This window comes from Veillonella parvula (genome assembly GCF_024461875.1).
GTDB classification, from domain to species: domain Bacteria; phylum Bacillota; class Negativicutes; order Veillonellales; family Veillonellaceae; genus Veillonella; species Veillonella parvula_I.
In genome coordinates this window covers 1-57,671 of the sequence record NZ_JANGAL010000008.1, presented here as the reverse complement: position 1 = coordinate 57,671, position 57,671 = coordinate 1, and the positions used below count along the sequence as shown (strand labels likewise).

62 protein-coding genes and 5 tRNA genes are annotated in these 57,671 nt (G+C 40.7%); 3 read left to right on the top strand and 64 right to left on the bottom strand.

From position 1 onward, the window contains the following. Window positions 1-11: 11 nt before the first annotated feature. The 33 genes from rpsK to NE668_RS09320 all read right to left on the bottom strand — a co-directional run bounded on the left by rpsK (window position 12) and on the right by NE668_RS09320 (window position 17,710). Window positions 12-401 (bottom strand): 30S ribosomal protein S11, encoded by a 390-nt coding sequence (gene rpsK / locus NE668_RS09480; protein WP_004695151.1) that lies wholly within the window; start codon window positions 399-401, stop codon window positions 12-14. A gap of 19 nt (window positions 402-420) precedes the next feature. Continuing rightward, window positions 421-789: a 30S ribosomal protein S13 gene (rpsM, locus tag NE668_RS09475; RefSeq protein WP_004695149.1), complete on the bottom strand. Its 369-nt coding sequence runs from the start codon at window positions 787-789 to the stop codon at window positions 421-423. Between the two features lie 23 nt (window positions 790-812). Then, a complete protein-coding gene (rpmJ, locus tag NE668_RS09470; RefSeq protein ID WP_004695148.1) occupies window positions 813-926 on the bottom strand; it encodes a 50S ribosomal protein L36 in 114 nt (37 codons plus the stop codon). A 26-nt stretch (window positions 927-952) separates the two neighbouring features. Beyond that, a complete protein-coding gene (gene infA / locus NE668_RS09465) occupies window positions 953-1,171 on the bottom strand; it encodes a translation initiation factor IF-1 (RefSeq protein WP_004695147.1) in 219 nt (72 codons plus the stop codon). 22 nt (window positions 1,172-1,193) lie between these two features. Continuing rightward, window positions 1,194-1,964, bottom strand: coding sequence for a type I methionyl aminopeptidase (gene map, locus NE668_RS09460; RefSeq protein WP_195394870.1), 771 nt, complete (start codon window positions 1,962-1,964; stop codon window positions 1,194-1,196). 3 nt (window positions 1,965-1,967) lie between these two features. Beyond that, window positions 1,968-2,531: an adenylate kinase gene (locus NE668_RS09455; RefSeq protein WP_004695145.1), complete on the bottom strand. Its 564-nt coding sequence runs from the start codon at window positions 2,529-2,531 to the stop codon at window positions 1,968-1,970. Between the two features lie 12 nt (window positions 2,532-2,543). Continuing rightward, entirely contained in the window at window positions 2,544-3,806 is a 1,263-nt protein-coding gene (secY, locus tag NE668_RS09450; protein ID WP_004695143.1) for a preprotein translocase subunit SecY, read from the bottom strand. Window position 3,807: 1 nt separating this feature from the next. Beyond that, a complete protein-coding gene (gene rplO / locus NE668_RS09445) occupies window positions 3,808-4,254 on the bottom strand; it encodes a 50S ribosomal protein L15 (RefSeq protein WP_004695141.1) in 447 nt (148 codons plus the stop codon). 22 nt (window positions 4,255-4,276) lie between these two features. After that, window positions 4,277-4,456: a 50S ribosomal protein L30 gene (gene rpmD / locus NE668_RS09440; RefSeq protein ID WP_004695138.1), complete on the bottom strand. Its 180-nt coding sequence runs from the start codon at window positions 4,454-4,456 to the stop codon at window positions 4,277-4,279. A gap of 14 nt (window positions 4,457-4,470) precedes the next feature. Then, window positions 4,471-4,974 carry a 30S ribosomal protein S5 gene (gene rpsE / locus NE668_RS09435; protein ID WP_004695136.1) on the bottom strand — a complete coding sequence of 168 codons (504 nt, stop codon included), beginning with the start codon at window positions 4,972-4,974 and terminating at the stop codon, window positions 4,471-4,473. 18 nt (window positions 4,975-4,992) lie between these two features. Then, the gene (gene rplR / locus NE668_RS09430; RefSeq protein ID WP_005385510.1) at window positions 4,993-5,373 is read right to left on the bottom strand and encodes a 50S ribosomal protein L18; all 381 of its coding nucleotides are present in this window, start codon (window positions 5,371-5,373) and stop codon (window positions 4,993-4,995) included. Between the two features lie 17 nt (window positions 5,374-5,390). Then, window positions 5,391-5,936, bottom strand: coding sequence for a 50S ribosomal protein L6 (gene rplF / locus NE668_RS09425; RefSeq protein ID WP_004695131.1), 546 nt, complete (start codon window positions 5,934-5,936; stop codon window positions 5,391-5,393). Window positions 5,937-5,960: 24 nt separating this feature from the next. Beyond that, entirely contained in the window at window positions 5,961-6,347 is a 387-nt protein-coding gene (gene rpsH, locus NE668_RS09420) for a 30S ribosomal protein S8 (RefSeq protein WP_004695128.1), read from the bottom strand. Window positions 6,348-6,374: 27 nt separating this feature from the next. Further along, a complete protein-coding gene (gene rpsN, locus NE668_RS09415; protein WP_004695122.1) occupies window positions 6,375-6,644 on the bottom strand; it encodes a 30S ribosomal protein S14 in 270 nt (89 codons plus the stop codon). Between the two features lie 16 nt (window positions 6,645-6,660). Beyond that, complete coding sequence (rplE, locus tag NE668_RS09410; RefSeq protein WP_004695119.1) at window positions 6,661-7,200, bottom strand: 50S ribosomal protein L5; 540 nt, start codon at window positions 7,198-7,200, stop codon at window positions 6,661-6,663. A 23-nt stretch (window positions 7,201-7,223) separates the two neighbouring features. Next, complete coding sequence (rplX, locus tag NE668_RS09405; RefSeq protein ID WP_004695118.1) at window positions 7,224-7,544, bottom strand: 50S ribosomal protein L24; 321 nt, start codon at window positions 7,542-7,544, stop codon at window positions 7,224-7,226. A gap of 18 nt (window positions 7,545-7,562) precedes the next feature. After that, window positions 7,563-7,931, bottom strand: coding sequence for a 50S ribosomal protein L14 (gene rplN / locus NE668_RS09400; RefSeq protein ID WP_004695117.1), 369 nt, complete (start codon window positions 7,929-7,931; stop codon window positions 7,563-7,565). Between the two features lie 24 nt (window positions 7,932-7,955). Continuing rightward, window positions 7,956-8,216 (bottom strand): 30S ribosomal protein S17, encoded by a 261-nt coding sequence (gene rpsQ / locus NE668_RS09395; protein WP_004695116.1) that lies wholly within the window; start codon window positions 8,214-8,216, stop codon window positions 7,956-7,958. A gap of 39 nt (window positions 8,217-8,255) precedes the next feature. Further along, window positions 8,256-8,459, bottom strand: a complete 204-nt coding sequence (gene rpmC, locus NE668_RS09390; protein WP_004695115.1) for a 50S ribosomal protein L29 — start codon at window positions 8,457-8,459, stop codon at window positions 8,256-8,258. Continuing rightward, entirely contained in the window at window positions 8,449-8,886 is a 438-nt protein-coding gene (rplP, locus tag NE668_RS09385; RefSeq protein WP_004695114.1) for a 50S ribosomal protein L16, read from the bottom strand. The genes rpmC and rplP overlap by 11 nt, the downstream gene beginning before the upstream one ends. Beyond that, window positions 8,886-9,554 (bottom strand): 30S ribosomal protein S3, encoded by a 669-nt coding sequence (rpsC, locus tag NE668_RS09380; RefSeq protein ID WP_004695113.1) that lies wholly within the window; start codon window positions 9,552-9,554, stop codon window positions 8,886-8,888. Before rpsC ends, rplP begins: the two co-directional genes overlap by 1 nt. Before the next feature lie 16 nt (window positions 9,555-9,570). Then, window positions 9,571-9,906, bottom strand: a complete 336-nt coding sequence (gene rplV, locus NE668_RS09375; RefSeq protein ID WP_004695112.1) for a 50S ribosomal protein L22 — start codon at window positions 9,904-9,906, stop codon at window positions 9,571-9,573. Window positions 9,907-9,919: 13 nt separating this feature from the next. Continuing rightward, window positions 9,920-10,201 carry a 30S ribosomal protein S19 gene (rpsS, locus tag NE668_RS09370; RefSeq protein ID WP_004695110.1) on the bottom strand — a complete coding sequence of 94 codons (282 nt, stop codon included), beginning with the start codon at window positions 10,199-10,201 and terminating at the stop codon, window positions 9,920-9,922. A gap of 23 nt (window positions 10,202-10,224) precedes the next feature. Beyond that, entirely contained in the window at window positions 10,225-11,055 is an 831-nt protein-coding gene (gene rplB, locus NE668_RS09365; RefSeq protein WP_004695109.1) for a 50S ribosomal protein L2, read from the bottom strand. A 26-nt stretch (window positions 11,056-11,081) separates the two neighbouring features. Continuing rightward, entirely contained in the window at window positions 11,082-11,366 is a 285-nt protein-coding gene (rplW, locus tag NE668_RS09360) for a 50S ribosomal protein L23 (protein ID WP_004695108.1), read from the bottom strand. Continuing rightward, window positions 11,366-11,989, bottom strand: coding sequence for a 50S ribosomal protein L4 (gene rplD, locus NE668_RS09355; RefSeq protein WP_004695105.1), 624 nt, complete (start codon window positions 11,987-11,989; stop codon window positions 11,366-11,368). The genes rplW and rplD overlap by 1 nt, the downstream gene beginning before the upstream one ends. A gap of 26 nt (window positions 11,990-12,015) precedes the next feature. Then, window positions 12,016-12,657, bottom strand: a complete 642-nt coding sequence (gene rplC, locus NE668_RS09350) for a 50S ribosomal protein L3 (protein ID WP_004695102.1) — start codon at window positions 12,655-12,657, stop codon at window positions 12,016-12,018. 12 nt (window positions 12,658-12,669) lie between these two features. Then, a complete protein-coding gene (rpsJ, locus tag NE668_RS09345; RefSeq protein ID WP_004695100.1) occupies window positions 12,670-12,981 on the bottom strand; it encodes a 30S ribosomal protein S10 in 312 nt (103 codons plus the stop codon). 180 nt (window positions 12,982-13,161) lie between these two features. Then, entirely contained in the window at window positions 13,162-14,349 is a 1,188-nt protein-coding gene (gene tuf / locus NE668_RS09340; protein ID WP_012864763.1) for an elongation factor Tu, read from the bottom strand. A 50-nt stretch (window positions 14,350-14,399) separates the two neighbouring features. Continuing rightward, the gene (fusA, locus tag NE668_RS09335; RefSeq protein ID WP_227037358.1) at window positions 14,400-16,475 is read right to left on the bottom strand and encodes an elongation factor G; all 2,076 of its coding nucleotides are present in this window, start codon (window positions 16,473-16,475) and stop codon (window positions 14,400-14,402) included. Window positions 16,476-16,490: 15 nt separating this feature from the next. Beyond that, the gene (gene rpsG, locus NE668_RS09330; protein WP_004693556.1) at window positions 16,491-16,961 is read right to left on the bottom strand and encodes a 30S ribosomal protein S7; all 471 of its coding nucleotides are present in this window, start codon (window positions 16,959-16,961) and stop codon (window positions 16,491-16,493) included. A gap of 52 nt (window positions 16,962-17,013) precedes the next feature. After that, the gene (rpsL, locus tag NE668_RS09325) at window positions 17,014-17,388 is read right to left on the bottom strand and encodes a 30S ribosomal protein S12 (RefSeq protein ID WP_004693554.1); all 375 of its coding nucleotides are present in this window, start codon (window positions 17,386-17,388) and stop codon (window positions 17,014-17,016) included. A gap of 76 nt (window positions 17,389-17,464) precedes the next feature. Then, window positions 17,465-17,710 (bottom strand): L7Ae/L30e/S12e/Gadd45 family ribosomal protein, encoded by a 246-nt coding sequence (locus tag NE668_RS09320; RefSeq protein WP_004693552.1) that lies wholly within the window; start codon window positions 17,708-17,710, stop codon window positions 17,465-17,467. A 355-nt stretch (window positions 17,711-18,065) separates the two neighbouring features. On the opposite strand from NE668_RS09320, the gene NE668_RS09315 reads away from it, so the two are divergent. After that, entirely contained in the window at window positions 18,066-20,087 is a 2,022-nt protein-coding gene (locus NE668_RS09315; protein WP_227037356.1) for a BCCT family transporter, read from the top strand. 124 nt (window positions 20,088-20,211) lie between these two features. On the opposite strand, the gene rpoC is transcribed toward NE668_RS09315, so the two are convergent. From rpoC to NE668_RS09300, 3 genes are all read right to left on the bottom strand, one after another. Then, window positions 20,212-24,414, bottom strand: a complete 4,203-nt coding sequence (rpoC, locus tag NE668_RS09310) for a DNA-directed RNA polymerase subunit beta' (protein ID WP_004693548.1) — start codon at window positions 24,412-24,414, stop codon at window positions 20,212-20,214. Window positions 24,415-24,443: 29 nt separating this feature from the next. Continuing rightward, on the bottom strand, window positions 24,444-28,604 hold the full coding sequence (gene rpoB / locus NE668_RS09305; protein WP_060919552.1) for a DNA-directed RNA polymerase subunit beta: 4,161 nt from the start codon (window positions 28,602-28,604) through the stop codon (window positions 24,444-24,446). A gap of 330 nt (window positions 28,605-28,934) precedes the next feature. After that, window positions 28,935-30,350 (bottom strand): aspartate ammonia-lyase, encoded by a 1,416-nt coding sequence (locus NE668_RS09300; RefSeq protein WP_004693544.1) that lies wholly within the window; start codon window positions 30,348-30,350, stop codon window positions 28,935-28,937. Window positions 30,351-30,644: 294 nt separating this feature from the next. On the opposite strand from NE668_RS09300, the gene NE668_RS09295 reads away from it, so the two are divergent. Next, window positions 30,645-32,285 (top strand): ArnT family glycosyltransferase, encoded by a 1,641-nt coding sequence (locus tag NE668_RS09295; RefSeq protein WP_227037353.1) that lies wholly within the window; start codon window positions 30,645-30,647, stop codon window positions 32,283-32,285. Between the two features lie 42 nt (window positions 32,286-32,327). On the opposite strand, the gene rplL is transcribed toward NE668_RS09295, so the two are convergent. The 24 genes from rplL to hcp form a co-directional block, all read right to left on the bottom strand. Continuing rightward, complete coding sequence (gene rplL, locus NE668_RS09290; protein WP_004693540.1) at window positions 32,328-32,696, bottom strand: 50S ribosomal protein L7/L12; 369 nt, start codon at window positions 32,694-32,696, stop codon at window positions 32,328-32,330. A 70-nt stretch (window positions 32,697-32,766) separates the two neighbouring features. Further along, window positions 32,767-33,264, bottom strand: a complete 498-nt coding sequence (rplJ, locus tag NE668_RS09285; RefSeq protein ID WP_008602491.1) for a 50S ribosomal protein L10 — start codon at window positions 33,262-33,264, stop codon at window positions 32,767-32,769. 175 nt (window positions 33,265-33,439) lie between these two features. Beyond that, entirely contained in the window at window positions 33,440-34,150 is a 711-nt protein-coding gene (gene rplA, locus NE668_RS09280) for a 50S ribosomal protein L1 (protein WP_004693536.1), read from the bottom strand. 76 nt (window positions 34,151-34,226) lie between these two features. Further along, a complete protein-coding gene (rplK, locus tag NE668_RS09275) occupies window positions 34,227-34,652 on the bottom strand; it encodes a 50S ribosomal protein L11 (protein WP_004693535.1) in 426 nt (141 codons plus the stop codon). A gap of 101 nt (window positions 34,653-34,753) precedes the next feature. Continuing rightward, window positions 34,754-35,290: a transcription termination/antitermination protein NusG gene (gene nusG / locus NE668_RS09270; RefSeq protein ID WP_004696753.1), complete on the bottom strand. Its 537-nt coding sequence runs from the start codon at window positions 35,288-35,290 to the stop codon at window positions 34,754-34,756. A 12-nt stretch (window positions 35,291-35,302) separates the two neighbouring features. After that, on the bottom strand, window positions 35,303-35,524 hold the full coding sequence (secE, locus tag NE668_RS09265; protein ID WP_004693531.1) for a preprotein translocase subunit SecE: 222 nt from the start codon (window positions 35,522-35,524) through the stop codon (window positions 35,303-35,305). Between the two features lie 42 nt (window positions 35,525-35,566). Next, a complete protein-coding gene (gene rpmG / locus NE668_RS09260) occupies window positions 35,567-35,716 on the bottom strand; it encodes a 50S ribosomal protein L33 (protein WP_004693530.1) in 150 nt (49 codons plus the stop codon). Between the two features lie 277 nt (window positions 35,717-35,993). Continuing rightward, window positions 35,994-38,231, bottom strand: coding sequence for a nitric-oxide reductase large subunit (locus tag NE668_RS09255; protein ID WP_227037351.1), 2,238 nt, complete (start codon window positions 38,229-38,231; stop codon window positions 35,994-35,996). 335 nt (window positions 38,232-38,566) lie between these two features. Then, a complete protein-coding gene (gene tuf, locus NE668_RS09250; protein WP_012864763.1) occupies window positions 38,567-39,754 on the bottom strand; it encodes an elongation factor Tu in 1,188 nt (395 codons plus the stop codon). A gap of 180 nt (window positions 39,755-39,934) precedes the next feature. Then, window positions 39,935-40,011, bottom strand: a tRNA-Met gene (locus NE668_RS09245). Between the two features lie 5 nt (window positions 40,012-40,016). After that, window positions 40,017-40,092 (bottom strand) — tRNA-Thr (locus NE668_RS09240). 31 nt (window positions 40,093-40,123) lie between these two features. After that, window positions 40,124-40,199, bottom strand: a tRNA-Met gene (locus NE668_RS09235). Window positions 40,200-40,204: 5 nt separating this feature from the next. Further along, window positions 40,205-40,289: transfer RNA gene (locus NE668_RS09230), tRNA-Tyr, on the bottom strand. Window positions 40,290-40,299: 10 nt separating this feature from the next. Continuing rightward, a tRNA-Thr gene (locus NE668_RS09225) sits at window positions 40,300-40,375 on the bottom strand. 446 nt (window positions 40,376-40,821) lie between these two features. Next, a complete protein-coding gene (gene brxF / locus NE668_RS09220; protein ID WP_004695092.1) occupies window positions 40,822-41,286 on the bottom strand; it encodes a BREX-3 system P-loop-containing protein BrxF in 465 nt (154 codons plus the stop codon). 28 nt (window positions 41,287-41,314) lie between these two features. After that, a complete protein-coding gene (locus NE668_RS09215; RefSeq protein WP_004697547.1) occupies window positions 41,315-42,736 on the bottom strand; it encodes a hypothetical protein in 1,422 nt (473 codons plus the stop codon). Then, the gene (gene hypB, locus NE668_RS09210; protein ID WP_227037350.1) at window positions 42,733-43,386 is read right to left on the bottom strand and encodes a hydrogenase nickel incorporation protein HypB; all 654 of its coding nucleotides are present in this window, start codon (window positions 43,384-43,386) and stop codon (window positions 42,733-42,735) included. Before hypB ends, NE668_RS09215 begins: the two co-directional genes overlap by 4 nt. Before the next feature lie 15 nt (window positions 43,387-43,401). Further along, complete coding sequence (locus NE668_RS09205; protein ID WP_008602471.1) at window positions 43,402-43,743, bottom strand: hydrogenase maturation nickel metallochaperone HypA/HybF; 342 nt, start codon at window positions 43,741-43,743, stop codon at window positions 43,402-43,404. Then, on the bottom strand, window positions 43,736-44,563 hold the full coding sequence (locus NE668_RS09200; RefSeq protein ID WP_227037349.1) for a bifunctional 5,10-methylenetetrahydrofolate dehydrogenase/5,10-methenyltetrahydrofolate cyclohydrolase: 828 nt from the start codon (window positions 44,561-44,563) through the stop codon (window positions 43,736-43,738). Before NE668_RS09200 ends, NE668_RS09205 begins: the two co-directional genes overlap by 8 nt. 117 nt (window positions 44,564-44,680) lie before the next feature. After that, window positions 44,681-46,648, bottom strand: coding sequence for a penicillin-binding transpeptidase domain-containing protein (locus NE668_RS09195; protein ID WP_195186448.1), 1,968 nt, complete (start codon window positions 46,646-46,648; stop codon window positions 44,681-44,683). Continuing rightward, entirely contained in the window at window positions 46,648-48,066 is a 1,419-nt protein-coding gene (locus tag NE668_RS09190; RefSeq protein ID WP_227037347.1) for a CCA tRNA nucleotidyltransferase, read from the bottom strand. Before NE668_RS09190 ends, NE668_RS09195 begins: the two co-directional genes overlap by 1 nt. 69 nt (window positions 48,067-48,135) lie before the next feature. Next, the gene (sdaAA, locus tag NE668_RS09185; RefSeq protein WP_077707631.1) at window positions 48,136-49,008 is read right to left on the bottom strand and encodes an L-serine ammonia-lyase, iron-sulfur-dependent, subunit alpha; all 873 of its coding nucleotides are present in this window, start codon (window positions 49,006-49,008) and stop codon (window positions 48,136-48,138) included. An 11-nt stretch (window positions 49,009-49,019) separates the two neighbouring features. Next, window positions 49,020-49,682: an L-serine ammonia-lyase, iron-sulfur-dependent subunit beta gene (gene sdaAB / locus NE668_RS09180; protein WP_058948093.1), complete on the bottom strand. Its 663-nt coding sequence runs from the start codon at window positions 49,680-49,682 to the stop codon at window positions 49,020-49,022. A 549-nt stretch (window positions 49,683-50,231) separates the two neighbouring features. Further along, window positions 50,232-51,797 (bottom strand): hydroxylamine reductase, encoded by a 1,566-nt coding sequence (gene hcp / locus NE668_RS09175; RefSeq protein WP_012864778.1) that lies wholly within the window; start codon window positions 51,795-51,797, stop codon window positions 50,232-50,234. 272 nt (window positions 51,798-52,069) lie between these two features. On the opposite strand from hcp, the gene NE668_RS09170 reads away from it, so the two are divergent. Continuing rightward, entirely contained in the window at window positions 52,070-52,795 is a 726-nt protein-coding gene (locus NE668_RS09170; RefSeq protein ID WP_012864779.1) for a Crp/Fnr family transcriptional regulator, read from the top strand. Between the two features lie 165 nt (window positions 52,796-52,960). On the opposite strand, the gene NE668_RS09165 is transcribed toward NE668_RS09170, so the two are convergent. The 4 genes from NE668_RS09165 to NE668_RS09150 form a co-directional block, all read right to left on the bottom strand. Next, window positions 52,961-54,724 (bottom strand): LPO_1073/Vpar_1526 family protein, encoded by a 1,764-nt coding sequence (locus NE668_RS09165; RefSeq protein WP_227037346.1) that lies wholly within the window; start codon window positions 54,722-54,724, stop codon window positions 52,961-52,963. Window positions 54,725-54,733: 9 nt separating this feature from the next. Continuing rightward, window positions 54,734-55,285 (bottom strand): TIGR01440 family protein, encoded by a 552-nt coding sequence (locus NE668_RS09160; RefSeq protein WP_004695074.1) that lies wholly within the window; start codon window positions 55,283-55,285, stop codon window positions 54,734-54,736. A gap of 171 nt (window positions 55,286-55,456) precedes the next feature. Further along, entirely contained in the window at window positions 55,457-56,017 is a 561-nt protein-coding gene (locus NE668_RS09155) for a Fe-S-containing hydro-lyase (RefSeq protein WP_004695073.1), read from the bottom strand. Between the two features lie 19 nt (window positions 56,018-56,036). Next, on the bottom strand, window positions 56,037-56,879 hold the full coding sequence (locus NE668_RS09150; protein WP_004695072.1) for a fumarate hydratase: 843 nt from the start codon (window positions 56,877-56,879) through the stop codon (window positions 56,037-56,039). Window positions 56,880-57,671 lie beyond the last annotated feature (792 nt).

Genomic DNA, 57,671 nt, shown 5'->3' with positions numbered 1-57,671 from the left:
GTCGCTATAAATTATACACGACGGCGTTTTGGAGGGCGACAACCATTGTGAGGAATTGGAGTTACGTCTTTAATGGAAGTAACTTCAAGACCTGCAGCTTGTAAAGCACGGATTGCAGCTTCACGGCCGGATCCAGGACCTTTTACGAATACTTCAACAGTGCGAAGACCATGTTCCATTGCAGCTTTAGCAGCTTGTTCAGCAGCCATTTGAGCAGCAAATGGAGTGGATTTACGAGAACCACGGAAGCCCAAGCCACCAGCGGAAGCCCAAGACAACGCATTACCGTTTGTATCTGTCAAAGTTACGATAGTGTTATTGAATGTAGAACGAATATGAGCCGCACCGGATTCAATATGTTTCTTTTCTTTTCTTTTAGTTCTAACAACTTTTTTAGCCACGCTTTATCCCTCCTTTATCTTATTTCTTTTTACCAGCAATTGCTTTTCTAGGACCTTTGCGAGTACGTGCATTCGTTTTAGTACGTTGACCACGAAGTGGTAAACCCATACGATGACGTTTGCCTCGATAGGAGTTGATTTCAATTAAGCGTTTAATGTTAAGAGCTTCTTCACGACGAAGGTCACCTTCTACTTTGTAATCAGCATCTAACAATTCACGAATTTTCGCTACTTCATCTTCAGAAAGATCGCGAACGCGTGTGTCAGGATTGATGCCAGTTTTAGCAATAATTTCAGATGCTAAAGTCGGACCAATACCATAAATATAAGTTAAACCAATTTCCACTCGTTTATCACGAGGTAAATCTACACCGGCGATACGTGCCATCTAATCATCCACCTCCTATCAGATTATCCTTGTTTTTGTTTATGTTTTGGATTTTCGCAAATAACCATTACACGGCCTTTGCGTTTAATGATTTTACATTTTTCGCATATCTTTTTAACTGATGGTTGAACCTTCATTAGTACCTCCTTTGTGGACCCTATGCTTATTTAAAGCGATAGGTGATGCGACCACGATTTAAGTCATACGGTGTCAGTTCCATAGTAACTTTATCACCAGGAAGAATACGGATAAAATTCATACGCATTTTGCCTGACACATGAGCCAATACGATATGACCATTTTCCAATTCAACTTGGAACATGGCATTCGGTAATGCCTCAACGACCGTACCTTCCACCTCAATAACGTCTTCTTTTGACATATCTTTTCCTCCGGTTACCTGTTTATTTAATTAACCGCGGTTCTTCCCGCATAGTTAATATTTCAGGGCCGTTTTCTGTAACAACCACTGTATGTTCGAAATGAGCAGCAGGTTTACCATCTACTGTAACTGCTGTCCAGTCATCCCCTAATACACGAACACGATGTGTCCCTAGAGTTATCATCGGTTCAATACACAATACCATACCTGGTTTCATAAGAGGTCCTTGTTCAGGACTACCATAGTTTGGTATTTGCGGATCTTCATGCATTTCGCGGCCTAAACCATGGCCTACGAAGTCGCGTACGACACCGTAACCATGTTTCTCACAATACGTTTGAACAGCGTGACCGATAGCACCAATACGGTTACCGACTTTCACTTGTTCAATTCCCTTGAACAGACTTTCCTCTGTAACTTTTAACAATTTCATCACATCGGGTTTGACGTGACCAATAGGAATCGTCACAGCCGAATCGCCATGATATCCATCAATAGATGATACTAGATCAATACTGAGGACATCGCCGTTTTTAAGCTTACGCTTAGCGCTCGGAATACCATGAACGACTTCTTCGTTAATAGAAGCACAGATTGTAGCGGGGAATCCATAGTACCCTTTACAACTTGGTATACCACCGTGGCTGCGAATATATTCTTCGGCAATTGTATCTAACTCAAGCGTCGTGATGCCAGGTTTAGCCTTTTTTACTAACAAGGACAACGTGTCTGCTGTAAGCTTACTTGCCTTGCGGATACATTCAATCTCATGGGGCGATTTTAAAATAATCATAGATTATTTCTCCAACGCCTTAATGATGTCAGCAAATACTGCGTCTACATCTTGTAAACCATTAATTTCTTGATATAATCCGCTATTGCGATAGTAATCAATTAACGGTTTAGTAGATTCTTCGTACACAGCTAGACGTTTCTGTACTGTTTCAGGGTTATCATCAGCACGATTTTCTAGAACAGCTCGTTCGCTAATACGTTTAACCAATTCCTCGGAAGGAACGTTTAAGTTAAGTACAGCGTCCAAAGAAATTCCTAATTCTTTAAGGATTGCATCCAAGGATACAGCTTGCGCTGTAGTTCTTGGAAATCCATCAAGAATAAATCCAGATTTGCAGTCATCTTTCACCAAGCGATCACGTACGATACCAACAGTTACACTGTCTGGTACCAATTGACCAGCATCGATGTATTTCTTAGCCTCAACTCCAAGAGGTGTTTCGTTCTTAATCGCAGCGCGGAACATATCACCTGTTGAAATTTGGGGAATACCGTATTTTTCAATAAGTCGAGCTGCCTGAGTGCCTTTACCTGCACCAGGAGGTCCCATTAATAAAATATACATATCGTTTCCCTCCTATTTCACAAAGCCTTTATAGTGGCGTGTTACCATGAGCGACTCAATTTGTTGCATTGTATCAAGTGCTACACCTACAACAATAAGAAGAGCCGTACCACCAAAGTATACGCCTTGGACGCCGGTTATACTACCGAGGAAATTCGGTATAATAGCAACGACAGCTAAGAATACAGCGCCAGCCAAAGTGATCTTGGTCATCACGTTATCCACATAATCAGCAGTTGGTTTACCCGCACGAATACCTGGGATAAAACCACCGTATTTTTTCATATTATCTGCCATATCTGTAATGTTGATAGAGATTGCAGTATAGAAATACGTAAAGATAAAGATCAATATCGCATACAATGCCGTTTGTAACGGCGTCCCCCATGTAAATAAATCAGCAGCTTTATGAACAAATTCATTGTCAATAAATTGTGCAATTGTTACAGGGAACATCAACACAGATGACGCAAAGATAATTGGGATTACACCTGCCTGATTGACTTTCAACGGCAAGAATGTAGAGTGACCACCGTACATTTTACGCCCTACTACGCGTTTTGCGTATTGGATAGGAATGCGACGTTGGCCTTGTGTAACTGCCACTACGACAGCGATCATCGCAAGTGCAATTACAGCAAATAAGAATGCTTGGAACATGTTAATGGTTCCGTTTTGGATATATTGATAAATAGTTTCGAGACCATCTGGCAATCGAGCTACGATACCAGCAAAGATGATCAAGGAAATACCATTACCTATACCATATGCTGTGATTTGCTCCCCAATCCACATCAACAAACATGTGCCTGCTGTGAGGATGATGGCCACAACGAATACGCTAAGGAAATCATTATTTACCAAAGCGTTGTTTGCTCTAAGAGCAAATGCCATACCAGCGGCTTGTACAAAGCCAAGGACTACGGTGCCATAACGAGTTACCTTCGCTATTTTCTTACGCCCGTCTTCACCATCTTTACTCCATGCTTCAAACTGAGGAACTACAGACTGAAGCAGTTGCATGATGATGGAAGCATTAATGTAAGGGGTAATACTCATCGCAAAGATAGAGAACTTACTTAGCGCACCACCAGCAAACAAGTCTAATAGACCAAATAGGTTACCGGATGTAAACAAGGATTCGATAACAGATGCATCTACACCTGGTACTGGGATGTGAATGCCGGCTCTAAACACAGCAAACATCATCAATGTGTACAAAATCTTGTTACGTAACTCAGTAATCTTAAAGATGTTCGAGAGGCTATCTAGCACCCTAGATCACCTCAACTTTTCCGCCTGCTGCTGTGATTTTTTCTTCAGCAGCTTTAGTGAAGCCATTAGCGATAACAGTCAAGTTTTTAGTTTCCAATGTGCCGTTACCTAAAATACGAATACCATCGCGTACATTTTTCAAAATGCCAGCTTCAATAAGAGCTACTGGATCAACTGTTGCACCATCTTCAAAGCGATTTAATTGTGCTACGTTAACTTCAGCATATTGTTTAGCAAAAACGCTGTTGTTGAAACCGCGTTTTGGTAAACGACGATAAAGAGGCATTTGGCCGCCTTCAAAACCGGAGCGAACGCCACCGCCAGAACGGGAGTTTTGACCTTTTTGACCACGACCAGATGTTTTACCCAAGCCAGAACCTAAACCACGGCCTACACGAGTACGAGTTTTTTTAGAACCAGCTGCTGGTTGTAATTCATGAAGTTTCATTCAGTGCACCTCCTTATCAGTATTAAACTTCTTCAACTTTTACTAAATGTCTAACTTTATGAAGCATACCTTCGATTTGAGGTGTTACTTCTTTTACGACTTGAGAATTAGTTTTTTTCAAGCCCAAAGCTTTAACTGTCGCGCGTTGATCTTCAGGACGACCGATTAAGCTTCTTGTTAATGTTACTTTAACTTGTGCCATTTCTTGTCTCCTTATTACGCGTTATAGATTTCTTCAACGGTTTTACCACGAAGCTCAGCAACTTCGCTAGCGCGTTTCAAATCTTTCAAACCTTCGATTGTAGCGCGAACCATATTGTTAGGGTTAGAAGAACCCAAAGATTTAGTCAAGATGTTACGAACACCTACTAATTCCAATACGGCACGAACAGGGCCACCAGCGATAACGCCAGTACCTTCAGCAGCTGGTTTCAAGAATACGCGGCCTGCACCGAATACGCCTGTTACGCTGTGAGGGATTGTACCATTTTTAATAGCTACGTTTACAATATTTTTCTTAGCATCATCGATACCTTTGCGAATTGCTTCTGGTACTTCCGCTGCTTTACCTAAGCCAACGCCTACATAACCGTTGCCATCACCAACAACTACAAGAGCGCTGAAGGAAAAACGACGACCGCCTTTAACTACTTTGGCTACGCGGTTGATGAATACTACTCTTTCTTTAAGATCAAGACTGGTGTAGTCAATTCTCGCCATGTCTATAGTTCCTCCTTCTTAGAATTTTAAGCCTGCTTCACGAGCACCTTCTGCAAGGGCTGCTACGCGGCCGTGGTAAATGTAACCACCACGGTCAAACACTACAGTGTCAATGCCTTTAGCGATAGCTTTTTTAGCAACTGCTTCACCAACAGCTTTAGCAGCAGCTACGTTACCACCATAGGATAAGTTCAAATCTTTATCTAAAGAGCTAGCAGCAACCAAAGTTGTACCTGCTACGTCATCGATTACTTGTGCGTAAATGTTGCTCAAAGAACGGTAAACGTTCAAACGTGGGCAAGTTGCCGTACCAGAGATGTGACGGCGAATACGAAGATGACGTTTTGCTCGAGCGATATTTCTACTAGATTTACGAGGCAAGATATTCACTCCTTTCATTCATATAGATGATATTACTATTTACCTTTTGCACCAGCTTTACCAGCTTTGCGACGAACAACTTCGCCTTCATAGCGGATACCTTTACCTTTGTAAGGTTCAGGTTTTCTCCATTTACGGATATCAGCTGCTACTGCACCTACAACTTCTTTGTCTGCACCAGACACAACGATTTTGTTAGGAGCTGGAACGTCGATTGTAATACCAGCTGGAGCTTCCATTTCTACTGGATGAGAGAAGCCAAGTGTAAGAGCTAATTTATTGCCTTGTTTAGCCGCTCTGTAACCAACACCGTTGATTTCAAGAGTTTTTGTAAATCCTTCAGATACGCCTGTTACCATATTAGCAACAAGAGCGCGAGTCAAACCGTGAAGGGAACGATGATTTTTATCGTCGGAAGGACGAGTTACTGTGATTGTGTTACCTTCTACAGTGATATTCATATCTGGATGCAAATCGCGAGATAATTCACCTTTAGGGCCTTTTACGTTCATATGATGGTTATCATATGTAACAGTAACGCCTGCAGGGATCTCGATAGGCATTCTACCGATACGTGACATTATTTCTACCTCCTATTGCTACTATTACCAAACGTATGCGATTACTTCGCCACCAAGACCTTCTTTACGAGCTTGTTTGTCGCTCATAACGCCTTTGGACGTAGAAATAACTGCGATACCCAAACCACCAAGTACACGAGGAAGTTCTTCCTTTTTCGCGTAAACACGTAAACCTGGTTTGGAAATACGTTTAATTCCTGTAATAACTTTCTCGTTATTGGAACCATATTTCAAAGTTACTTTTAAAGTGTTTTCTTCTTTTTCAACGTTCTTTACAAAGCCTTCTTGTAAAAGGATGTCAAGAACGGCTGCTTTCATTCTAGATGCAGGAATGTTTACCGTTTCATGAAGTGCAGCGTTTGCATTACGGATGCGCGTAAGCATATCCGCGATAGGATCGGTCATTACCATAATCTAAAAACCTCCTCTCGTCTAATATTACCAGCTGGCTTTTTTAACACCAGGAATTTGTCCTTTGTACGCCAATTCACGGAACGCAATACGGCTGATACCGAATTTACGCATATAGCCGTGAGGACGACCAGTTAAGTTGCAACGGTTGTGCAAGCGTGTTGGGGATGCATTTGCTGGTAATTTGGATAAGCCTTCATAATCACCTGCTGCTTTTAACGCTTCACGTTTAGCTGCATATTTTTCAACGATTTTAGCGCGTTTCTTTTCGCGTTCAATCATAGATTTTTTAGCCATCTATATGTTCCTCCTATTATTTTTCAAAAGGCATACCGAATTGAGTCAACAATTCACGAGCTTCTTCATCTGTCTTAGCACTTGTTACGATAATGATATCCATACCAGTAACACGTTCTACCTGATCATATTCGATTTCAGGGAAGATGAGCTGTTCTTTAAGACCCAAAGCGTAGTTACCACGGCCATCGAATGCAGTAGCGCTGATACCGCGGAAGTCACGTACACGAGGTAATGCCGCATTGATCAATCTATCAAGGAATTCATACATGCGTTCGCCACGAAGAGTAACTTTTGTACCCAACGCCATGCCTTCACGAACTTTGAAGTTCGCAATGGATTTTTTAGCTTTTGTGATAACAGGTTTTTGACCAGCAATAATAGTCAAGTCATTAACTGCTGCTTCCAATGCTTTTGCATTGCCTACTGCATCACCTACGCCGATGTTGATAACGATTTTTTCCAATTTAGGAATTTCCATTACATTGCCGTATTGGAATTTTTCTTGCATACTCTTTTTGATTTCAGAGTTGTATTGTTCAAACAAACGAGACATTTATGTAGCTCCTCCTTTCCTGATTATTTAAGTACTGTACCGGATTTAACAGTAGCGCGAACGAATTTACCGTCCTTGCCTTCTACCTTTTTGATACGAGTAGCTGTTTTAGTTTCTGGGTCGACAACCATTACGTTAGAAACATGAATGCCAGCTTCTTTAGTAACGATGCCGCCTTGTGGGTTAGCTTGGGAAGGTTTTGTGTGACGTTTTACAGTGTTAACGCCTTCAACAAATACGCGTTCTTTTTTAGGTTCAGTTGCGATAACTGTACCTTGCTTACCTTTATCTTTACCGGAGATAACAACAACTGTATCGCCTTTTTTGATTTGTAGCTTAGCCATATGCTGCGTTCCTCCTTCTTATAATACTTCTGGAGCCAAAGAAACGATTTTCATGAAGTCTTTTTCACGAAGTTCTCTAGCTACAGGTCCAAAGATACGAGTACCACGAGGGGTCTTGTCATCTTTAATAACTACTGCTGCGTTTTCATCGAAACGAATATAGGAACCGTCTTGACGGCGGATACCTTTTTTAGAACGAACAATAACAGCTTTAACTACGTCGCCTTTCTTGACAACGCCACCGGGTGATGCATCTTTTACAGAAGCAACGATTACGTCACCGATATTGCCGAATTTGCGATAAGAACCGCCCATGACTTGGATGCACATAATACGTTTAGCACCAGTGTTGTCGGCAACATTCAAAATTGTTTGTTGCTGGATCATCGTCTATTCCTCCTTACATCACTCTTATTTTTGTCTTTCAAGAATTTCAACAACTCTCCAACATTTATCTTTAGAAAGTGGACGAGTTTCTACAATTTTAACTGTATCGCCAATTTGACACTCATTATTTTCATCATGAGCTTTGAAGCGTTTTGTGCTAACCATTGGCTTGTTATATAATGCGTGAGGTACTTTACGTTCAACAGCAACAACAACAGTTTTGTCCATTTTGTCGCTAACAACTTTACCTACGCGGACTTTACGTACGTTTCTTTCTTCTGCCACGATTTTAAGCCTCCTTTTCAAACTTTAACAAATCTGTTATTATGCGTTTTCAGATTTAAGTTCAACTTCACGTTGTACAGTTTTAATACGAGCGATTGTCTTCTTAACTTCACGAATGCGCATAGGATTTTCTAATTGACCTGTTGCAAGCTGAAAACGGAGGTTAAATAACTCTTCCTTAAGACCGGAAACTTTTTGTTCCATTTCGGCAGCGCTCATATTGCGAATGTCATTAACCTTCATTTACGTCACCACCCAATTCTTTACCCTTAACAACAAATTTGCATTTGATTGGAAGTTTATGGCTTGCAAGACGCATAGCTTCACGAGCTGTAGCTTCTGGCACACCGTCCATTTCAAACATTACACGACCTGGTTTAACCACTGCTACCCAGTATTCAGGAGAACCTTTACCGGAACCCATACGAGTACCAGCTGGTTTAGCTGTGATTGGTTTGTCAGGGAAAATTTTAATCCATACTTTACCACCACGTTTGATATAACGAGTCATAGCAATACGGGCAGCTTCGATTTGACGGTTAGTGATCCAAGATGGTTCGCATGCTACCAAGCCGAACTCACCATGAGACACTGTATTACCGCGCATAGCACGACCTTTCATACGGCCGCGGAATTGCTTACGATGTTTTACGCGCTTTGGAATAAGCATTACTTGCCACCTTCTTCCTTCTTAGCAGGTGCTTGTTTTGCTTCTGGCAAAACTTCACCTTTGTAAATCCATACTTTAATGCCGATACAACCATATGTTGTATGAGCTTCAGCAGTACCGTAGTCGATGTCTGCACGAAGTGTATGCAAAGGAATAGAACCTTCACGATAGGATTCGCTACGAGCGATTTCAGCACCGCCAAGACGACCGCTTACCATGATTTTAATACCTTTTGCACCTAAGCGCATTGTACGACCTACAGCTTGTTTCATTGCACGACGGAAGCCGATACGACGTTCCAATTGGCCCGCAATGTTTTCAGCAACTAATGTTGCATCCATGTCTGCTTGTTTAATTTCTGCAATGTTAACGTCCACTTGTTTATCAGTGAAACGAGTCATTGCTTTTTTGATATCTTCGATACCAGCACCACCACGACCGATAACCATACCTGGTTTCGCAGTGTGGATAGTCAATTTAATACGTTTATTTGTACGCTCGATTTCAATGCGGGAAATACCAGCAATGAAAAGGGTTTCTTTCAAGAAGTTACGAATTTTTACGTCTTCATGAAGATTAGCAGCGAAATCTTTATCTGCATACCATTTTGCGTCCCAATCTTTTACGATACCGACACGCAAACCGTGTGGATTAACTTTTTGACCCACTCTGTTTCCCTCCTTCTTAAGCTCTTTCTTTAACTACTACTGTTACGTGGCTAGTACGTTTCAAAATTTTGAAAGCTTGACCACGGGAACGAGGATGAATGCGTTTTAATGTAGGGCCTTGATCAACGAAGATCTCGGATACGTAAAGATTGTCAACATTCATATCGAAATTATGTTCAGCGTTTGCGATTGCAGAACGCATAACTTTTTCTACTACATCAGCGCCAACTTTCGGAGTGAACTTCAAGATGGCAAATGCTTCGCCGATGTTTTTACCGCGCACTAAATCTGCAACGATACGGATTTTACGAGGCGCGATTCGGATATGTCTAGCGATTGCTTTTGCTTCCATGTATTATTTCCTCCTATTTTTTGCCTGTAGATTTTTCGTCCTTACCATGACCTCTATAAGTACGTGTAGGAGCGAACTCACCTAATTTATGACCTACCATATCTTCTGTAATGAATACAGGTACATGTTTGCGACCATCATGCACAGCAATTGTGTGGCCTACAAAACTTGGGATAATAGTAGAGGCACGGGACCAGGTTTTTACAACTTTCTTTTCGTTAGTTTCGTTTAAAGCTTCAACTTTCTTAAGCAAATGATCTGCTACGAAAGGGCCTTTTTTAATAGATCTGGACACTATTTTATCTCCTTTCCTTTATCCTATTTTGTACGACGTTTAATAATTAAGCTGTTAGAAGCTTTTTTCTTGTCGCGAGTTTTAACACCATGTGCTGGTTTGCCCCAAGGTGTAACAGGATGTTTACGACCAACAGGAGATTTACCTTCACCACCACCATGTGGATGGTCACAAGGGTTCATTACAACACCACGGTTGCCAGGGCGAACACCCATCCAACGATGACGACCAGCTTTACCAATTACAAGGTTGCTGTGGTCAGCGTTACCAACAACACCAATTGTTGCACGGCACTCTTGACGAACACGACGCATTTCACCAGATGGTAAACGAAGAATAGCGTAGCCATTATCTTTACCCATCAATTGAGCAGATGTACCAGCGGAACGAACGATTTGACCACCTTTACCGATTTTCAATTCGATATTGTGGATTTGTGTACCGTCTGGAATATTAGCCAATGGTAAGCAGTTACCAGGTTTAATATCAGACTCAGGACCGGAGAATACAACGTCACCAACTTTTAGACCGTTAGGAGCTAAAATGTAGCGTTTTTCACCATCAGCGTAGTTAAGCAAAGCGATACGAGAAGAACGGTTAGGATCATACTCAATTGTTGCTACTTTAGCTGGAATATTATCTTTAGTACGTTTGAAGTCAATAATACGGTATTGACGTTTGTGACCGCCACCTTGGTGACGAACTGTCATTTTACCAGTATTGTTACGACCACCTTTTTGAGAAATCTTAGCGAGCAAGGATTTTTCTGGTTTGCTTGCTGTGATTTCGTCGAAGGCGGATACTGTCATAAACCGGCGACCAGCGGAGTACGGTTTAAATGATTTAATTGCCATTAGTGGGCCTCCTTACAACTAGACTCTTAGACACCTTCAAAGAATTCAATGGATTCGCCAGCTTTTAAGGTTACGATAGCTTTTTTATAATCGCTACGTTTACCTTGTGTACGACCCATGCGTTTAGTCTTACCTAAAACACGAATAGTAGCTACTTTTTCTACTTTTACATTGAAGATTTTTTCAACTGCTTGACGGATTTGCACTTTATTTGCAGTCAAAGGCACACGGAAAGTGTATTTGCCTTCTTCCATAAGCATAGTGGATTTTTCGGTAATAACCGGGCGGATTAGTACATCATGTAATTGCATTATCCGAGCACCTCCTCGATTTTTGCGACAGCGCCTTTAGTAATGAAGAGCTTATCGTAATGAAGAAGATCGAAAATGTTCATACCTTCGCAAGCCAAAGCTTTAACACCTTGGATATTACGAGCGGAACGTTCAACATTTACATCACCTTCAGTGATGAACAATACTTTTGCATCACCAACGTTGAAGCTGTTAATAATGTTCAACACTTCTTTTGTTTTAGGAGCTGCTAATGTGATTTCTTCCAAAACGTATAATTCGCTATTATTCACTTTATCGCTAAGAGCAGATTTAACTGCTAAACGTCTAGCCTTACGAGGCATAGCTTTGTAATAGCTGCGAGGTTGTGGACCAAATGTAGTACCACCACCGATCCAGATTGGGGAACGGCTGGAGCCTGCACGAGCACGGCCAGTACCTTTTTGTTTCCAAGGTTTGCGGCCACCGCCACGAACCATACCTCTAGTTTTTGTTGCATGTGTGCCGAGACGTTCGTTAGACAATTGACGAACTACGGCTTGATGCATTACGGCTTCGTTAACTTCAACGCCGAATACTGCATCGTTTAACTGTATTTCACCGACTTTAACGCCGGATTGATTATATGTTGCTACTGTAGGCATTACATAATCCTCCTTTCGACAAATGATTATTTAACAGGTTTAACCGTGTTGCGAACCATAACCAAGCTACCTTTAGCGCCTGGGATACCACCTTTAACCAATAAAAGGTTACGTTCAGCATCAACTTTCACAACGGATAAGCGTTGTACGGTAACTCTGTAACCACCCATTTGTCCAGGGAGTTTTTTACCTTTGTATACCTTACCGCCGCCACCGGAGATCATAGGACCGATGGAACCAGGTTCACGGTGAGATTTAGAACCATGAGTTTCAGGACCACGGGAGAAGTTATGGCGTTTAATTGTGCCAGCAAAACCCTTACCTTTACCTGTACCCACTACGTCCACCAATTCACCTTCTGCGAAGATATCAGCTGCCAGAGTTTGGCCTACTGTGTAGTCAGCTGCATTAGCTACGCGAACTTCGCGAAGATATTTCACTGGAGCTACGCCAGCTTTGTCGAACTGACCTTTTACAGGTTTTGTTAAATGTTTTTCTTTAATGGAACCGTAACCAATTTGTACTGCTTCGTAGCCGTCTGTTTCTACAGTCTTTACGCGCACTACAACGCTTGGGGTAGTTTCCACTACTGTTACAGGAACTAATTGGCCTTCAGCTGTGAAGACTTGTGTCATTCCTAATTTTTTACCCAAAATAGCTTTAGACATTATCGCACCTCCTTATAGTTTTATTTCAATAGATACACCAGCTGGTAAATCTAAACGAGTGATAGCATCTACTGTTTTCGAATTTGGTTCAAGAATATCGATTAAGCGTTTATGTGTACGCATTTCGAATTGTTCACGAGAATCTTTGTTTACGTGTACAGAACGAAGAATTGTGAAGATATTCTTTTCTGTTGGCAATGGAATCGGACCAGATACCATAGCGCCATTTCTTTTTGCAGTGTCTACGATCTTAGCAGCGCTTTGATCGAGAGCTTTGTGGTCGTATGCCTTAAGGCGAATACGGATTTTTTGCTGTTTAGCCATTATTAATAATTCCTCCTGTCGTCCATTTCGTGAATGGGCTGCTCCATAGAAATTCTCCTCCGCAGAGGCAACCTTCTACTTCATAGTTTAAAAACACAACACGAGAGCGGCATTATCTGCCGCTCTGAGTGCTGCATGTATTGTGCTCAACGCATTCTACGATGAGCATAAAAGGTTAAATTAACCTTCGATTTCTGTTACTACGCCAGCGCCTACTGTATGGCCACCTTCGCGGATCGCAAAGCGAAGACCTTCTTCGATAGCGATTGGAGTAATCAATTCGATTTCCATTGTTACGTTATCGCCAGGCATACACATTTCTACACCTTCAGGAAGGTTTACAACACCTGTTACGTCTGTTGTACGGAAGTAGAATTGTGGACGGTAGTTGGAGAAGAATGGAGTATGACGGCCACCTTCTTCTTTAGTCAATACGTATACTTCTGCTTTGAATTTTGTGTGTGGGTTGATGGAGCCTGGTTTAGCCAATACTTGACCACGTTCGATGTCTTTACGATCAACACCACGAAGCAATGCACCTACGTTGTCACCTGCTACTGCAGAATCCAACACTTTACGGAACATTTCAAGACCTGTTACTACATATTGTTCAGCTTTTTCTTTCAAGCCTACTACTTCAACAGTATCACCAACGTTTACTTGACCACGTTCAACACGGCCAGTTGCTACTGTACCACGACCAGTGATTGTGAAAACGTCTTCCACAGGCATCAAGAATGGTTTATCAGTATCACGAACTGGTGTTGGGATGTAGGAGTCTACAGCGTCCATCAATTCGTCAATTTTAGCTACATATTGAGCGTCGCCTTCCAAAGCTTTCAACGCGGAACCTACAACGATAGGTACTTCGTCGCCAGGGAATTCGTAGGAAGAAAGAAGTTCACGAACTTCCATTTCTACCAATTCGATCAATTCTTCATCGTCAACCATGTCAGCTTTGTTCAAGAATACTACGATTGCAGGAACACCAACTTGGCGAGCCAACAAGATGTGTTCGCGAGTTTGAGGCATAGGGCCGTCAGCTGCGGATACAACCAAGATAGCGCCGTCCATTTGAGCCGCACCAGTAATCATGTTTTTAACATAGTCAGCATGGCCTGGGCAGTCAACGTGTGCATAGTGACGGTTAGCAGTTTCATACTCAACGTGTGCAGTGTTGATTGTGATACCGCGTTCGCGTTCTTCTGGAGCTTTATCGATCATGCTGTAATCTTGGAAGTCAGCTTGACCTTTTTCAGCCAATACTTTAGTGATTGCAGCAGTCAAAGTAGTTTTACCATGGTCAACGTGACCGATTGTACCGATGTTAACATGCGGTTTCGTACGTTCAAATTTTTCTTTTGCCATTTTAAATTATCCTCCGAGGAAAATAGTAATTCTATTAATCTAATATGAGATTAACCGTTTTTCTTTGCTTGAATTTCTTCAGCAATTTTCTTAGGAACTTCTTCGTAATGATCGAATGTCATGGAGTAGTTACCACGGCCTTGCGTTTTGGAACGAAGGTCAGTTGCGTAACCGAACATTTCGCTCAATGGAACATATGCTTTGATATGTTGGGAACCATTACGAGCTTCCATGCCGTCCATGCGACCACGACGAGAGTTCAAGTCACCGATAACGTCGCCCATATATTCTTCAGGAACGTCTACTTCTACAGCCATGTATGGTTCAAGCAATGCAGGATCTGCTTTGCGAGCACCTTCTTTGAAGCCCATAGAACCAGCAATTTTGAAGGCCATTTCGTTGGAGTCAACGTCATGGTAGGAACCATCAAATACGATAACTTTAACATCAACCATAGGGTACCCAGCGATAACACCGGATTCCATAGCTTCTTTAACACCGCTTTCAACAGGTCCGATGTATTCACGAGGAATCGCACCACCTACAACCTTGTTTTCAAACTCGAAGCCAGCACCTGGTTCTTGAGGAATCAATTCCAACCAGCAGTGACCATATTGACCACGACCACCAGATTGACGTACGAATTTACCTTCAGCCTTAACAGCTTTACGGATAGTTTCGCGGTATGCTACTTGAGGTTTACCTACGTTACAATCTACTTTGAATTCACGGTTCATACGGTCAACGATGATATCCAAGTGAAGTTCGCCCATACCGGAGATAATAGTTTGACCTGTTTCTTCATCAGTACGAACTTTGAAAGTAGGATCTTCTTCTGCCAAACGAGCAAGAGCTGTACCCATTTTTTCTTGGTCAGCTTTTGTTTTAGGTTCAACAGCAACGGAGATAACTGGTTCAGGGAATTCCATGGACTCAAGAATTACAGGAAATTTTTCATCACACAATGTGTCGCCTGTAGTAGTATCCTTTAAGCCAACCGCCGCAGCGATGTCACCAGAATATACGCGTTCGATTTCTTTACGGGAGTTAGCGTGCATTTGAAGAATACGACCGATACGTTCTTTTTTACCTTTAGTGGAGTTGAAAACGTAGGAGCCAGATTCCAATGTACCGGAGTACACACGGAAGAACGCTAATTTACCAACATAAGGGTCAGCCATGATTTTGAATGCCAGCGCAGAGAATGGTTCTTCATCGGAAGAAGGACGAGTTGTTTCTTCTTCAGTACCAGGAACAACACCCTTAATAGGTGGGATATCGATTGGAGCTGGCATGTAATCGATAACAGCATCCAATAACATTTGAACACCTTTATTTTTATAGGAAGAACCGCAAAGAACTGGGAATAATTGGTTAGCAATAACAGCTTTACGCAATGCCGCTTTCAATTCTTCCACAGAAATTTCTTCGCCTTCCAAATATTTCATCATGATATCATCATCTGTTTCAGCGATAGCATCGATCATCATTTCGCGACGAGCTTCTGCTACTTCTTGATATTCAGCAGGGATATCAGTGATTTCATATTCTTTACCGTCATCGGATTTATAAATTTCCGCTTTCATAGTCATCAAGTCAATGATGCCTTCAAAAGTATCTTCAGCACCGATTGGTACTTGAATAGCTACGGAATTTGCACCCAAACGAGCTTTCATCATGTCAACTACGTTGAAGAAGTCAGCACCTACAGTATCCATCTTATTTACATAAGCGATACGAGGTACGCCGTAGTTAGAAGCCTGACGCCATACTGTTTCGGATTGAGGTTCAACGCCACCTTTAGCACTGAACACCGCAACAGAACCGTCAAGTACACGTAGAGAACGTTCTACTTCTACAGTAAAGTCAACGTGACCAGGAGTATCGATGATATTGATACGATGTTCTTTCCATTGACAAGTTGTTGCAGCAGAAGTGATTGTGATACCACGTTCTTGCTCTTGCTCCATCCAGTCCATCGTAGCAGCGCCTTCATGTACTTCGCCGATCTTGTGAACGATACCTGTATAGTAGAGGATACGTTCTGTAGTTGTTGTTTTACCAGCATCGATGTGAGCCATGATACCGATATTACGAGTTTTTGCTAAGGAAAACTCTCTTGCCACAGTTGTCACCTCTTATTACCAACGATAATGAGCAAATGCTTTATTAGCTTCTGCCATTTTATGAGTATCTTCTTTTTTCTTGATTGCAGCGCCTGCATTGTTGAAAGCGTCCATCAATTCGCCTGCCAAACGTTCTTTCATAGTGCGTTCACCACGAAGACGAGCATAATTTACAACCCAACGAATACCGAGGGTTTGACGGCGATCAGCACGAACTTCAACTGGCACTTGATAGTTCGCACCACCGATACGGCGAGCACGCACTTCAAGTACAGGCATAACATTTTTCAATGCTTGATCAAAAACTTCCATTGGGTCTTGACCCATTTTGGAACGAATAATTTCGAATGCATCATATACGATAGTTTCAGCAATGCCTTTTTTACCATCGTACATAACTTTGTTAATGAAACGTGTTACTAATTTGCTGTTGTACACCGGATCTGGAAGTACATCACGTTTCGGAACAGGGCCTTTTCTTGGCATGTTCAATTCCTCCTTTATAATGATGTGTGTTAATTTCGTTTAATGGCTAAAATTATTTTTTAGCTTTTTTCGCGCCGTATTTGGAACGACTTTGCATACGATTTTGTACGCCAGCTGTATCCAATGCACCACGAACGATGTGATAACGCACACCTGGAAGGTCTTTTACACGACCGCCTCTGATAAGTACAACACTGTGTTCTTGTAAATTGTGACCAATGCCTGGGATGTAAGCAGTTACTTCAATAGCGTTTGTCAAACGTACACGGGCAACTTTACGAAGCGCGGAGTTTGGTTTCTTTGGAGTAGCTGTGTACACACGAGTACATACACCACGTTTTTGTGGAGATTCTTGAAGGGCAGGAGCTGTAGATTTTTTAGTCAAGCTCATGCGGCCTTTGCGTACTAGCTGATTAATTGTTGGCATTTGGGCACCTCCTTTCCAAATTTGAGATTTATAATTGATCCGTCATAACAAAGTGTTACATCGGATATTACCAAGATTAACGTAGGACGCCTACAGCTGTGGCCCGCACCTTAATGCGACACGCACGACCGAGATCATCCATGGTGTGTTTGTCATTCACAGGTATTCCCTGTTCTTCACAAGCAATCCGTAAAGGCTGTACCACACGTTCATCACTATCACAACCCAGGAACACGTACTTCACAGCACCTTTAGCAATTTGTTTCAACGTTTGCTTGGCACCGATTGTTTTGTTCACCGACTTCAGATGGGCAATGTCCATTGTACTAATTCTCCTTACGAAATTATGCCCATTAGGCATACCTCGCCTAAAGCACTATGTAAGTATATCAATTACAGCAGTCCATGTCAAACAATTTCCAATGTCACACACCGCTCTACAGCTGCATTTTATGTGTACACTCATCCGTGTGTTTCATTCAATCTTAAATTATAAATGAAGAGTGATTTTTTATTCATATATCATTATTTTCATGTATAAATAATCATTCTATGCATTTGCTATTATTTTTTCTTTTACCAATTATGCAAAATTAATATAAACACCATTTTATTATGATATAAATTAATACAGAACAAATATTTGTATTTATAAGTTACTAAAGAAAGGAGATTATATGATTAAACTCATTAAACGTTATTCAAACTTTAATCCCCCTGTAATTATAGGTAGCTTGTCTATCGTCTTAGGGCTGAGCTTATGTGCCCTTCTGATTCCGCAAATTTCTCAAACGATCCTCCAAGGGGTTCGTGATATTATATTTGAAGATTTCAGCTGGTTTTATGTTTTATCCATAAGTCTCTTCTTTATCTTCAATATCTTTCTTGCACTTAGTTCGCTAGGTGACATCAAACTTGGTAGCGACGATGAAGAAGCGGAATTCTCTTATACAGCTTGGCTCGCCATGTTATTTGCGGCAGGTACTGGTGTAGGTCTCATGTTCTTCGGTACTGCTGAACCGCTCTCACATTATCACTCCGCTGTAGGCTTAGTCGATGGTGCTCCTAGCGCCAAGGAAGCGTTATTCCGCTCCATCTTCCACTGGGGCATCAATGCATGGACGGTATACGGAATTATGGCTTTAGCATTAGCGTATTTTGGTTTTCGCTATAAATTGCCATTATCACTACGTTCATGTTTCTATCCGCTGTGGAAGGATAAGATCAATGGCCCACGAGGGCACATTATCGATATCATCGCACTTTGTGTAACTTTATTAGGTATCGTAACCACCTTAGGATTTGGTGCCGCCCAACTAGGTGCAGGGTTCCTATATATTGATATCATCTCCACTAATGACTTTTCCGCACAAACGGTCATCATTATCATCATTATGTCCATTGCCGTTTTATCTGCTGTTACAGGTATTGATAAAGGCGTTAAGCTACTCAGCGAAATCAATATATCTGTTGCATTAGTCTTAATGCTTTTTGTACTATGTGCAGGTCCTACATTACTCCTATTAAATACAATGGTAGAAAACTTTGGATACTATCTATCACATATTTTAGGGCAAAGCTTCTATACATCTATCTATACACCAGAAACCCGTCCATGGTTCTTCAGCTGGACCATACTATTCTGGGCTTGGTGGTTATCTTGGGCACCATTTGTGGGCATGTTCATTGCGCGCATTTCAAAAGGTAGGACTATTCGAGAGTTCATCTTTGGGGTACTCATTATTCCAACTGTATTTACTATCGTTTGGTTTACTATCTTTGGTAATACTGCAATTTATATCGATGAAACAGTAGCAAACGGTGCACTCGGTGCATTAACCGATAAACCAGAACAACTACTCTTTGCATTCCTTGAATATTTACCTTTATCCGGTTTAACTAGTCTTCTATCGATTATCGTATTAGCATTATTTTTTATTACATCTGCCGATTCAGGTATTTATGTGTTAAATAATATTGCGGCCTATGATAAATCCACTTCATCTCCAAAGTGGCAATGCTTGATGTGGGGCTCTGTAATGTCCTTTCTTGCCATCAGTTTGCTCAGCATCGGTGGACTTAATGTACTACAATCGGTAACGCTCATTCTCGCCTTACCATTTGCAGCCTTGATGGTTATCATGTGCTACAGCTTATGGCAAGGATTATTGACAGATACGCAATACTTTAACACAAAACTTTCAACCACATCCATCTACTGGGACAGCAAGAACTGGAAACAAGGTCTTGCCAAGATACTCAACCAAACGCAGTCGGAAGATGTTATTTCCTTTATGAAAACAACAGCATTGCCTGCTATGTATCAGCTCAACAAAGAATTAACAGAAAAGTACGGATTAACTACGAGAATTGACAAACATTTCAATGGTAACGACGCCTCTGTAGAGTTAACCATCGAAAAAGAATCAATGCGCAACTTTACCTACGGCATCAAACTCGTTACGCAAGAGGTATCGGATCATCTCATCGAAGATCCTAACATTCCTCACATTACTGAAAGCACCAACGCAATTCCTATGACATATTTCAGTGACGGGCGCGCCGGATACGATGCGCAGTATATGACACGGGAGGATATCATTACCGATATCATTCGACAGTACGAACGATATCTTACTTTATCGGATGACGTCGGTTATGACATCATGTCTCATGACGCGAAAGAAACAGCTGAATAGAAACCAATAATACCTATAACAAAAGGGTGCACCTCGCAGGTGCACCCTTTTTATTATGTCGCACAATATCAACTATGCAACAAGTCTATACAATTAATATAGCTTAACGGCTGGTCCAAAGTAATTAATCTTCAGACATAACCTCTTCCGTAATATCAATGATTTCAGGTGTATTTTTTACAACTTCAATCTTACGGTAACGACTCATGCCTGTACCCGCAGGAATCAACTTACCGATAATTACGTTTTCTTTCAAGCCCAATAATGGATCGATTTTACCCTTGATAGCAGCGTCGGTAAGAACACGTGTTGTTTCTTGGAAGGACGCAGCGGACAAGAAGGAGTCCGTTGCCAAAGCGGCTTTCGTAATACCCAATAGTGTGCGTTTGCCTGTAGCATTTTCACGACCATTGAGAGTAAGACGACGGTTTTCTTCGTCAAAGGTATTAACGTCCACCATATCCCCTGGAAGCATATCCGCATCGCCAGCTGTTTCAATTTTAACTTTATGAAGCATTTGACGAACGATAACTTCGATATGTTTATCGTTAATTTCTACACCTTGGGATTTGTATACTTTTTGTACTTCGTATACGAGATAACGTTGAGTTGCTTCAGTACCCATGACGCGCATGATGTCATGAGGATTGATAGAACCTTCTGTCAAACGAGCGCCCAAGGATACCACGTCACCGTCTTTAACGATAATGCGCGAACCGTAAGGAATGAGGTAATCAAGTTCAATACCATCTTCACCAGTGATAAAGATAGTGTTCGTACCTTTCTTACCTTCATTAGGTACAACGCGAACTGTACCTTCATTTTCAGCGATGATAGCATTACGTTTTGGTTTACGAGCTTCGAACAATTCTTCGACACGTGGCAAACCTTGTGTAATATCGTCACCTGCGACACCCCCAGTATGGAATGTACGCATTGTCAACTGAGTACCCGGTTCACCGATGGATTGTGCTGCAATGATACCTACCGCTTCACCAACTTGAACTTGGTTGCCAGTTCCTAGATCACGACCATAACACTTGCGACATACGCCATATGGGCTACGGCAAGTCAATACAGAACGGATTTTTACTGTTTCATAATGTTTTACAACTTCATCAGCTAACGCCTCTGTGATTTCACCATTAAGAGGAACGATGACTTCGCCAGTTTCTTTGTTAACTAATTCTTCAGCTGCAATACGACCTACGATACGGTCTTTTAATGGCTCGATAACACCAGTGCCTTCAACGATAGCTTCCACTTCAATACCATGGATTTCATTGTTCCGCACTTGTACTTCTTTTACATCGGAGTTAAGGATAGCTTCGATGCCTTCTTCAGTAAGACGTGTATCAGCTGGGAAGATTTCTACCCCTTCGCTGTCAACGATTGCTTGTACAGTATCCTTGTTCAACATATTTTGAACCATAGTTTCTTTCAATGTTGCACGGATGCTATCGTCGCTTTCACCAAGAATAATTTTTTGAACCAAGTTAGTATGGTTAATATCGCTATCAGAGCCCAAATGTGCACCGCGCAATGCGATAGATGTAACACCGGCTTCAGCAATATCTGCCAAGCATTGTTCATCCAAGATAGTTTCAGCTGGTACAACAAGTTCCCCTGTTTCAGCATTCACAACATCTTTATCTAAAACGCGACCAATAAGTTTATCTTTAAGCAATTCTAATGCTTGACGTGGGGATGTAGCCAAGCGAGCACGTTCACGAACGAGATCGATACCTACAACGTCACAATCGTCCTCACGAACGATTACGTCTTGAGATACGTCAACGAGACGACGTGTCAAGTAACCAGAGTCAGCTGTACGAAGCGCTGTATCGGCCAAACCTTTACGAGCACCATGAGAGGATGTAAAGTAATCCAATACAGTCAAGCCTTCTTTAAAGTTTGCTTTAATTGGCAAGTCAATGATTCGACCAGATGGATCGGCCATCAAACCACGCATACCAGCAAGCTGACGAATTTGTTGTTTATTACCGCGGGCACCAGAGATAGCCATCATGTAAACAGGGTTAAAGCCGTCTTTATCGCACGCCATATTATCCATCATCGCATCGGTAACATCTTCTGTTGCCTTTGTCCATAATTGGATAGTTTTACGATAACGTTCTTCTTCTGTAATAAGACCACGGCGGTACATACGAGATACTTTTTCTACCTCTTGTTCCGCTGTATCTAACAAGCTAGTTTTAACTTCTGGTACTTTAATATCAGCAATAGCTACAGTCATACCTGCGCGACGAGCGAAGGAGTAACCCAAGGACTTGATGCGGTCCAATAATTCTGCTGTTTTTTCATTACCAAACAATTGGAAACATTGATCAACCAATTTACCAACTGTTTTCTTATCCATAACCTTACCTAAAGAGTAAGTGCCATCTTCACGTTTCTCGTACTGCCACAATTCTGGGAATAAAGCATTGTTGAAGATCAAGCGACCTGCTGTTGTTTCTACACGGCCATGATCAGGTAAACGGATATAAAGAATATCTTGCAAACCAATGATATGAGACTCATAGGCAAGCATAACTTCATCATAGGTAGCAAATGTTTTTGCTTTATCACGAGTATCTTCGCGTACAACTGTTAGGTAGTATGTACCTAAGATCATATCTTGAGAAGGTACTGCTACTGGCTTGCCGTCCTTAGTAGACAAAATATTATGGCTAGAAAGCATCAATGTACGAGCTTCCGCTTGTGCTTCTACGGACAATGGTAAGTGACACGCCATTTGGTCACCGTCAAAGTCGGCATTGAAGGCTGTACATACTAATGGATGCAATTTGATAGCACGACCTTCCCAAAGGATTGGTTCGAAGGCTTGGATACCAAGTCTATGCAATGTAGGGGCACGGTTCAAGAGAACTGGATGTTCTTTAATTACCTCTTCCAAGGATTCCCACACGCCAGGGCCAATTCTTTCAACTTGGCGTTTAGCAGCCTTGATGTTGGATGCTTGACCGCGTTCTACCAAACGTTTCATAACGAATGGTTTGAACAATTCTAATGCCATTTCTTTTGGCAAACCACATTGGTGCATTTTAAGTTCAGGACCTACTACGATTACGGAACGACCGGAGTAGTCAACACGTTTACCGAGCAAGTTTTGACGGAAACGACCTTGTTTACCTTTAAGCATGTCGGACAAGGATTTCAATGGGCGGTTACCAGGACCTGTAACAGGACGACCGCGACGGCCATTATCAATCAATGCATCAACCGCTTCTTGAAGCATGCGTTTTTCGTTGCGCACGATGATATCAGGAGCACCCAAGTCGAGTAAACGTTTCAAACGGTTGTTACGATTGATAACACGACGGTATAAATCGTTGAGGTCAGATGTAGCAAAACGGCCACCATCTAATTGAACCATAGGACGCAATTCAGGTGGGATTACAGGAACGATGTCCATAATCATCCATTCTGGACGGTTCCCAGATTGACGGAATGCTTCTACTACTTCCAAACGACGAACTGCACGGATTTTACGTTGACCACTAGCAGTGTTCAACTCTTCGCGCAATTCGGCATTCAATGCTTCAAGATCAAGTTCTGATAAGAGAGCTTTTACCGCTTCAGCACCCATGTCGATACATGCGAAGAGAACCTCTTCAGCAGCGCCTAACTCATAGCGTTCTTCGCGAGTTAATTCTTCGTATTCCTTATCAGCTTCTGGTATTGTTGCATCATCACGAAGAGCCGCATTATAGCGCTCTTTGCGTTGTGCTTCACGAACAATAGCTAAACGTTCATTACGTTGAGCCACTGTTTCGATTACGACGGATTTACCACCGATAGTATAACCGTCTTCATTAAATTGAGCTTCGTATTCGCGGTATTCTTGCTCGGACAACAATTGACGTTTTGTCAATGGTGTACCAGCTGGATCTACTACGATGTAGGAAGCAAAGTATAATACGCGTTCCAAAGAACGTGGTGATATGTCAAGGATAAGACCCATACGGGATGGGATTCCTTTGAAGTACCAAATGTGAGATACAGGAGTAGCCAATTGAATATGGCCCATACGTTCACGACGTACTTTCGCACGAGTAACCTCTACACCACATTTGTCGCAGACTACGCCTTTATGGCGGATGCGTTTATATTTGCCGCAGTGACATTCCCAGTCCTTTGTTGGTCCAAAAATGCGTTCACAGAATAGACCATCACGTTCTGGCTTCAACGTACGGTAGTTAATTGTTTCAGGTTTCTTAACTTCCCCATGAGACCAGGATAAAATCTGCTCTGGAGAGGCTAAACCGATTCGCATGGAATCGAATTCATTTACGTCTAGCACTACTATCGCTCCCTTCCTTATAGATAGTTTTAGTCTTCATCGTTAGAGGAGTCGCCCATTGGGTACGCCAATTGGCTAAGGATATCATCTTCACCGCCATTATCAGCTGGTAAGTCTTCCTCTTCCTCTACTTCTGGTTCTACTACAGTTACTTCATCAGTTTCTACAGCACTGCCTTCCATAACTTCTTCAATACCAGTTTCTACCACCTCATCTTCGTCCTCAAGTTCTTTCATAACAACTTCTTCTTGATCTTCGTTCAAGATTTTTACATCGAGACCGATACTTTGAAGTTCTTTAAGCAATACCTTGAAGGACTCAGGTACACCTGGTTCAGGGATGTTTTCGCCTTTAACGATTTTTTCGTATGCTTTCACACGACCAACAACGTCGTCAGACTTAACAGTTAATAGCTCTTGAAGGGTATAGGCTGCGCCATATGCTTCTAGAGCCCAAACTTCCATTTCCCCGAAACGTTGGCCACCGAACTGAGCTTTACCGCCCAAAGGTTGTTGTGTAACAAGGGAGTACGGACCTGTAGAACGAGCATGGATTTTGTCATCAACCAAATGATGGAGTTTAAGCATGTAAACGTAACCAACAGTGACGCGGTTATCCATCGGTTCACCAGTACGACCATCATATAGAACAGTTTTACCATCATCAGGACGACCTGCAATCGCCAATGTTTCGAATACGTCCTTTTCGTGAGCACCATCAAATACAGGTGTAGCAATATGAATACCTGCTACATCTGGTTTTGGCATGCCATATTTGTCAAAATCATAGCCAAGGCTTTCCAACTCTTTGCGAATTTCAACGCGTTTTTCTTCAGCAGAGTGAATGTTGTTAAGAGTATTCTTGACTTTGCTAATTGCCTCTAATTCTTCTACAAGCGCAGGATCCATTTCAGGAGCCTCTTCTTCAGAATCAAAGAATTCTACATGAAGTGCATTGTATTTAGCTTCAATAGCTTTAAGCTCTTGGTAACGAGCTTCGCCACCCATAGCATCCAATTTCTTTTGCGCTGCTGCTTCTACATGTTTTAAAATTTTAGTTTTCAAAGCAATGATTTGCTCATTTTCTTCGAAATGATTTACCGTAACATCTTCCGCAACTTTCGCTTCCAATACCTCAATTTGAGCATAAAGGTCGCGGATTGCATCGATTTGTTCCCAGTAAGATGCATCAGTACGGGCTTCTTTCAACACGTTTTGAATGTGAAGATCTGTAGCTTTGATTTTCATACCTAAGCCTTGAACAGCCCACCCCAAGTGAGTTTCAAGAACCTGACCGATGTTCATACGAGAAGGTACGCCCAATGGGTTCAATACGATTTGTACTGGAGTACCATCTGGAAGGAATGGCATATCTTCTTTTCTCATAACGCGAGAAACGACACCTTTGTTACCATGACGGCCCGCCATTTTATCGCCTTCATGAATCTTACGTTTTTGAGCGATATATACGCGAACAAGTTTATTTACGCCTGGTTGTAATTCGTCGCCATTTTCACGGGTAAAGACTTTTACATCTACGACTTTACCAGATTCACCATGAGGCACGCGCAAGGAAGTGTCGCGAACTTCACGTTCTTTGTCACCAAAAATAGCACGCAACAAACGTTCTTCTGGAGTAAGCTCAGTTTCACCTTTTGGTGTAGCTTTACCTACAAGGATATCGCCAGGATGTACTTCTGCACCAATACAGATAATACCATCTTCGTCTAAGTTTTTAAGTGTGTCGTCACCTGTATTAGGCAACTCACGAGTAATTTCTTCAGCGCCTAATTTGGTATCACGAGCATCACATTCGTATTCTTCAATATGAATGGATGTATAGATATCTTCTTTGCAGAGTTCTTCACTAAGCAAGATAGCATCTTCATAGTTATAACCTTCCCAAGGCATGAACGCTACAAGAACGTTATAACCTAATGCCAATTCGCCGCCATCTGTAGCAGGACCATCAGCCAATACTTGGCCTTTTACAACATGGTCCCCACGATTGACGATTGGTTTTTGGTTAAAGCATGTGGATTGGTTAGAACGAAGGAATTTATTCAAATGGTATGTATCAACACGACCATCGCTATCGCGAAGAACGTGGATTTCATTACCCCAACAACGTACAACTTTACCCGCTTCACGCGCCAATACGCAAACACCAGAGTCAGTAGCTGCTGTATATTCCATACCTGTACCAACAAGTGGTGCTTGAGCACGCAAAAGTGGTACCGCTTGACGTTGCATGTTCGCGCCCATCAAGGCACGGTTAGCATCATCATTTTCAAGGAATGGAATCATAGCTGTACCAATAGATACAACTTCTTTTGGACTAACGTCCATATAGTCAACCTTATCTGGTGTAACTTCCAATACATCATGACCACGACGACAAGCAACATGTTCAGTTGTGAAGTACCCCTCTGCATCAAGCGGAGAGTTTGCTTGGGCAATTGTCATGCCTTCTTCTTCATCAGCGGTCATGTATACTACGCTATCAGATACGCGCACTTTAACAACTTTATCAGCATCCTTGCCTTTACCATACACTTTTTCTACTTTACGGTATGGTGCTTCGATGAAGCCAAATTCGTTTACCTTTGCATAGTTGGACAAGGAGTTAATCAAGCCAATGTTTGGACCTTCTGGAGTTTCAATAGGACACATACGACCATAGTGAGAATGATGCACGTCACGAACTTCGAAACCTGCACGCTCACGAGACAAGCCGCCAGGGCCAAGGGCAGAAAGACGACGTTTGTGAGTCAATTCCGCCAATGGGTTTGTTTGGTCCATGAACTGAGACAATTGAGAAGAACCAAAGAATTCTTTGATAGCTGCCACTACAGGGCGAATATTGATCAACGCTTGAGGCGTAATGGATTCAGTTTCTTGAATTGTCATGCGCTCACGAACAACACGTTCCATACGAGTTAAACCGATACGGAATTGGTTTTGCAACAATTCGCCTACGCAACGAAGGCGACGGTTACCCAAGTGGTCAATATCATCTGTATGACCTGCACCATCCATAAGGTTGAGCAAGTAAGAAATGTTAGCGATCATGTCTTCACGTGTTACTGTACGGTGATCATATGGTAAGTTGCAGTTATTACAGATAACTTTAGACTCTACACCATCATTATTTACGATATAGAATTCAGCAAAACCTTCACCATCGAAAACATGGCTATTAGCAACGATATCAAGTTGTTCTTCCCCAACTTGTACGCCTGCATCAAGGATAATTTCGCCAGTTTCTGGATCTACAATTGGTTGAGCCAATGTTTGACCCAACATACGTTGGCGCCAGCCAAGTTTTTTGTTCAATTTATAACGACCAACGCGCGCTAAGTCATAACGGCGTGCATCGAAGAACAAGTTATCGAACAAGTTACGAGCAGACTCTACAGTAGGAGGCTCACCTGGACGTAATTTTTTATAGATTTCAACTAATGCTTCGTCAGCAGATTGAGTTGTATCTTTTTCTAATGTGCGAACGATGCGTTCATCATATACTGGTAAACCATCCTCATCAGTTTTACCATTCCAGAAGAGGTCGAGGATACTTTCATTCGTATCCCAACCTAATGCACGTACCAATACAGTAGCTGGTAATTTACGGTTACGGTCAATACGAACAGCTACCACTTCACTAGCATCTGTTTCAAGTTCAATCCATGCACCACGGTTAGGAATAACTGTGGAATCATACAAACGGTTACCCATTGTATCGATTTCTTTATTGTAGTAAACGCCTGGAGAACGTACTAATTGGGATACGATAACACGTTCTGCACCATTGATGATGAAAGTACCTGTATCTGTCATCAATGGGAAATCGCCCATGAATACTTCTTGTTCTTTAATATCCATATTTTCTGGATCATTATTTACCAAGCGAATATTTACACGAAGTGGTGCTGCGTAAGTAGCATCACGGTTTTTACATTCATTAATATCATACTTAGGTTCACCTAAGCTGAAACCTTCAAAAGAAAGTACTAGATTACCTGAATTGTCTTTAATCGGAGAAATATCGTTGAAAATATTTTGTAAACCACTCTCCAAGAACCACTCATACGATTTACGTTGAATGTCCAATAAATGCGGCATCTTGATAACTTCGTTAATTTTAGCGTACGTATAACGAGTTCGTTTGCCTACCTGCTCAGGTTTGAACATATTTGCTTTCACCCCTATCAAAACACACTGGTCTACCATTTTCTATAACGGCATGAAAAAGACATCTTACAGGTCTCAGTTTTCCTGCTCGGGCAACGTCAAATAAAGCAAGGTCCATTTCATTTTTAAAATAACCTTGCTTCCCATTAACCAAGCACAACCTTGGAAGAAAACCTCATCACTATTTGTGTTATAGTTTTTACATCCAAAAGCAGAAAACGCTACTTTTGCAATATATAATTTTATCAGTATTAAAAAAGACTGTCAACCAAAAGGGTTGACAGTCTTTCATTTTCATGCTTTATTCATGTATCAAAAGAGAACCATAAATTAGTTGCCTTTTTGTTTTAAAAGATTCGCACCAGCGATACCAGGGCGAGTCATTTCTTTAGGAGAAAGAATATGATTAATTTCATCCTCAGTCAATAAACCTTGATCCAAGATGATATCACGAATAGCTCGACCTGTTTCATACGCTTCTTTCGCCAATGCAGAAGCTGTTTCATAGCCAAGATGTGGCAACAATGCTGTTACGATACCAACGGAACGATTCAACCAGTACTCGCATTGTTCACGGTCTACTTCAAGATCAACAAGCAATTTATCAACGAATGTATTTACACCGTTTTTGAGGTAGCAAAGGTTATTGAACAAGTTGTATGCCAATACAGGTTCCATAACATTTAACTCGAATTGACCATTTTCTACAGCTAATGTAATAGTAAGGTCATTACCGATAACTTGGTAACACACTTGATTCAATACTTCAGCGATAACAGGATTTACTTTTCCTGGCATGATAGAGGATCCTGGTTGACGGGCAGGCAATTTTAATTCACCAATGCCACAGCGAGGGCCAGATGCCATTAAGCGGAAATCATTTGCCATCTTAATCAACACAAGTGCAGTTACCTTCAAACCGCTAGAGATATCAGCAAATACATCTGTATTGTTTGTGGCATCGATTAAGTTCTCCGCAGTGTAGAACGGTTCGCCTACTACTTCGCTTAATTCGTACGCTACATCATGAATATAATTAGGTTCAGCATTAAGGCCTGTACCAACTGCAGTGGCCCCCATGTTAATTACATGTGCACCTTCAACGGCAGATTTAATACGTTTAATACCACGACGAATACCAGATGCGTAAGCACCCATCTCTTGTCCCAATGTAATAGGCACCGCATCTTGTAAATGAGTACGCCCCATTTTTAAAATTTCACTATATTCTTCAGCTTTTTTCTCAAGCTCATCAACAAGACGTTGCAAAGCTTCAAGTAAAGGTTTAGTTTTTAAAATTGCACAAACCTTGATTGCTGTTGGGAACGCATCATTCGTAGATTGTGCCATGTTACAGTGATTGTTAGGGCTTACAATATCATAGCTACCTTTTGGATGACCTAAAATTTCACAAGCACGATTTGCCAACACTTCGTTCATATTCATATTCACAGAAGTGCCAGCACCACCTTGAATTGGATCAACTGGAAATTGGTCAGCAAATTCACCTGCAATAACTTCATCAGCTGCTTGAACAATCGCTTTACCGATAGATACATTGAGACGACCTGTTTTCATATTAGCTAAAGCAGATGCTTTTTTTACCATTGCTAGTGCTTTAATAAAATCTTGGTCTAAATGTTTCCCCGTAATATGGAAGTTTTCTAAGGCACGAATCGTTTGTACACCATAATATAACTCATCCGCTACTTCTAATTCACCTAGGAAATCATGTTCTTTTCTCATAATAGATCCTCTTTCCACTATTTCATATATTAGATGATAGTTTAATGAAACGGTTTTATCTTATGCGCTCATTATAGCATGTATTTTGTATACATAAAAGTTATTTCATGTATTCCGAATAAACAATATTCTATACAATATATCATTTCATAAATAATTATTTTTTTGTAACTATCTCTATATTATCTCCATATTATCTCCATATTTATAAGTGCTCTATTTTTATCTTTGATTGGTTTAAATATTACACGCCCTATAGTACAATAATATAAACTATGTAAGTAAGGAGTAACTATGATTAACAATCACATGCTGCGCATAGGTGCGCTCTTTTTATTAACCGTTTTGAGCTACGGCTTTTATAATGCCTATTTGCCAATCACTGATCCGGTGGAGTCCAACTATGTTCTCTCCGCCATCACCATGCTAAAACATAACTCATGGATATCCCCCATGATATACGATCACGTATGGTATGATAAACCACCGCTCACCTATTGGGCACTTATGATTACGTACAAACTATTTGGTATATCTGACTTTACATCGCGTATACCGAATACACTTGTTGCGGGAGCTAGTGTAGCCCTAATGTATCATATAACTTACCGCATGTCTAAAAGCACCTTTGCCGGTGTACTTTGTGCGATTTTATTAATGAGTACACTACAGTTTTGGTACATATCTCATGCAGTTATAACCGATGGCTTTTTATTTTTCTTCACCTTAGCTATATTTGGATATAGTTATTTAGCATTTACCAATAATGACAAGTCAGCTATGGTGAAAGCTTACATTGCTGCAGCCTTAGCTGTAATTACCAAAGGACCTATAGGCATCATCTTACCTGGTCTAATATTACTTATTTATGTATGTGCTCGCTATATAGTCCATAGAAAGGATAAAATCTATCAACTTTCAAAGGATATAAAATTACTATTTAATCCCTTCGGACTATTAGTCTTTATAGCGATAGCTAGCCCTTGGTATATTGCTATGTATTCCATACACGGTGAGCAGTTTATTTCCGGATTCTTGGGTCTACACAATGTAGATCGAGCCCTTGTATCTGAGCATCCTAAATTTGATGTATGGTATTACTATCTATTAATTGTGCCCCTTTCACTATTACCATGGACACCTGTAATAGTCTATCATTTAAAAAATATTAACTGGAAAGATGATTTTGATCTATTAGGTATTATATGGTTTATAGTTATAGTACTCTTCTACTCTCTAGTAGCTACCAAGTATCTAACCTACACATTACCTGCCATTATCCCTTGTATAATATGGGCAGCCGTAAAAATTTGTGAATTAGTTACTGACAAAGAAACTGGTGAATTTACTCAATCATTCAAAAAGTTTAATTATTTAATTACCCTACCACTAGGTATTTACTACATGATTTTTACATTTGCTACAGCTTTTGATCAAAGTCTTGATAGTAAACCATTAATCGTAGGTTCCTTTATTATAGTATGTATAATTTTAATCAGTCGATACTACATAACATCATTTTTCAAACTAGCAATATATGCTTTAGTTCCACTAATTACGTTGTACTCGGTTATTACGATTACAGTACCACCAATATTGTTTAATCAGTCTGGTTTACAGTTCAAAGCATTCATCGAAGATACATCAAAACCAATATATGTATATGGCAGTTACTATACTTCCATTGTATATTACATGGACACTACACCTACCCAAGTTTTCGTAGATACAACTGATGATTCTATATGGACCGAAGGCAAAACATTAATGCCTACCATAACTAAAGAAACATTTTTAAGTAATACATCAAATAATCGCGGTGCCTATGTAATCGTTCCTAAAAAATATGATAAGGATTTCTCTAATACATTACCGTATCCAAAAGCCAAATTAGTCAACAAAACAAAACTCGCATCAATTTATAAACTCCAATAGAAAAAGGCGTACCCATAAGGTACGCCTTTAATATAGCTAGAATTATTTCAATTCTACGGATGCGCCAGCTTCTTCTAATTGAGCTTTCAAAGCTTCAGCAGCTTCAGCAGCTACGCCTTCTTTAACAGGTGCAGGAGCGCCATCAACGATAGCTTTAGCTTCTTTCAAGCCAAGACCAGTTGCTTCACGAACAACTTTGATTACGTTGATTTTAGATGCGCCAGCATCTTTCAAGATTACGTCGAAGGAATCTTTAGCAGCGCCGCCTTCAGCACCACCAGCAGCTGCTACAGCTACAGGAGCTGCTGCAGTTACGCCAAATTCTTCTTCGATTGCTTTTACAAGATCATTAAGTTCAAGGATTGTTGCTTCTTTCAATTCAGCAACGATGTTTTCAATGTTCAATGCCATTTTAGATTTCCTCCATAAATTAGTTTATAGTGCCAGCCTCAAGTGGCCAACGAATACTTTGCAAAAAATATTATTCTGCAGGTTTTGCTTCTGCAACAGCTTTGACAGCGTATGCAACATTGCGAACAGGAGCTTGCAATACGGAAAGCAACATAGAAAGCATACCTTCGCGGTTTGGAAGAGATGCAATTGCTTTAACGCCTGCAGCGTCCATAACTTCGCCTTCAACGATACCAGCTTTAACTGTTACAACTTCTTTTTCAGTTGCTTTGATGAATTGTTCGATTACACGAGCAGGTGCAACAGCATCATCTTTAGAAGTAGCCAACGCAGTTGGACCTTCTAAATGCTCAGCGAAACCTTCAAGATTCAATTCGTTTGCAGCGATACGAGTCAAAGTATTTTTGATTACTTTGTATTCAACACCTTCAGCCAACATTTTGCGACGAAGATCAGTTGCTTGCGCAACAGTTAAACCAGAGTAACCAATCAATACAGCACCTTTTGCTTCAGAAAGAGTTTCTTTCATTTGAGCAACGATTGCTTTTTTTGATTCAGTGACAGCCATTAGATTACCTCCTTGTAGATTTTTTTGGTGCTCTATGTACTATCTTAGCGTAAAAATGACCCCATCGCACGCGATGAGGTCGTAACTAGTCCTAGGTTATTCTAGTGTCAGCCTCAGCGGGCGGATTTTCATCCATTATACATACCAGCCGTCTACAGCTAAGAGACATATATAATTATTGCTCTTTGGAAACAGTGCTCAATTTGAACACGTTCAAAGGTACACCAGGGCCCATTGTAGCGGACAAGGTTACAGATTTAATATATTGACCTTTAGCTGCTACAGGTTTAGCCTTGATAATAGTATCAACGATTGTACGGTAGTTGTCAAGTAATTTTTCTTCATCGAAAGATGCTTTACCGATAGAACAAGAGATAATACCTGCTTTATCAGTACGGTATTCGATTTTACCAGCTTTGATTTCGTTTACTGCACGAGCAACGTCCGGAGTTACTGTACCAACTTTAGGGTTTGGCATCAAGCCTTTAGGACCCAAAATTTTACCAAGACGGCCAACTTGCCCCATCATGTCTGGTGTAGCAACTACTACGTCGAAGTCGCTCCAACCACCTTGGATTTTAGCTACTAACTCTTCAGAACCTACGAAATCTGCACCAGCTTCTTCAGCTGCCTTAATATTGTCGCCTTTTGCGAATACAAGAACGCGTTTAGTTTTGCCAGTACCATGAGGCAATACTACTGCACCACGAACTTGTTGATCAGCGTATTTAGGGTCGACATTCAAGTTGAAAGCAATTTCAACTGTTTCATCGAAATTTGCAGTTGCAGTTTTCTTAACCAACTCAATTGCTTCTACTGGTTCGTAGAATTTACCAGCTTCAATAAGTTTTACTGCTTCAGCGTATTTCTTACCTACTTTTGCCATTATAATATCCTCCTTATGTGGTCAAACGGGAATTCCCTCCCACCGATTTGCGCCTTATGCGCAAGTCGTACGCTTATTAGTCAACGATTTCAATGCCCATGCTGCGAGCAGTACCTTCCACCATGCGCATACCTTGTTCTACGGTATTAGCATTCAAGTCAGGCATTTTCAATTCAGCAATTTCACGAACTTTATCGCGACCTACTTTTGCTACTTTATCACGGTTAGGTACACCAGAACCTTTTGGAATACCTGCAGCTTTTTTCAACAATACTGCAGCTGGTGGAGTCTTAGTGATGAAGTCGAAGCTACGATCTTCATATACATTAATAACTACTGGAATAATTAAGCCAGCTTGTTTAGCAGTGCGTTCGTTGAATTCTTTTGTGAAAGCAACGATATTAACACCTGCTTGACCTAGTGCAGGACCAACTGGTGGTGCTGGAGTAGCTTTAGCGGCTTCAATTTGTAGTTTTACTTGTTTAACTAATTTCTTAGCCATGGGTAATTAAACCTCCTATGCTTATACTGTGGTGGTAACGGATATACATCCTCCCACTGGCAACCAAAATCGATTGCTCTTTTTAGAGTTATATTTATATATTAAAGAGCTTTCTCAACTTGAGAGAACTCTACCTCTACCTCGGTATCTCGATTGAACATTTCCACACTAAGTTTCAATGTTCCTTTTTCAGGGTTAAGTTCGGTAATAACACCTAGTTTATCTTCAAAGGCACCGGACGTAATGCGAACCGTTTCACCAACTTCTACATCAACGTTAATGGTTGGTTTCTTATCCAAGCCCTGAGACTTAAGTATATGTTCTACTTCGGAATCAGAAAGTGGAACTGGTTTTGTAGCAGAGCCAACGAAACCTGTTACACCTGGCGTGTTGCGTACAACATACCAAGAACGGTCATTAACTTCCATTTCCACCAATACATACCCAGGAAATATCTTGCGTTTTACTACTTTTTTAACCCCATCTTTTTCATCTATTTCGTCTTCAAGAGGTACCAAAATTCGGCTGATCACATCTTGTAGCCCCATAGATTGAACTTTAAGTTCAAGAGTGGTTTTTACTTTATTTTCGTAGCCTGAATAGGTATGAATTACATACCACTTCTTATCTGCTTCCATGTAATGGCCCCCTTATCCAACAAAGTGCAACAACGTATTAAAAAGTTGGGCAAAGAGTCCATCAAGCACAGAAATAATCAAAGCGATGAATATGGTCACTAAGAATACTACAATTGTGTAATTGATAAGCTCTTTTTTTGTTGGCCAGACTACTTTTTTTAGTTCAGCTTTCACACCGCGGAAGAATTTTCCAAATCCACCACGCTGCTGCACTGCTGAGTTAGACTTTGCCATTGTTTTCACATCCTCAAATCAACAGGTAATGAATGATAAGAATTATTTTGTTTCACGGTGTAATGTATGTTTACCGCAGAATTTGCAATATTTCATCATTTCAATACGATCAGGATTGTTCTTTTTATTCTTGTTCGTTTGATAGTTGCGTTGTTTGCAATCTGTGCAAGCTAAAGTAATGGCATTACGCATCCGGATACACCTCGCTTTATATTTACTAAATCTGTCTCTTGTACTCGAAAACGCTCGACTACATACTAAAAAACTATATCATACGTAGCAAGCGATGTCAAGAAATTAAGCAACTCAAAAAAGCCAGGCACGTATGCCTGACATGGATAGTATAACAGACAATGGCGCCCTTTGTCTACCTAAAGAGCGCCATGTCATATTAGCTTATAGTTAGCTAATATGTCTATATATTATATTTAATATTATATTTACATATTTACTATTATTGCTTCGTTTATTACTGTTTCTTTGTGAAAGTTACTTTCACGATTTGCCAGAAGAAGGCCAATGCCCCCAATATCATGATGGTATCGCCAACCATGCGAAGCCAACGCAAATTTTGTAACAATGGTTGTTGCATAAAGTCTTCGCTGCGAGCGAGCCATAAGCCTTGTGTAACACTTGCCCAACTTTGAATCAAGCCAATTGGCAATAGGCTGATAAGAACCATTAACGCAAGGCCCCAGTTCAATGCCCAGAAACCAAATTTCATCAACTTGTCGTTAAATTCTACCTCAGGTCGAATATAACGAGCGATGAGGAATACAAAGCCTAAGCTTAAGAATCCATATACGCCAAACAACGCCGTATGAGCATGAACAGCTGTCGTATTTAAACCTTGAATGTAGAATAAGGAAACCGGCATATTAATTAAGAAGCCGAAGATACCTGCGCCCACCAAGTTCCAGAAGGATACGGCAATGAAGCAGTATACAGGCCATTTTAGTCGATGCATCCAAGGAGCACTATGAAGGCGTGTATAATTTTCAAACGCTTCATATCCCAAGAGAACAAGAGGCACTACTTCCAATGCGGAGAATGATGCCCCTGTGGCCACGATAGTCGATGTAACACCGGTGAAATAAAGATGATGGAATGTACCAGGGATACCGCCGATAAGGTAAATAGCACCGGACGAAATCGCTGCTATGGTACCTGCACGATAGGATACAAGACCAAGAGTTACGAAAATAAAGGCCATCAACGTAGTAGAGAATACTTCAAAGAAGCCTTCTACCCAAAGGTGAATAACCCACCAACGCCAGTACTCCATGATTGCCAAATGGCTGTGTTCCCCGTAGAAAAGACCTGGGCCATAGAAAATACCGACCATCACAACAGAGAAAATAAAGGCGGCAATAAGGTTTTTATCCCCTTTATTTTTGAAAGCACCAATGATGCTGCGCACCATGAGCACAAGCCAAAATAGAATGCCGATATATTCAATCCATTGCCATACGCGGCCCAACTCAATAAACTCGTAGCCTTGGTGACCCAAGTAGAAGTTTAGAGACGCCGGAATCTCATGAGCAACACCTAAATATGTACCTGTAAAGGAACCCACTACCAACACAACGAGTGCCCAGAACAAAATATCCACGCCCAATTTTTGGAACTTAGGATCTTTACCGCCATTAATAATCGGCGCCAAGAATAAACCGGCACTCAAGAATGCCATCGCAATCCAGAACAAGGATGCTTGAATATGCCAAGTACGAGCAATAGAATATGGGAAATACTGCGCCAATGGAATGCCATAGAAAGCCTGTCCTTCTACGGTGTAGTGCGCAATGATACCACCCATACCAAGTTGGAGTAAAAATAATGCCAAAATCGTAAATAAATATTTTCCTAAAGACCGTTGAGACGGTGTGAGATGCAATTTGGAAATTGGATCTTCCGCAGGCGGTGTTAATTCATGTTCATCTTGTTTGCGACCGAATGCCCACATCCATACGACAATACCAATACCACAAAGTAAAATAATAACACTCACAACAGACCAAGCTACGCTTTCCGGTGTTGGATTATGATCTAACAATGGCTCGTGAGGCCAATTGTTGGTGTATGTTGCCTCTGTACCAGGACGTTGAGTCGATGCCATCCACGTAGTCCAGAAGAAGAATCGTGCCATATCAATACGATCTTTTAATTCTGGCAACGTATTGTCTTTCATCGCAAAATGATCGCGTGTTTCGGACAATTTAGGGTTATCACCATAAAGTTCAATAAAATATTGTCCGGTTAAATTCATCGCTGTAATACGTTCCGGTGAAAGCACAACCGTCCCATCTTCACGAACAGCACTGTTAAAGTACTCCGCTTTAACTGCTTCTTTAACAGCCGCTTTCTGCACATCACCTAACTGTTCATAAAGAACACCAAAAGCTTCCTGAGACTTGATATCAAGCATTACGGACACTTCTTTGTGCAACCAATCAGCTGTCCAGTCCGGGGCTTGATATGCGCCATGACCTAGTACGGTCCCTACAGATTGACCACCTGTAGATTGCCAAGCCGATTGACCATGTAAGATATCATCCTTAGTGAACAAAACCTGTCCATCTTGAGATACATACGCGGTTGGTACCGGTGGCGCTTGATGATATACATCAGTACCCAAATAGCCAAGAATAGAGAATCCAATAATAAGAACTGCTACTACGGCTATCCAATACTTTTTGTATTCGCCCATCACATTACCTCCTTTTCTATAAAAGCACAAAAAGAGAGCCTATGCTCTCCTCATATATAATATACACTAATTTTATAAATAAAGTTGTATCTAAGGTTACAATATATTAAAATTTCTTCTCAATTTGTATCAATAGTATGATTATCCTTTGAAGCCTGAATACAACGTATATATCACCTTACAAAATCATCATTGTTTCAATATATTAGCGATTCAATTCTATACTCTTAATCATCAATATATACAAAATAAAAGGGACCCATTGGGTCCCTTTTATTGAGTCTAAAATTCAATTATATAGCTAATGTATCGATACATTGAGCTATAAACTTGTATTAACCTTCGATTTCTGTTACTACGCCAGCGCCTACTGTATGGCCACCTTCGCGGATCGCAAAGCGAAGACCTTCTTCGATAGCGATTGGAGTAATCAATTCGATTTCCATTGTTACGTTATCGCCAGGCATACACATTTCTACACCTTCAGGAAGGTTTACAACACCTGTTACGTCTGTTGTACGGAAGTAGAATTGTGGACGGTAGTTGGAGAAGAATGGAGTATGACGACCACCTTCTTCTTTAGTCAATACGTATACTTCTGCTTTGAATTTTGTGTGTGGGTTGATGGAACCTGGTTTAGCCAATACTTGACCACGTTCGATGTCTTTACGATCAACACCACGAAGCAATGCACCTACGTTGTCACCTGCTACTGCAGAATCCAACACTTTACGGAACATTTCAAGACCTGTTACTACGTATTGTTCAGCTTTTTCTTTCAAGCCTACTACTTCAACAGTATCACCAACGTTTACTTGACCACGTTCAACACGGCCAGTTGCTACTGTACCACGACCAGTGATTGTGAAAACGTCTTCCACAGGCATCAAGAATGGTTTATCAGTGTCACGAACTGGTGTTGGGATGTAGGAGTCTACAGCGTCCATCAATTCGTCAATTTTAGCTACATATTGAGCATCGCCTTCCAAAGCTTTCAACGCGGAACCTACAACGATAGGTACTTCGTCGCCAGGGAATTCGTAGGAAGAAAGAAGTTCACGAACTTCCATTTCTACCAATTCGATCAATTCTTCATCGTCAACCATGTCAGCTTTGTTCAAGAATACTACGATTGCAGGAACACCAACTTGGCGAGCCAACAAGATGTGTTCGCGAGTTTGAGGCATAGGGCCGTCAGCTGCGGATACAACCAAGATAGCGCCGTCCATTTGAGCCGCACCAGTAATCATGTTTTTAACATAGTCAGCATGGCCTGGGCAGTCAACGTGTGCATAGTGACGGTTAGCAGTTTCATACTCAACGTGTGCAGTGTTGATTGTGATACCGCGTTCACGTTCTTCTGGAGCTTTATCGATCATGCTGTAATCTTGGAAGTCAGCTTGACCTTTTTCAGCCAATACTTTAGTGATTGCAGCAGTCAAAGTAGTTTTACCATGGTCAACGTGACCGATTGTACCGATGTTAACATGCGGTTTCGTACGTTCAAATTTTTCTTTTGCCATTAGGATTATATCCTCCTTCACAAAAACAAATTACATTCTAGTATTAATATAATATATTAACCCTAATTTATCAATGGAATATAAGATTTCCTTACCTATTATTATACCATATATACAAAGTCTTAGAATAGCATGTCATATGTAAAGAAATAAAAAAATCCCCACCAAGGTGAGGTTTAATGGTGGCGGCACACGGATTTGAACCGCGGACACACCGGGTATGAACCGATTGCTCTAGCCAACTGAGCTATGCCGCCATGTATGGAGCTAGTGACCGGGATTGAACCGGTGACCTTATCCTTACCAAGGATACGCTCTGCCGACTGAGCTACACCAGCACAATGAACGATCATTTCACTGTGGTTTTTATGGTTGCGGGGACAGGACTTGAACCTGCGACCTTCGGGTTATGAGCCCGACGAGCTACCAACTGCTCCACCCCGCTATGAATGGTGGAGGGAGAAGGATTCGAACCTTCGAAGTCGAAGACGGCAGATTTACAGTCTGCTCCCTTTGGCCGCTCGGGAATCCCTCCATAAATAAAATGGAGCTGGCGATAGGAATTGAACCCACAACCTGCTGATTACAAGTCAGCTGCTCTACCTATTGAGCTACGCCAGCATCATTACGACAAGATGAATTGTATCACCTAGCACACTAAGTGTCAAGAACATTTAAAAACTTTTTTGAAGTTTTTCGTTCACTGTGGTCACTCTTAGTGCTTAATCATAATAACATGAAACGATACCCTATGCAAGTATTTTGTCAAAAAAAATTTATATTTTATCAATCCTCTATAAAATGCCTCGTTTTCAGTATATATCCAGTAATCAACTTTTATTTACTAGTATATTCTTTATATACCTTTACATAGTTTCATTCCTTACCAGTCCATGTCTGCTAACATCCATATTTCAGGTTTACTAAAATCAAATAATAGGAAATTACAAAACTATATTTTTTACCTAATAACTGTAATTATATAACTAAAAAAGGAGATAGCCCGCTATCTCCTTCTATACATTTATAGTTTTCCCTATATTCAACCAATATGTTCAAACATACATTTAGTCGATTGCAATAACATGATCTGGATGTGCAATACTAACTACAGCATGTTTAGGATTATTGTTATGTTCTAAGTACAACTGATCCCCTTCAATATGTCCACGCCAGCCAACGACAATAGGATACTTCTTACTAATAGTTTTTAACAACTCAAATGGTTTTAGATTTAAGATAGGTGCAAAGAATACATTAATGCCATCTAGCAAGACTACTTCCGTATCGCTACGGCTAAGAGCACGGCAAATAACTTCTTCCGCTAATTGAGGCCGTTCATCACGAGGCACGAGCAAAAACTCTTCCTCGATGAGTTGCTTAGCTTCCAAGTATTTCCAGCCCTTCTGCTCAGACAATTCACGAATTAGCAAACTTTTACCAGAACCTGGACCACCAACGATAAACAATATACGTTCATCATCACCTTGAATCTTTTCCCAACGTTCTTTTACATCTTGTACAGTAACCATACCCTTTGCCTCCTCGCTGTGACCTATCCTATTTTACAGGACGGTCAGATAACATAACGGATTTGATATATTGGTTTTTATCATCTAGGGCAAACTGTAAATAAGAGTTGCTTGCCGCTGGATTTTTATATTCATATACGGTAGACGTCCCCGCCTTTGTTGTAGATTCAACAATACGAGTTGGCATACCATACACAAAGAGCAATAAATATTTGGTATCACCCATCGCGATTCCACGACGTGTAGGCGTATAAACATTTAATAATACGCGATTGATAAGATCTTTTTTATCTACACTCACACCGTATTCATTATAGCCAATAAATGTGGAGCCAAACAATATGCCTTGATGTTTCCAATCATTATTAGGATCATTAACAAAATGGTCATTCAACTTGAAACCACGCAATACAAAATCATCAGCCGTAAGTGTACCAGCTTCAAAATCATACACTTCAGCTTTCGGCAATCCAAACCTAGGCCATACTTGTCCACTAATAATGTCTACAGCCTCTATATTGCTTTGTTTAATGGTGAAAGCAATATATTCTTTTTGCTGACCAAGCATAGATTGTTGTTGGCTATTACTATTTGTATTCTCTACAGGACTCTTAAACTCCTTTTTTTGAGGCAATGAATTTTCGGAATGCCCCTCATAAAGGAAAATATACGTCTCATTTTTCTTATCACGCCACATCGCATTAGGACTGCCATAGGCAAATATCAATTCCATCCGTGTGCTACCAGGGCCAATGTCACGTACTGTATTAGCGCCTTTTTTCGTACTATGAATATTTGTAATAGTATTTGGTTCAAAGAAGTAAGTCGCCCCTTGACCGCGCAATTGATTGTTAACCAACAATTCTTGAGCAGGTCCAGTATATACAGTTACTGCTACATCTTTCATGTAATACGTAGTAAAGTTATCACGTACCTCAGTTTTTTCTACATCTTTTGGGACTTCAAACTGATTCCCCAATCGGTATGTGCCAATAGCATAGTCATCTTGAGAACCTAAAGGCGGTAAACTGTTTGCCGTATAAGACTTACCAATATCAGCTAAATTATTCTGAGTGATACTCGGCAAAGGACCTTCGTTCTCACTAGCCGCTTGCCAGAATTGTATAGAATCACCAAATTCAGTTACAGCCATTTGCTCTGCGAGCCATCCAGTTTTAGAACCTTCCTGTTTCGTTTTTGGGTCTAGCTTAACAACTCTAACTGGTGCATTATCAAGGTAAGACAAGCTATCAACCTCACCAGTTCCATCTACACTACCATCATTGCTCGCATTAGCGGAATCTTGAGCTACAACGTTAGTGTCATCAGTAGTTTCTACTGCAACTGGGTTAACAGTGGAAATGGCAGGCTCTGCTGCATAACTGATTGTAGTAGCACACAAGCCCACAAGGAGGGCTGCTACAATACGGCTCTTCATAGAATAGTTCATCGATTATTCTCCAACTGTGCACGCAACCAATTCAACCATGTTTCAAGACCGTTGTGGGCCGTGCAACTTACTTCAAAAATTTCTCCATTTGGATTTAAATTACGGATATCTTGTATTGCCTGCTCCTTTTTGAAAGGCACATAAGGCAATAAATCAATCTTGTTAATAAGGATGGCCTTAGACTCTTTAAAGATTAACGGATACTTAAGGGGCTTATCTTCACCTTCGGTAACAGATAAAATCGTTACTTTCATGCTTTCACCAATCTCAAATTCCGCAGGGCAGACTAAATTGCCTACATTTTCAATAATAATCATATCGAGATCATCAAGATTAAGATCACCTAAGGCATCTTGAATCATCTGTGCATCGAGATGGCACCCACCAACCGTATTAATCTGGATAACAGGCACACCCAACTCATGAATGCGCTTGGCATCCTTTGCCGTAAATAAATCGCCTTCAATAACGGCTAAGCGATACTCCTTTTTTAAATCTTGTAGGGTTGCCTCCAAAAGGGAAGTCTTACCTGCCCCAGGTGAACCTAACAGATTAAATACAAATATATTCTTTTCCTTAAACAACTGTTGTAAAGCCTCTGCAATAGCATCGTTTTTTGCCAGTACATTAGTTTTAACTTGAACTTGCATGCCCTAACCTTTCTATCAATCGATATCCATAGAGGTCACTTGTAACTCACGACCGCCTATAGTTTGTACGAAATGGCTGTCACAATAAGGACAAATAAACGTATAATTTTTTACAGAAAATATTTTATCACAATCTAAACACTTTCCTTCAATAGGAATAGTATTGATTTCTATGCGTGAGCCTTCCGCAGGGGTTCCCTTTGTAATAGCTTCCCAACAAAATAACAATGAATCAGGTTCTACCCCACTCATTAACCCTAAGTCTAGTTGAATAGAATGAATAACTGTCGCATCGTGTTGACGTAAGGTATCGAGCGCTACATCAAGAATACCTTCTGCTATAGACATCTCATGCATGGTATGCCTCGTATACCGCTTCTAACATCATTGTCGTTGTTACGGATCCAACACCTCCTGGCACAGGAGTAATGGCAGATGCAATATCTTTTACCGCATCATAATCAACATCACCTACAGTTTTGCCGTCCAGTTCATTAATACCTACATCAATAACAACAGCACCAGGCTTAATCATATTAGCAGTAATCATATGAGCACGACCAGCCGCAGCAATAATAATATCACCACGCTTTACTTGCTCTACTAGATCAGAAGTTCTAGAATGGCACATTGTAACAGTACCATGTGCAGCGAGTGCCATAAGCGCTACAGGTTTACCGATAACTTGGCTACGACCGACTACAACCACATGTTTTCCTTCTAAAGGAATATTATAGTGATTTAAAATAGCTATACAAGCCTTAGCCGTACAAGGAGCAAAGCCACCCTTACCAGCTGTTACTAAACCGATGTTATATGTTGTAAGACCATCAATATCTTTTTTAGGATCTAACATATCGATAAGAGTTTCTGTATCAATGTGTTTAGGCATTGGCATTAGCGGTAAAATTCCATGAATAGATGCATCAGTATTTAATTCATGCAACGCCGCTACTACTTCATCTTGTGTTGCCGTTTCAGGCAATTGCTTTAGCACAAAACCATAGCCAAAATTTTTAGCTGTTTTTTCCATAAATGTAGCATACATATGAGCGCCGTGATCTTCACCAACAAGTAACACTGCCATAGTAATCACAGAGTTGCCTACTGCTGCAACTTTTTCTTGTAAAATCGCCTTGTGAGCATCTGCTACCGCTTTACCTCGTAATTCGATCATATATATCTCCATTCATTCAAACTATTTATAAAAAAGGTGCCTCCGGAGAGGCACCTAAGTCTCTTATTCTATTATATAACGAACTGTCTATAATTTCTAATTATGACCGAATTCGTTTTATCTACGGAAATGAACAGTAATTGCTGTACCAGCCTGAACAGTTGTACCGCTACTTTCATCTTGAGATGTAGCCGTACCAGTTCCATCCGGTTTAAAGGCAAGTCCCGCCTTATGTAACCAATCACGCACTTCACCATAGGTAAAACCAGTAAAGTTAGGCAATGTAACAGAACCATCACTTCCCGGTTTTGGTTCAGGTAATGTATTAGCAGCTTTAACAGCTACTGGTGTACTTTCTTTAACATACGGACTCATTTGGTAATACCGTACAAGTTGAGATACGATGTCCTTAAATACAGGGGCTACAATTTGACTACCATAATAAGAACCCTTTTGTGGGTCATCAATAACGACAAGAACTACAAATTTTGGATCCTCTACAGGGCCAAAGCCAATAAAGGACGCAATGTATTGTCCGTCGAGATAACCGCCATGTTTGGTATCTAGTTTTTCCGCCGTACCAGTTTTACCGCCGAAGTGATAACCTTCTACCATCGCTTTTGTACCGCCACCTTCGGATACTTCTTTTTCTAGAATATCTACAATGGTTTTAGCGGTTTCCGCCGGAACTGGTTGTCCCACAACAGATGTTTCAGTCGTACTTGTAACATCGCCTTGAGAGTTACTATAAGACTTGATGATATGTGGTTTCATCATAGCCCCACCATTAGAAAGTGCACCAAAGGCGCGAACCATTTGTAATGGTGTAACCGCAATACCTTGACCGATGGACATAGTCGCAACGTCTAGCTTACTCATATCCTCTGGATTATACAAGATACCTGCTCCTTCACCAGGCAATTCAATACCTGTTTCAGAGCCAAAGCCATAATCACGTATATATTTCGAGAGAATATCTGCACCTGTTAATGTACCAATTTCAGCCATACCAGTATTAATAGAGTACTTCAAAATATCTAGCAAACGAACAGGACCATATCCCTCACCATTCCAGTTTCTAATGATATGTCCATTGGCAGCGAAGGCCCCTTTATCGTTATACACAGTGTCTAACTTCCATTTGCCTGCTGCAAGAGCTGCAGATGCAATGATAGGTTTGAATGTAGAGCCTGGTTCATATAAATTGGTAACCGCAATATTTTTGAAAGCCTCTTCACCACTTTGGTTGTAGTTATTAGGATCATAACTTGGACGATTGGCCATCGCTAATATTTCACCGTTCTTTGGATCCATAACGATAACGCTGGCATGCTTAGCTCCTGTATCAACCATCGCCTTATCAAGAGCGCGTTCTGCAATAAATTGAATTGTTGCATCGATGGTTAAGGTTACACTTTTACCCTTATCTGGTAAAAATTTAGATAGTACGGAACCAAAGATGGCATTCCCTTTATTATCAGTAGCTACAATTTCTTGTTGTACGCCCCCCTTTAATTCGTCATCAAGAACCATTTCTAGACCATCAAGACCTTTATCATCAGTACCGACAAAGCCTAATACTTGTGCCGCTAGTACGCCATTTGGATAATAGCGCTTAGATTCTTCAACGAAATTAAGGCCTGCAATATTATTATCCTTAATAACTTGTTGTACCCCTTTTGATTTATCTGCATCCATCATACGATTCAACCAGACAAAGGCGGTATCCTCTTGCAAAGCTTTCACAATATTCTCTTTTGACATCGTTACATACGGTGAGATGAGATCCGCAATCTCTTGAGGAGACTGTTTAATCATCTTTGGATCCGCATATAAAGATTTTGTAACTACACTCATCGCCAAAGGCTTGCCATTACGGTCATAGATTGTACCGCGCGGCGATTGTAATTTTCTATCTACTTGAACTTGTAATAAGTTTTTCTTCTCTAGGTCAAAGGTATCAAAGACCTGTAACTGTGCTAAACGCCCGATAAGGACGAAGGCAACGGTCATGAGTATGGCAAGGCACCACGTAGTGCGACTCCAATCACTCATGCGTAATAACGCTTTATTTAATAACTTCATCATTTCTCCACCGGACGGCGTAACTTATGGTCTAATGCATCATATAATGCATCTGGTTCATTGGGAATCACCCCATTTTGTACCTGACCTAATAAATACTGCAATCCTTCCCCCACTTTTTTCCCTGCAAGCTTAATAACTCGTTCGTCATAATTTAAATCCTTTGTATGGATAGGCATCTCTAGGCTAAGATCTGCCATACATTCACCAAAGGCTAAGGTGCCATCAGTCGATGCATAAGGCTTCCCACAGCCTAATACATCGGCAGCACAAACCTTAGATAATTGCTCCCATGCAATTCGCATAATTTGACTATCTCGGAACTCACCGCTGCGAGCCTCTTTACGGATCCACTTTTTCTCATTAGCTTCCCCATTTTGTACAAAATAGTGAAAGCGCATATGATTTTTTACAATCCAAGCTACACGGCGCACAAAACTCTTAGGGTAACCTAAACGAGTAAGTAATGTTTCTGTCATTTCAGCCCCTAATGTATCATGGCCACGATCCGTCAAACGTCCGTTAATAACAGCCCGTACCGCTGGCATACCCTTTGCTACATCGTGTAACAGTGCACCCCAACGTAATGTTAAATCTGGTTCTGTATGAGATACAACGGCTAATGTATGATACCAACCATCAAATTCGTGAAAGTCTTTTTCTTGTGGTAAATTCACAAGATGGTATAGCTCTGGTAAAATAGGCACTTCACGAGCGATGCCATTTTCTACAACGCGACAAGAGCACTCGGCCAAGCGAGATTGTACTAATACATCAAGGCCTTTAGCCACAGCGGGCTCTAACATGAGTCGGTCCAGTTCACTACGGACTCTCTCAAGAGATAACCCAGGCACACGATAAAATGCCTTTGGCATAGCTTCTAATAAGTCTTCGGTAGGTAAGAAATCTAGCTTTGCCACAAAGCGGCATGCTCTAAATAATCGCAATGCGTCTTCTTCAAAGCGTTGCTGTGCATTGCCAATGGTTCGCAATGTCTTATGCTTGATATCTCGACGTCCACCTACTAGGTCTATGACCTCACCAAAACGATTCATCGCCATGCCATTGACCGTAAAGTCGCGACGCAACACGTCTTCCTCCAAGGTATCGGCATAAGCGACTTCTTCTGGTCGATGACTATCCGCTCCATATCGTTCAGTGCGATACGTTGCAATTTCATATTGCTTTCCTTCTAGTGTAGCTACTACTACACCAAAGGATTTTCCTACTAAGTCTGTCGTTTGAATATCTTGACCGCGTAGGACCTCAATCACTGTATCGGGACGTGCAGACGTCACAATATCGAAGTCATGTGGCTTTTGATGCATCAACATATCGCGCACAGCGCCGCCTATGATATAAGCTTCATGGCCGGCTTCTTCTAATATGGTCAATATTCGATTTGCTTGTTCCATCATACACGCTCCTTTCTGAACTAGTCTAATCTTTATTTTACTACAAATGAAAGCATGAAAAAAGTGCAATCCTTATAAGGATTGCACTCGTTCTGCAATAGCTGTACCTGTCGGTGTCACCGCAAGGCCGCCATCACTTGTTTCACGCAATGCTGCCGGCATAGCGCGACCTATATTATTCATCGCTTCAATGACTTCATCTGGTGGAATTTGGCTTTCAATATTCATTAACGCCATTTCAGATGCAGTAATAGCATGGACTGCATAAAAGCCATTACGCTTAACACATGGCACCTCTACGAGCCCTGCTACCGGATCACAAGCAAGTCCCAATAGATTTTTCATGCACAATGCAATAGCATGACCTACTTGACGTGGTGATCCACCCATCATTTCAACAATGGCTCCTGCCGCCATACACGCCGCTGTACCGATTTCCGCTTGGCAACCGCCAACAGCACCAGCAACACAAGCGCGATTTGCTACTACATTACCAATACCAGACGCAGCTAAGAAGCCTTTTACCACTGTAGCTCTATCTAATTGGTAGTGGTCCGCTACGGCTTTCACAGCACCAGGCATAACACCACAAGAACCCGCCGTAGGACAAGCAACAATGCGGAACATCTTTGCATTTGCCTCATTTACAGCAATAGCATACGTCATTGCCTTATACGCAATATCACTCATAAAACGAGGTGTTTGCCCATTAAGCTGTGCCGCTTGACCACCGGACATACCAGAAGCCGTTTTCTCCGCATAAGCTATGCCATCTTGAATGGAGCTTTCAAAAATATCTAAGCGATTCTCTATTTCACGAACAACCGCGTCTTCACTGCGGTCGTAATTCTCTAATTCATAACGCAATACTACATCGCCAAAAGAAATATTGTTTTCCTCACCTAGGCGAATAATATCTGCAATTGTATCATATGCATAACTCATCATTCGCCCTCCTATAATGCTTCAAAGGTCATCACATCCTGGATGCCTGGAAACTCGCGCATAAACTGAACTGTAATAGGATTTACCACTGTATCTGTAGTAATAACCATGACTGCATCCTTATGCTTGCCCTTACGGAATACGCGCATCGTAGCGATGTTAATATCAGACTCACTCAATGCTTGGCTCACAAGAGAAATCGCACCAGGTCTATCCTCATGGAACACAACGAGCGTAAACTCATCTCCTGTAATGGACATATCATTTCCATCTACTTCGGTAATCATAATCTGACCACCGCCGAGAGAGCGACCAATAACAGTCATATGACGATTATGTTCATCATACATATCAAAACGCACCACATTCGGATGCCCTACATCAAGAGGAGACTCAATAAAAGAAAACTCCATCCCCTCTTTTTTCGCTAATTCATGGGCAACTCGGATGTTCGCATCATCCTCTTTATAACCTAATAAGCCGCCAATCAAAGCACGATCCGTACCATGCCCTTTATAAGTTTTTGCAAAAGATCCATATAATGTTAAATCTACCTTTTTAGGAGTAGCACGAAAAATACACCGCGCCATCTTGCCTAGTCGCGCAGCACCCGCTGTATGCGAACTAGACGGACCAATCATAATAGGCCCTATAATATCAAAAATACTGTTCATACATACCTCTATATACACATAAACCATGTGAAAAAATCCTATTTCACCTATAGTATAGCAACCAATATCGAGCCTTGTCTATATGCACATTAGAGGCATCTTTGTGCGTCTATGAAGGACTACTATTTATATGAAAACTATCAAAGAGCAGTATATTGATGGGACGCCTTTATATCTACAGTTATAAAAAGGAAAGACTATACTTATGCAGCGACATCTCCCCCTCACCTCACTATTCTGATGAAAGCTATTTTATGAGTTTGTATATTGATGGGACTTATGTTCCACAAACGTTTTACTAACAGACACAACCTATTGAGGGCCGACTTACGTGCCGTATGGAGGCATGAGATAGGTTGTGCCTGTTGGTAACCAAGTTGTCGAAATAATTTTGGGCCCCATCAATATACAACCACTAACAGATAGTTTTCACAATAATAGTAAAAAAACGCACCTAAGGATAACCCTAGGTGCGTTATTTATAACAACAGTCCTAAATCATAAAAGAGAGGGGACGTAGGACTGTGGTTAACAGATTAATAGATCCTATTAACCCAAGATAGCTTTCATGTCAGCTTCTGGAGTTGTAATTGGATGTAATTGGAATTTTTCTACCAAAATGTTCAATACATTGCTGGAGAAGAATTTAGGTAAGGAAGGTCCGATGTAAATGTTACGGATACCCAATGCCAACAATGTTAACAAGATACATACCGCTTTTTGTTCGTACCAGGACAATACCAATGTCAATGGCAAGTCGTTTACATCACATTCAAATGCACCAGCTAAAGCTACTGCTACTTGAATAGCGGAGTAAGCATCGTTACATTGACCCATATCAAGGATACGAGGGATACCACCGATTTCGCCGATGTTCATGTCGTTGAAACGGAATTTACCACAAGCCAATGTCAATACTACAGTATCATTTGGAGTTTGTTTAACGAATTCAGTGTAGTAGTTACGGCCAACTTTAGCACCGTCACAACCACCTACCAAGAAGAAGTGTTTAATAGCGCCAGCTTTTACAGCGTCGATTACTTTATCAGCAATACCCAATACTGTGCCATGACCGAAACCAGTAGTTACTTCATGACCACCGTTGATACCAGTGAATTCTTGAGCTTCTTTGTAGCCGCCCAATTCGATAGCACGGTTGATAACGGCGGAGAAGTCTTTAGTACCATCTTCTTTTTCTTCGATATGTGCACAACCATCGAAACCTACCATATCTGTAGTGAAGATATTAGCTTTGTAGTTTTCTTTTGGTGGCATAATGCAGTTTGTAGTGAACAAGAATGCGCCAGGAACATCAACAAATTCTTTTTGTTGGTTTTGCCATGCTGTACCGAAATTACCTTTCAATTGAGGATGTTTCTTCAATTCAGGATAAGCGTGGCAAGGCAACATTTCACCGTGAGTATAGATGTTTACACCTTTACCGTCAGTTTGTTCCAATAATTGTTTCAAGTCATGAAGGTCATGACCGGTTACAACGATGAAAGGACCTGGTTCTACAGTCAAAGGAACTGTAGTCGGTACAGGTGTACCATATGTTTCAGTATTAGCTTTATCAAGAACAGCCATACATTTCAAGTTGATATGACCGAATTCCATCAAAAGATCAAGCCATTCTTCAGCGCTGTGATCTTTAGCGAATTCTACCATACCTTTAACGAACCAAGCATCAACATCAGCATCGTGGAAGCCAAGGCGAGCAGCATGCCATGCGTATGCAGCCATACCACGCATACCTAACAATAATGTAGAACGAAGGGATACGATGTCTTCTTCACCTTTCCACAATTGTTCCCAATCAAAGTTTTGTTGAGCGCTGTCCACTTTTGCATGGTAAGCATTCACTTCGTCAATGAATTCTTGAACGCGGTCTTCAGAGAAGTTTACGTTTGTTACACACATGAACAAACCGCGCATAATATAATCGATACCTTCTTTAGTATGACCCTTTACGTCTAAAGCGCGAGCCAAGCCAACTAAGGCAGCAGTTAATTCGTCTTGTAAGTTAGCAACTGGTGCAGTTTTACCACATACACCTTGTACAGTACAGCCACCTGGTGCTGCAGATTGTTCGCATTGATAACAGAACATACTCATTTAAAAATCCTCCTTTGCGAGACTTCCTCGCAGTCAAGCTAGATAATATAAAACCTATACATTACACTGATATTTTATCAGTTGTCTGATTGATTACATTTGAAAGTATAACGTAAAGATGATACAATTTCTGTAGCTTGAGCAACAAATAAAAACTTTTTCAAAAATTTTCCTGACTTCTCTTATGGAACAGGTAGACCATTTAGTCTTATACTTTTATTATACAATAATCATTTTTAATTGCTATAGACTTTATCACACCGGAGGTGCTTATGAAACAAATACTTTCAAACGATATCATTAATCAATATATGCCCACCCTCGTGAAATGTCCTTTATTCAATACATTAGGAGAGCCAGAGCTGCGTAGCTATTTAAATAATGCCAAAGTTATCATCCATAGTTACAAAAAAAATGATTTTATAGCCCTCGCTGGAGATCCTATGGAGGGTATTGGTGTCATCCTTGAAGGCAGCGCTTTACTGACTCGTGAAAATGTAATGGGGCAACGGGTTATTATGGCAAACTTAGAGCAATCAGATATTTTTGGAGAAGCACTACTATTTAGCAAACAGCCTTTATGGCCTGCTACCATTAAAGCAACAAAAGCAACTAAAATTATGTTTATTCCGCTTGAAACCTTTATTAAAACATTACCGGATTGTCATCAATGCCAAACTAAAATCCTATCTAATCTATTAGAGGATTTATCTGAAAAAGCAATTCTATTAACCAGAAAAGTCCACTACCTCACATTAAAAGGGATGCGCGAAAAGATTTTTGCGTACTTAACAGATATTTATAAACGTCAGCATTCTAACACAATTCAATTACCCCATAACCGCGAGCAAATGGCTGAGGTACTCAATGTATCTCGCACAGCCCTTAGCCGTGAACTAGGGCGCCTTCGCGATGAAGGTCTCATTGATATTACAGGGCGCACCGTAACAATTAAAAACATTGAAGACATTGAAGAATTCGGCTTTAACACCTTTTAATACTTAATGGCTATTAAATTTAACAAACTAAAAAGTCTCTCAAGATTATCTTGAGAGACTTTTTTATTACACGACTCATAAAGTATATAACGGTTTTAAGTATATACCCATATTAATAACTATATAATATAATTTTTTAAACTATATAGTGTTTAAAATTGTAAATTAGAACCAATGAGACAAATCAAATTCTTCACCAATGGTTGCTTTCACATGAGCACGGCCTAAGTAAAGGCCTAACAATGTTAAGCTAATTTTAGACATTGGCGTGCTATCAAAGACATCAGCTAAGTCCAATAGAACCGGTGAAATATCATCCATAATATCACGCGCCTCTTGGCCCCTGAAAGCAGTAGGTTTGCTCTTCATCAGAGCTAAAAGATCACGTTGAACCATAGCATTAGAAATTCGTGTTTGTCTAAAGAATTGTGGTGCCAAAGACTCATCTACCAAGGCTAATTTATAAAGATTGGAGTTCAAGCTACGCACCACATAACGTGGATCTACACCATGACCATCTGTAGCACGGAAGAGTTCTTCCTTAGAAAAACCACGATAGTTGAATACAAACGGATATGAATTAGACAACACTTGGCATAAAGTGATAGGCTCTTGTTCTTCTTGTGTACAGCGTAAATAGTCTAGCTGGCGATAGAAGGAATCATTTCGAGGCAAATCAGAGATGAATGGCTCAATATATTTTTCCACATAATGTTGGAAGTGAATCAATCCATAGTTATTAGAGTTTCTAGAATATTGTAACAATAATGTTAAGGCCATAACTTGGAAGTGACCTAAAGTTAAATGAGGTAATACACGTAATGCATCAAAAGCTACGAGGTATGGCGTACTAGATTTAGGAGATTGAACCACATCTAGAAAAGCACCTAACGCAGCGGACTTCATCCACTCTGTATTTGTAGCGGCATATGCCTTTTGCATACTCATCAACGCTTCTTGAATAACAATATTCTCTAGTAATGCATTCACTTCAACAATTTTTGTAATATTGAGAGCCGCTAAAGCATCTCTTGTAATAGATTCTACATAGTGTTGCGTATCACCATGTAACACCCCAAAGGAATGAACAAATGGTGCTATAGCCAACTCAACGCATTTATCCTCATGCGCCGCTTTTGCCCATTGACCATGCGGTTCCTCCTCTTCAGTTAAACTTGTTGCCGCCAATTGTGCTTCAATTTCAGAAGCATCAAACAAACGCGTTTCATCTAATACCGATGGACCTTCCGCGGTTTGTATTTCGTTTGCACCACCTATCATCTGTGTAGCATCTATGCTATCCGCTTCATCAGCTTCAAAGGCTTCCACAGATTCACCCATAGCAATTGTATCTTCAACAGAGTTTGCGTTATTGAGAAGTTCATCTGTAACAACATCGAGGACAATAGTTTTATCCACCAACGGAGTAACACCTTGATTAGCTTGATTAGCTTGCTTAAGATCTGATACGGCTGTCATCACAATGGTTTCATCCCCTATTGGTGTGCCATTATCCGAACCTATTGATGTTCCATTATCCGAACCTAATGCTAACGCATATTCTCCCTCTGAAACATGACTTGAATTAGACTTTAGAGTACTTCTTCTATTATAAGAGGTATCTATAGGATCAACCAGAGATTCAGCCGGTTCTCGCTCTTCACCGACCACCGTTTCAACTGTATCCGGAATTGATGCAGTATATACATTAGTCCCACTCGTATGTGTGATTGTTACATTGCCCTCTTGCGACTCCGTTGCAAATATAACATCATGATGCTCTTTAAGATTATTTTTATTACTTATGTTTTTATAGGATTTTTCTTTTGCCTTACTTTCACCATCACCACCGCTAAAAACAGCATAGCAAACAGCAAAGAATCCCAATGCCACGACGGCTAATACAAAATACGGTATTAGGTTTGACATACTATCCCCCTACATCAATGCTTCATTATATGCAGCACGCTCACCGCCAATGCTCTTCGGACGAACACGACAAGCGGTCACATGTGCTTTCCCAATTTCTTTCACACAAAGACGTACAGGCACTGCAACGTGTTTCATGTGCATACCAATGAAAGTATCTCCAATATCGATGCCTACATCAGCTTGAATAAATTCAACCATCACAGGATCATCAAAATGTTCGTACGCCATCACAGCCAGGGCACCACCCGCATGACGTTGAGGAACAACATTAACTTCCTCCTCCCATGTCATAGCGCTACGGTCCATAACAAGTGCACGATTAATATGTTCACAACATTGAATCGCCAAGTTAAGTCCTTTAGCCTTAACAGCATTGTATATTTCATCAAATACGACCTGAGCCACATCAAGGTGAGAGTCAGTGCCGATTTTTTTACCTACAATTTCGCTAGTGGAACAGCCAACAACGAATAATTGACCTTCGCGAACCTTTGCTAAATCAAGTAATTCAGCCATCGCGTTGCGAGTTGACTGACGAATAGTTTCTACAGAAGTCATGTTATCGCCTCACTCAAATTGAATGTATAAAATCTATATGTATATTATCATAAAACCGACAGAATCGGTAGACTAAACTCTACACGTAACGGATGAACATCTTATGATTATGGCTTAACAACAAAAAGAGGCTTGCTTTAGCAAGCCTCTTTCAATCACTCAATGGTGATATTAGATTTTTCTGTAAGGTTTTTGGCCTAATTCGTAGAAGTTATTACCTTCAGTATCGCCAACTACGATGCAAGGGAAATCTTCAACAGTCAATTCAGCCAAAGCTTCTGGTCCAAGTTCACCATAAGCAAGTACTTCATATTTTTTGATGGATTTTGCAATCAATGCTGCCGCGCCACCAACTGCTGCGAAGTATGTGCAACCATTTTTCTTCATGGATTCAACTACTTCTGGTTTACGGGAACCTTTACCAATCATGCCTTTGATACCTTGATCAAGCATTGTTGGTGTGTAAGCATCCATACGACCGGAAGTTGTAGGACCAGCGGAACCAATTGGATCACCAGGTTTTGCAGGTGTTGGTCCAAGATAATAAACAAACTTATTTGTCCAGTCGATTGGCAATTTTTCACCACGCGCTAAAGCTTCAGTCATAACTTTATGAGCAGCGTCACGAGCGGAGTAAATTTTACCAGTAATAAGAACGCTATCACCAACTTTTAATTTGCGGGAAAACTCTTCATTATATTCTTCAGTATTAATGCGAATTGATTCAGCCATTGTTTTTACCTCCTATCGATTAAAGTACTACGTGAGCATGACGAGCAGCATGGCACATAATAGTAACTGCAACAGGAAGACCTGCGATGTGAGTTGCACCCCATTCGATGTTTACACCGATACAAGTTGTAGTGCCACCCAATTGTGGTCCAATACCAGTTTTGTTAACCATTTCCATGATTTCTTCTTCTAATTTTGCATAGTCTGCATCTTTATGAGGTACACTAATGTCACGAAGCAACGCTTTTTTGGACATAACAGCTGCTTGGTCCATAGTACCGCCAATACCAATGCCGAGTACGATTGGAGGGCATGGGTTAGGGCCTGCATGTTTTACGATTTCAAGGACTGCATTTTTAACGCCTTCCACACCATCAGCAGGTACGAGCATAGCTACATCGGATTTATTTTCAGAACCGAAACCTTTTAATTCTACTTGAATATCTACTTTATCGCCAGGAACGATTTCAGTGTAGATGATTGCAGGTGTGTTATTTTGTGTATTTTTACGGTTGAACAATGGTTCAGCTACAACGGATTTACGAAGATAACCTTCAACATAACCAGCTGCAACACCAGCATTGATAGCTTCTGTAAGATCACCACCAACGAAATGAACATCTTGACCAACTTTTAAGAATACCATAGTCATACCAGTATCTTGGCAGTATGGACGATCTTCAGCATCGGCAATTTCTGCATTTTTAATAATTTGATCAAGAACGATACGACCTACTGAAGACTCTTCTGTTTCACGGCCTTTTTTCAAACCTTCATAGATGTCTTTTGGCAAGTGGTAAGCTGCGTCCATACACATTTGACGGACTGTTTTTGTGATTTCAGATACTTGAATCTCGCGCAAGATAATCCCTCCTCAGGAAAATAGTTGAATATTAATTCTAATACCGATGAGATAAAATAAAATTCTCAAACATATGAAAGAATATCTATCTCAAACCGATGAGATTAACTCTATACATAAATCGTAGCACACAATATAAGGGGATTCAACGTCTCACCTATACAGTTTTCTCAATGCTTTTCCAGTTTTTGAGAATTGTTTTCACGAATATTTTTGTATATATTTCGGTTTTTCAATAGCCTACATAGACTTTATTCTCCAGTCACTAAAAAAGCCCCATTTTGTGATAAAAGTCATAGTCTATCACATATCAATAAGATTTTAATATCTTACATTTTTACCTACTTTCTTATATATAAATTTGGTTTAAAATGAACCACAAACATAGACTATATCTAATAAGATAAATACACTTTTGTCTTAACTGATACTACTTTTCAACTAAATCTTTTAAACTTTTCTATAATGCATATGTATACCGATTATCTTCAATATACTTATATTGCTAACTCCCATTCATTTGGAGCCATACAATCACCTTAGAACGCAGTAAATATCTATAGTTAATAAGCTCTATAGATTTTATTAATTTTAATGACTCTCTCATCAAAATTATTGATAACTAATTTTATTTATAAAGTTATGTCTTTTAGTCATAATTGACAATATCTATTTTATAGTGTTCTAAAAAAAATGCTTGCTTTTATAATTAAACTAACATATAATAACAATCGTACCATTCCTCGATAGCTCAGTCGGTAGAGCAATCGGCTGTTAACCGATCGGTCGTAG

Bases quoted from the DNA above. Each gene is read 5' to 3' on its own strand.
- rpsM (WP_004695149.1), bottom strand. From the start codon at position 789: ATGGCACGTATCGCCGGTGTAGATTTACCTCGTGATAAACGAGTGGAA.
- rpmJ (WP_004695148.1), bottom strand. From the start codon at position 926: ATGAAGGTTCAACCATCAGTTAAAAAGATATGCGAAAAATGTAAAATC.
- infA (WP_004695147.1), bottom strand. From the start codon at position 1,171: ATGTCAAAAGAAGACGTTATTGAGGTGGAAGGTACGGTCGTTGAGGCA.
- map (WP_195394870.1), bottom strand. From the start codon at position 1,964: ATGATTATTTTAAAATCGCCCCATGAGATTGAATGTATCCGCAAGGCA.
- NE668_RS09455 (WP_004695145.1), bottom strand. From the start codon at position 2,531: ATGTATATTTTATTAATGGGACCTCCTGGTGCAGGTAAAGGCACTCAG.
- rplO (WP_004695141.1), bottom strand. From the start codon at position 4,254: ATGAAACTTCATGAATTACAACCAGCAGCTGGTTCTAAAAAAACTCGT.
- rpmD (WP_004695138.1), bottom strand. From the start codon at position 4,456: ATGGCACAAGTTAAAGTAACATTAACAAGAAGCTTAATCGGTCGTCCT.
- rpsE (WP_004695136.1), bottom strand. From the start codon at position 4,974: ATGGCGAGAATTGACTACACCAGTCTTGATCTTAAAGAAAGAGTAGTA.
- rplR (WP_005385510.1), bottom strand. From the start codon at position 5,373: ATGAAAGGAGTGAATATCTTGCCTCGTAAATCTAGTAGAAATATCGCT.
- rplF (WP_004695131.1), bottom strand. From the start codon at position 5,936: ATGTCACGTATCGGTAGAATGCCTATCGAGATCCCTGCAGGCGTTACT.
- rpsH (WP_004695128.1), bottom strand. From the start codon at position 6,347: ATGGTAATGACCGATCCTATCGCGGATATGCTTACGCGCATCCGTAAT.
- rpsN (WP_004695122.1), bottom strand. From the start codon at position 6,644: ATGGCTAAAAAATCTATGATTGAACGCGAAAAGAAACGCGCTAAAATC.
- rplE (WP_004695119.1), bottom strand. From the start codon at position 7,200: ATGTCTCGTTTGTTTGAACAATACAACTCTGAAATCAAAAAGAGTATG.
- rplX (WP_004695118.1), bottom strand. From the start codon at position 7,544: ATGGCTAAGCTACAAATCAAAAAAGGCGATACAGTTGTTGTTATCTCC.
- rplN (WP_004695117.1), bottom strand. From the start codon at position 7,931: ATGATCCAGCAACAAACAATTTTGAATGTTGCCGACAACACTGGTGCT.
- rpmC (WP_004695115.1), bottom strand. From the start codon at position 8,459: ATGAAGGTTAATGACATTCGCAATATGAGCGCTGCCGAAATGGAACAA.
- rplP (WP_004695114.1), bottom strand. From the start codon at position 8,886: ATGCTTATTCCAAAGCGCGTAAAACATCGTAAGCAATTCCGCGGCCGT.
- rplV (WP_004695112.1), bottom strand. From the start codon at position 9,906: ATGGAAGCAAAAGCAATCGCTAGACATATCCGAATCGCGCCTCGTAAA.
- rplB (WP_004695109.1), bottom strand. From the start codon at position 11,055: ATGGCAATTAAATCATTTAAACCGTACTCCGCTGGTCGCCGGTTTATG.
- rplW (WP_004695108.1), bottom strand. From the start codon at position 11,366: ATGCAATTACATGATGTACTAATCCGCCCGGTTATTACCGAAAAATCC.
- rplD (WP_004695105.1), bottom strand. From the start codon at position 11,989: ATGCCTACAGTAGCAACATATAATCAATCCGGCGTTAAAGTCGGTGAA.
- rplC (WP_004695102.1), bottom strand. From the start codon at position 12,657: ATGTCTAAAGCTATTTTGGGTAAAAAATTAGGAATGACACAAGTCTTC.
- rpsJ (WP_004695100.1), bottom strand. From the start codon at position 12,981: ATGGCTAAACAGCAAAAAATCCGTATTCGCCTTAAGGCATACGACCAC.
- tuf (WP_012864763.1), bottom strand. From the start codon at position 14,349: ATGGCAAAAGAAAAATTTGAACGTACGAAACCGCATGTTAACATCGGT.
- rpsG (WP_004693556.1), bottom strand. From the start codon at position 16,961: ATGCCAAGAAAAGGCCCTGTTCCGAAACGTGATGTACTTCCAGATCCG.
- rpsL (WP_004693554.1), bottom strand. From the start codon at position 17,388: ATGCCAACAATTAATCAGCTAGTACGCAAAGGCCGCATGAGCTTGACT.
- NE668_RS09320 (WP_004693552.1), bottom strand. From the start codon at position 17,710: ATGGACATTGCCCATCTGAAGTCGGTGAACAAAACAATCGGTGCCAAG.
- NE668_RS09315 (WP_227037356.1), top strand. From the start codon at position 18,066: ATGATTAAACTCATTAAACGTTATTCAAACTTTAATCCCCCTGTAATT.
- rpoB (WP_060919552.1), bottom strand. From the start codon at position 28,604: ATGTTCAAACCTGAGCAGGTAGGCAAACGAACTCGTTATACGTACGCT.
- NE668_RS09300 (WP_004693544.1), bottom strand. From the start codon at position 30,350: ATGAGAAAAGAACATGATTTCCTAGGTGAATTAGAAGTAGCGGATGAG.
- NE668_RS09295 (WP_227037353.1), top strand. From the start codon at position 30,645: ATGATTAACAATCACATGCTGCGCATAGGTGCGCTCTTTTTATTAACC.
- rplL (WP_004693540.1), bottom strand. From the start codon at position 32,696: ATGGCATTGAACATTGAAAACATCGTTGCTGAATTGAAAGAAGCAACA.
- rplJ (WP_008602491.1), bottom strand. From the start codon at position 33,264: ATGGCTGTCACTGAATCAAAAAAAGCAATCGTTGCTCAAATGAAAGAA.
- rplA (WP_004693536.1), bottom strand. From the start codon at position 34,150: ATGGCAAAAGTAGGTAAGAAATACGCTGAAGCAGTAAAACTTATTGAA.
- rplK (WP_004693535.1), bottom strand. From the start codon at position 34,652: ATGGCTAAGAAATTAGTTAAACAAGTAAAACTACAAATTGAAGCCGCT.
- nusG (WP_004696753.1), bottom strand. From the start codon at position 35,290: ATGGAAGCAGATAAGAAGTGGTATGTAATTCATACCTATTCAGGCTAC.
- secE (WP_004693531.1), bottom strand. From the start codon at position 35,524: ATGGCAAAGTCTAACTCAGCAGTGCAGCAGCGTGGTGGATTTGGAAAA.
- rpmG (WP_004693530.1), bottom strand. From the start codon at position 35,716: ATGCGTAATGCCATTACTTTAGCTTGCACAGATTGCAAACAACGCAAC.
- NE668_RS09255 (WP_227037351.1), bottom strand. From the start codon at position 38,231: ATGGGCGAATACAAAAAGTATTGGATAGCCGTAGTAGCAGTTCTTATT.
- tuf (WP_012864763.1), bottom strand. From the start codon at position 39,754: ATGGCAAAAGAAAAATTTGAACGTACGAAACCGCATGTTAACATCGGT.
- brxF (WP_004695092.1), bottom strand. From the start codon at position 41,286: ATGGTTACTGTACAAGATGTAAAAGAACGTTGGGAAAAGATTCAAGGT.
- NE668_RS09215 (WP_004697547.1), bottom strand. From the start codon at position 42,736: ATGAACTATTCTATGAAGAGCCGTATTGTAGCAGCCCTCCTTGTGGGC.
- hypB (WP_227037350.1), bottom strand. From the start codon at position 43,386: ATGCAAGTTCAAGTTAAAACTAATGTACTGGCAAAAAACGATGCTATT.
- NE668_RS09205 (WP_008602471.1), bottom strand. From the start codon at position 43,743: ATGCATGAGATGTCTATAGCAGAAGGTATTCTTGATGTAGCGCTCGAT.
- NE668_RS09200 (WP_227037349.1), bottom strand. From the start codon at position 44,563: ATGATCGAATTACGAGGTAAAGCGGTAGCAGATGCTCACAAGGCGATT.
- NE668_RS09195 (WP_195186448.1), bottom strand. From the start codon at position 46,648: ATGAAGTTATTAAATAAAGCGTTATTACGCATGAGTGATTGGAGTCGC.
- NE668_RS09190 (WP_227037347.1), bottom strand. From the start codon at position 48,066: ATGATGGAACAAGCAAATCGAATATTGACCATATTAGAAGAAGCCGGC.
- sdaAA (WP_077707631.1), bottom strand. From the start codon at position 49,008: ATGAGTTATGCATATGATACAATTGCAGATATTATTCGCCTAGGTGAG.
- sdaAB (WP_058948093.1), bottom strand. From the start codon at position 49,682: ATGAACAGTATTTTTGATATTATAGGGCCTATTATGATTGGTCCGTCT.
- hcp (WP_012864778.1), bottom strand. From the start codon at position 51,797: ATGAGTATGTTCTGTTATCAATGCGAACAATCTGCAGCACCAGGTGGC.
- NE668_RS09170 (WP_012864779.1), top strand. From the start codon at position 52,070: ATGAAACAAATACTTTCAAACGATATCATTAATCAATATATGCCCACC.
- NE668_RS09165 (WP_227037346.1), bottom strand. From the start codon at position 54,724: ATGTCAAACCTAATACCGTATTTTGTATTAGCCGTCGTGGCATTGGGA.
- NE668_RS09160 (WP_004695074.1), bottom strand. From the start codon at position 55,285: ATGACTTCTGTAGAAACTATTCGTCAGTCAACTCGCAACGCGATGGCT.
- NE668_RS09155 (WP_004695073.1), bottom strand. From the start codon at position 56,017: ATGGCTGAATCAATTCGCATTAATACTGAAGAATATAATGAAGAGTTT.